This is a genomic window from Methylicorpusculum sp. (genome assembly GCF_030651835.1).
GTDB lineage: Bacteria > Pseudomonadota > Gammaproteobacteria > Methylococcales > Methylomonadaceae > Methylicorpusculum.
This window is the reverse complement of sequence record NZ_JAUSBX010000083.1, coordinates 57672-109882: the sequence shown is the minus strand read 5'-3', so window position 1 is coordinate 109882 and position 52211 is coordinate 57672. Positions and strand designations below refer to the sequence as shown.

General features: G+C 43.1%; 48 protein-coding genes (1 of these 48 only partly in view). 20 read left to right on the top strand and 28 right to left on the bottom strand.

Annotated features, from left to right (window positions below):
• Nucleotides 1-120: 120 nt before the first annotated feature.
• The 10 genes from Q7V32_RS10455 to dnaA form a co-directional block, all read right to left on the bottom strand.
• Complete coding sequence (locus Q7V32_RS10455) at nucleotides 121-1647, bottom strand: hypothetical protein (RefSeq protein WP_304896921.1); 1527 nt, start codon at nucleotides 1645-1647, stop codon at nucleotides 121-123.
• Nucleotides 1648-1669: 22 nt separating this feature from the next.
• On the bottom strand, nucleotides 1670-2500 hold the full coding sequence (locus tag Q7V32_RS10450; RefSeq protein WP_304896920.1) for an ATP F0F1 synthase synthase: 831 nt from the start codon (nucleotides 2498-2500) through the stop codon (nucleotides 1670-1672).
• A 3-nt stretch (nucleotides 2501-2503) separates the two neighbouring features.
• Nucleotides 2504-2881, bottom strand: a complete 378-nt coding sequence (locus tag Q7V32_RS10445; protein ID WP_304896919.1) for a hypothetical protein — start codon at nucleotides 2879-2881, stop codon at nucleotides 2504-2506.
• A 154-nt stretch (nucleotides 2882-3035) separates the two neighbouring features.
• On the bottom strand, nucleotides 3036-4304 hold the full coding sequence (locus Q7V32_RS10440; RefSeq protein ID WP_304896918.1) for a restriction endonuclease subunit S: 1269 nt from the start codon (nucleotides 4302-4304) through the stop codon (nucleotides 3036-3038).
• The gene (locus Q7V32_RS10435) at nucleotides 4297-5931 is read right to left on the bottom strand and encodes a class I SAM-dependent DNA methyltransferase (RefSeq protein WP_304896917.1); all 1635 of its coding nucleotides are present in this window, start codon (nucleotides 5929-5931) and stop codon (nucleotides 4297-4299) included. Before Q7V32_RS10435 ends, Q7V32_RS10440 begins: the two co-directional genes overlap by 8 nt.
• Complete coding sequence (locus tag Q7V32_RS10430; protein ID WP_304896916.1) at nucleotides 5925-9032, bottom strand: type I restriction endonuclease subunit R; 3108 nt, start codon at nucleotides 9030-9032, stop codon at nucleotides 5925-5927. The genes Q7V32_RS10435 and Q7V32_RS10430 overlap by 7 nt, the downstream gene beginning before the upstream one ends.
• A gap of 125 nt (nucleotides 9033-9157) precedes the next feature.
• Nucleotides 9158-11575 (bottom strand): DNA topoisomerase (ATP-hydrolyzing) subunit B, encoded by a 2418-nt coding sequence (gene gyrB, locus Q7V32_RS10425; protein ID WP_304896915.1) that lies wholly within the window; start codon nucleotides 11573-11575, stop codon nucleotides 9158-9160.
• Nucleotides 11576-11602: 27 nt separating this feature from the next.
• Entirely contained in the window at nucleotides 11603-12691 is a 1089-nt protein-coding gene (gene recF / locus Q7V32_RS10420; RefSeq protein WP_304896914.1) for a DNA replication/repair protein RecF, read from the bottom strand.
• Between the two features lie 19 nt (nucleotides 12692-12710).
• A complete protein-coding gene (dnaN, locus tag Q7V32_RS10415; RefSeq protein ID WP_304896913.1) occupies nucleotides 12711-13811 on the bottom strand; it encodes a DNA polymerase III subunit beta in 1101 nt (366 codons plus the stop codon).
• Nucleotides 13812-13998: 187 nt separating this feature from the next.
• Nucleotides 13999-15315 carry a chromosomal replication initiator protein DnaA gene (dnaA, locus tag Q7V32_RS10410; RefSeq protein ID WP_304896912.1) on the bottom strand — a complete coding sequence of 439 codons (1317 nt, stop codon included), beginning with the start codon at nucleotides 15313-15315 and terminating at the stop codon, nucleotides 13999-14001.
• A gap of 162 nt (nucleotides 15316-15477) precedes the next feature.
• Here dnaA and rpmH point away from each other — a divergent pair, with 162 nt between their 5' ends.
• From rpmH to mnmE, 5 genes are read left to right on the top strand one after another with little or no spacing between them, the layout of a single operon-like run.
• Nucleotides 15478-15612, top strand: a complete 135-nt coding sequence (gene rpmH, locus Q7V32_RS10405; RefSeq protein WP_159659509.1) for a 50S ribosomal protein L34 — start codon at nucleotides 15478-15480, stop codon at nucleotides 15610-15612.
• Between the two features lie 3 nt (nucleotides 15613-15615).
• Nucleotides 15616-15981, top strand: a complete 366-nt coding sequence (gene rnpA / locus Q7V32_RS10400; protein ID WP_304896911.1) for a ribonuclease P protein component — start codon at nucleotides 15616-15618, stop codon at nucleotides 15979-15981.
• Nucleotides 15963-16196, top strand: coding sequence for a membrane protein insertion efficiency factor YidD (gene yidD / locus Q7V32_RS10395; protein WP_304896910.1), 234 nt, complete (start codon nucleotides 15963-15965; stop codon nucleotides 16194-16196). The genes rnpA and yidD overlap by 19 nt, the downstream gene beginning before the upstream one ends.
• A complete protein-coding gene (gene yidC, locus Q7V32_RS10390; RefSeq protein ID WP_304896909.1) occupies nucleotides 16189-17892 on the top strand; it encodes a membrane protein insertase YidC in 1704 nt (567 codons plus the stop codon). The genes yidD and yidC overlap by 8 nt, the downstream gene beginning before the upstream one ends.
• A 6-nt stretch (nucleotides 17893-17898) precedes the next feature.
• Nucleotides 17899-19245, top strand: coding sequence for a tRNA uridine-5-carboxymethylaminomethyl(34) synthesis GTPase MnmE (gene mnmE / locus Q7V32_RS10385; RefSeq protein ID WP_304896908.1), 1347 nt, complete (start codon nucleotides 17899-17901; stop codon nucleotides 19243-19245).
• 96 nt (nucleotides 19246-19341) lie between these two features.
• Here mnmE and Q7V32_RS10380 read toward each other — a convergent pair whose 3' ends face one another.
• From Q7V32_RS10380 to Q7V32_RS10360, 5 genes are all read right to left on the bottom strand, one after another.
• Nucleotides 19342-19725: a hypothetical protein gene (locus Q7V32_RS10380; protein ID WP_304896907.1), complete on the bottom strand. Its 384-nt coding sequence runs from the start codon at nucleotides 19723-19725 to the stop codon at nucleotides 19342-19344.
• 303 nt (nucleotides 19726-20028) lie between these two features.
• Nucleotides 20029-20217, bottom strand: a complete 189-nt coding sequence (locus Q7V32_RS10375; RefSeq protein WP_304896906.1) for a CPXCG motif-containing cysteine-rich protein — start codon at nucleotides 20215-20217, stop codon at nucleotides 20029-20031.
• A gap of 2 nt (nucleotides 20218-20219) precedes the next feature.
• Nucleotides 20220-21050: an SDR family oxidoreductase gene (locus Q7V32_RS10370; protein WP_304896905.1), complete on the bottom strand. Its 831-nt coding sequence runs from the start codon at nucleotides 21048-21050 to the stop codon at nucleotides 20220-20222.
• 28 nt (nucleotides 21051-21078) lie between these two features.
• Complete coding sequence (locus Q7V32_RS10365) at nucleotides 21079-21642, bottom strand: DUF4124 domain-containing protein (protein WP_304896904.1); 564 nt, start codon at nucleotides 21640-21642, stop codon at nucleotides 21079-21081.
• A gap of 59 nt (nucleotides 21643-21701) precedes the next feature.
• Nucleotides 21702-23048 carry a POT family MFS transporter gene (locus Q7V32_RS10360; RefSeq protein WP_304896903.1) on the bottom strand — a complete coding sequence of 449 codons (1347 nt, stop codon included), beginning with the start codon at nucleotides 23046-23048 and terminating at the stop codon, nucleotides 21702-21704.
• A gap of 387 nt (nucleotides 23049-23435) precedes the next feature.
• On the opposite strand from Q7V32_RS10360, the gene Q7V32_RS10355 reads away from it, so the two are divergent.
• From Q7V32_RS10355 to Q7V32_RS10330, 6 genes are read left to right on the top strand one after another with little or no spacing between them, the layout of a single operon-like run.
• Nucleotides 23436-24416, top strand: coding sequence for a MoxR family ATPase (locus Q7V32_RS10355; protein ID WP_304896902.1), 981 nt, complete (start codon nucleotides 23436-23438; stop codon nucleotides 24414-24416).
• Nucleotides 24416-25330 (top strand): DUF58 domain-containing protein, encoded by a 915-nt coding sequence (locus tag Q7V32_RS10350; protein ID WP_304896901.1) that lies wholly within the window; start codon nucleotides 24416-24418, stop codon nucleotides 25328-25330. Before Q7V32_RS10355 ends, Q7V32_RS10350 begins: the two co-directional genes overlap by 1 nt.
• Nucleotides 25331-25807 (top strand): DUF4381 domain-containing protein, encoded by a 477-nt coding sequence (locus tag Q7V32_RS10345; RefSeq protein ID WP_304896900.1) that lies wholly within the window; start codon nucleotides 25331-25333, stop codon nucleotides 25805-25807. It begins immediately after the preceding gene.
• On the top strand, nucleotides 25804-26760 hold the full coding sequence (locus Q7V32_RS10340) for a VWA domain-containing protein (protein ID WP_304896899.1): 957 nt from the start codon (nucleotides 25804-25806) through the stop codon (nucleotides 26758-26760). Before Q7V32_RS10345 ends, Q7V32_RS10340 begins: the two co-directional genes overlap by 4 nt.
• Nucleotides 26761-26762: 2 nt before the next feature.
• Entirely contained in the window at nucleotides 26763-28568 is a 1806-nt protein-coding gene (locus Q7V32_RS10335) for a VWA domain-containing protein (RefSeq protein ID WP_304896898.1), read from the top strand.
• A gap of 3 nt (nucleotides 28569-28571) precedes the next feature.
• Complete coding sequence (locus tag Q7V32_RS10330) at nucleotides 28572-30269, top strand: BatD family protein (RefSeq protein WP_304896897.1); 1698 nt, start codon at nucleotides 28572-28574, stop codon at nucleotides 30267-30269.
• Nucleotides 30270-30290: 21 nt separating this feature from the next.
• Here Q7V32_RS10330 and nudE read toward each other — a convergent pair whose 3' ends face one another.
• On the bottom strand, nucleotides 30291-30836 hold the full coding sequence (gene nudE / locus Q7V32_RS10325) for an ADP compounds hydrolase NudE (RefSeq protein WP_304896896.1): 546 nt from the start codon (nucleotides 30834-30836) through the stop codon (nucleotides 30291-30293).
• A 44-nt stretch (nucleotides 30837-30880) separates the two neighbouring features.
• Between nudE and yrfG the strand changes: the two genes are divergently transcribed.
• Nucleotides 30881-31540, top strand: a complete 660-nt coding sequence (yrfG, locus tag Q7V32_RS10320; RefSeq protein ID WP_304896895.1) for a GMP/IMP nucleotidase — start codon at nucleotides 30881-30883, stop codon at nucleotides 31538-31540.
• Here the strand turns inward: yrfG and Q7V32_RS10315 are convergent.
• On the bottom strand, nucleotides 31500-32807 hold the full coding sequence (locus Q7V32_RS10315) for a DEAD/DEAH box helicase (protein WP_304896894.1): 1308 nt from the start codon (nucleotides 32805-32807) through the stop codon (nucleotides 31500-31502). The two genes, yrfG and Q7V32_RS10315, sit on opposite strands and share 41 nt — an antisense overlap.
• 100 nt (nucleotides 32808-32907) lie before the next feature.
• On the opposite strand from Q7V32_RS10315, the gene trxA reads away from it, so the two are divergent.
• Nucleotides 32908-33234, top strand: a complete 327-nt coding sequence (gene trxA, locus Q7V32_RS10310) for a thioredoxin TrxA (protein ID WP_159659482.1) — start codon at nucleotides 32908-32910, stop codon at nucleotides 33232-33234.
• A gap of 190 nt (nucleotides 33235-33424) precedes the next feature.
• Nucleotides 33425-34681, top strand: coding sequence for a transcription termination factor Rho (gene rho / locus Q7V32_RS10305; protein ID WP_304896893.1), 1257 nt, complete (start codon nucleotides 33425-33427; stop codon nucleotides 34679-34681).
• Nucleotides 34682-34818: 137 nt separating this feature from the next.
• On the opposite strand, the gene Q7V32_RS10300 is transcribed toward rho, so the two are convergent.
• From Q7V32_RS10300 to Q7V32_RS10290, 3 genes are read right to left on the bottom strand one after another with little or no spacing between them, the layout of a single operon-like run.
• Nucleotides 34819-35091 carry an oxidative damage protection protein gene (locus Q7V32_RS10300; RefSeq protein WP_304896892.1) on the bottom strand — a complete coding sequence of 91 codons (273 nt, stop codon included), beginning with the start codon at nucleotides 35089-35091 and terminating at the stop codon, nucleotides 34819-34821.
• A complete protein-coding gene (mutY, locus tag Q7V32_RS10295) occupies nucleotides 35088-36146 on the bottom strand; it encodes an A/G-specific adenine glycosylase (RefSeq protein ID WP_304896891.1) in 1059 nt (352 codons plus the stop codon). The genes Q7V32_RS10300 and mutY overlap by 4 nt, the downstream gene beginning before the upstream one ends.
• A gap of 16 nt (nucleotides 36147-36162) precedes the next feature.
• Complete coding sequence (locus tag Q7V32_RS10290) at nucleotides 36163-38286, bottom strand: AsmA family protein (protein WP_304896890.1); 2124 nt, start codon at nucleotides 38284-38286, stop codon at nucleotides 36163-36165.
• A gap of 146 nt (nucleotides 38287-38432) precedes the next feature.
• Here Q7V32_RS10290 and Q7V32_RS10285 point away from each other — a divergent pair, with 146 nt between their 5' ends.
• A complete protein-coding gene (locus tag Q7V32_RS10285) occupies nucleotides 38433-38723 on the top strand; it encodes a hypothetical protein (RefSeq protein ID WP_304896889.1) in 291 nt (96 codons plus the stop codon).
• 179 nt (nucleotides 38724-38902) lie between these two features.
• Here Q7V32_RS10285 and Q7V32_RS10280 read toward each other — a convergent pair whose 3' ends face one another.
• Nucleotides 38903-39505, bottom strand: coding sequence for a peroxiredoxin (locus tag Q7V32_RS10280; RefSeq protein ID WP_304896888.1), 603 nt, complete (start codon nucleotides 39503-39505; stop codon nucleotides 38903-38905).
• A 350-nt stretch (nucleotides 39506-39855) separates the two neighbouring features.
• On the opposite strand from Q7V32_RS10280, the gene Q7V32_RS10275 reads away from it, so the two are divergent.
• The gene (locus tag Q7V32_RS10275) at nucleotides 39856-40371 is read left to right on the top strand and encodes a hypothetical protein (protein ID WP_304896887.1); all 516 of its coding nucleotides are present in this window, start codon (nucleotides 39856-39858) and stop codon (nucleotides 40369-40371) included.
• 233 nt (nucleotides 40372-40604) lie between these two features.
• Here Q7V32_RS10275 and Q7V32_RS10270 read toward each other — a convergent pair whose 3' ends face one another.
• From Q7V32_RS10270 to Q7V32_RS10240, 7 genes are all read right to left on the bottom strand, one after another.
• Nucleotides 40605-41819: a tetratricopeptide repeat protein gene (locus Q7V32_RS10270; protein ID WP_304896886.1), complete on the bottom strand. Its 1215-nt coding sequence runs from the start codon at nucleotides 41817-41819 to the stop codon at nucleotides 40605-40607.
• Complete coding sequence (locus tag Q7V32_RS10265; RefSeq protein ID WP_304896885.1) at nucleotides 41816-42529, bottom strand: energy transducer TonB; 714 nt, start codon at nucleotides 42527-42529, stop codon at nucleotides 41816-41818. Before Q7V32_RS10265 ends, Q7V32_RS10270 begins: the two co-directional genes overlap by 4 nt.
• The gene (locus tag Q7V32_RS10260) at nucleotides 42526-42939 is read right to left on the bottom strand and encodes a biopolymer transporter ExbD (RefSeq protein WP_304896884.1); all 414 of its coding nucleotides are present in this window, start codon (nucleotides 42937-42939) and stop codon (nucleotides 42526-42528) included. The genes Q7V32_RS10265 and Q7V32_RS10260 overlap by 4 nt, the downstream gene beginning before the upstream one ends.
• Before the next feature lie 10 nt (nucleotides 42940-42949).
• Nucleotides 42950-43474 carry a MotA/TolQ/ExbB proton channel family protein gene (locus tag Q7V32_RS10255; protein ID WP_304896883.1) on the bottom strand — a complete coding sequence of 175 codons (525 nt, stop codon included), beginning with the start codon at nucleotides 43472-43474 and terminating at the stop codon, nucleotides 42950-42952.
• A gap of 2 nt (nucleotides 43475-43476) precedes the next feature.
• Nucleotides 43477-44808 carry a MotA/TolQ/ExbB proton channel family protein gene (locus tag Q7V32_RS10250; protein WP_304896882.1) on the bottom strand — a complete coding sequence of 444 codons (1332 nt, stop codon included), beginning with the start codon at nucleotides 44806-44808 and terminating at the stop codon, nucleotides 43477-43479.
• Nucleotides 44805-45575 carry a DUF3450 domain-containing protein gene (locus tag Q7V32_RS10245; protein WP_304896881.1) on the bottom strand — a complete coding sequence of 257 codons (771 nt, stop codon included), beginning with the start codon at nucleotides 45573-45575 and terminating at the stop codon, nucleotides 44805-44807. The genes Q7V32_RS10250 and Q7V32_RS10245 overlap by 4 nt, the downstream gene beginning before the upstream one ends.
• Nucleotides 45576-46170: 595 nt before the next feature.
• Nucleotides 46171-46446: a PepSY domain-containing protein gene (locus tag Q7V32_RS10240; RefSeq protein WP_304896880.1), complete on the bottom strand. Its 276-nt coding sequence runs from the start codon at nucleotides 46444-46446 to the stop codon at nucleotides 46171-46173.
• Nucleotides 46447-47283: 837 nt separating this feature from the next.
• Here Q7V32_RS10240 and Q7V32_RS10235 point away from each other — a divergent pair.
• The 4 genes from Q7V32_RS10235 to Q7V32_RS10220 form a co-directional block, all read left to right on the top strand.
• Nucleotides 47284-49110, top strand: coding sequence for a copper resistance system multicopper oxidase (locus Q7V32_RS10235; protein ID WP_304896879.1), 1827 nt, complete (start codon nucleotides 47284-47286; stop codon nucleotides 49108-49110).
• A complete protein-coding gene (locus Q7V32_RS10230) occupies nucleotides 49107-49820 on the top strand; it encodes a copper resistance protein B (RefSeq protein WP_304896878.1) in 714 nt (237 codons plus the stop codon). Before Q7V32_RS10235 ends, Q7V32_RS10230 begins: the two co-directional genes overlap by 4 nt.
• On the top strand, nucleotides 49820-51532 hold the full coding sequence (locus Q7V32_RS10225; protein ID WP_304896877.1) for a diguanylate cyclase: 1713 nt from the start codon (nucleotides 49820-49822) through the stop codon (nucleotides 51530-51532). Before Q7V32_RS10230 ends, Q7V32_RS10225 begins: the two co-directional genes overlap by 1 nt.
• 175 nt (nucleotides 51533-51707) lie before the next feature.
• Nucleotides 51708-52211 carry the 5' portion of an alpha/beta hydrolase gene (locus Q7V32_RS10220; protein ID WP_304896876.1) on the top strand. The gene runs 474 nt beyond the window's last position, so the window shows 504 of its 978 coding nt (coding positions 1-504); it begins with the start codon at nucleotides 51708-51710; its stop codon lies off the right edge, out of view.

The window sequence follows — 52211 nt, the reverse complement described above, 5'->3', positions numbered from 1 at the left end:
GCGGGTTTTGTCAATCAATGAGCGCGCTGTAAAGGGTGCCGGTTTCGTTGAGGGATGAAAGGGACTGGCCATAAGCTTCCGTGCAGGTTGCAAAAATTAAACATTATACAAGCTATGGTTTTAAATTGAGAATTGCTGGTTGAAATGTGCGAACAAACTGTCTGGTCGCAAAATATGGTTATGCGCAAACTGATAAAAATCAGCACGCTGAGCCGACCACTCATGCGCCGGTAAATCACGGGCCAAGGTTTCGACATTTCGCAAGTATAGCGACCAACTTAAGCGGCGAATGGTAAGGCCGTCAGCCCTGCGTAGCGCATCCGCGTTTTCGCCAACGCTGCCAGCAGCCGATAACACCCTCGCCGCTGTCGAATCCTCCAATTGATCTGGGGAAGGCATCAGACGATGTTCACTGGACAGCTCATATATTTCCTTTTCGATACTGTCGAGCAAATCTTGACCAGCGCGGCCTTGTAGCAAAAACAATTTTTGCTTATCCGATTGCAGCATGATTCGCGACGAACCCTGTAATTCTTCGCCTTGTTGAATCTGCCAGATTTTGCTGGAGTCGCCTTTTTTAGCTTTTGATCCGGCGGTATCCTGAAAAATACAGTCCTTGCCAAGACGTTCCTGCAAAAACGCCATAAAGTCATCGCTGTTAGCAATCGTAGCTGTATCGCGAAGTACCAGAAACATATCATCCACATAACGCCCATAATGCACGGGAGCAAGCTTCTGCTTGATCAGGCAATCCCAGCGATGCAACAACACATTGGAAACAATTCGACTGGCGGTTAAACCAATCACCAAACCACCAGCGATCTTCGCTTTGCCCTTAATTGTTTTTTGAGCAAAACGATCTGCCTGCTCTGCCCATTTAGCTAGAAATTCCGCCAATTGCCGGGTAAACACTTGTTCTTCTTCCGTTAATTCCAGACCTAATTCCCGATGTAAATCAGGCAATGCCAGCGCCATTGGATCGACAAAATGGTAATAGCTTTTTAAATCCAACGAGACCGCGATGATGTCCCGGTCTTTCTCCAATTCGCCACGTATGGCTTGCAAGCCATCGTTACGCCATTGTTGATACGGCTGGAAATACGGGGTGAACGAACCAATTGCACTGATATGAAACGGCTTAGGCGCATGCTTGTCGAGCAATTCATCGTTGCGTATCCGCCTGAGTCGTGCGCCGTAACAGTTGTCGTCCAAACAGGCATCAAACTTATGCCCGACCATATTGATCCACAACGAGGAAATGATGTGACTATCAACGGGAAAGTCACCAACAATCCGAAACTCGGGGATTAGATCATTGTTTTTAGTCAGATGTTCGAAAGCCCGTTGCGAGTTCGAAAAATGCACATGACCATTGCCAGCATCCGCTTTGGGCTTGAATGACAGCTTCTTGGGTAGCAGGCGAAATTCGCCCAAATAACCGTCGTTCTCCGCGAAACCTTTGCTAGTTTGCAGGCTGGAAAGAAGAACATTCAGATTAGCCAACAGGTCTTGCTCATACTCGGCGAACTTGATGGCAGTGGGAAAGGTATTTTCGAAAAAACAATCCGCCTTGGCCTTGCGATAGGCCACCAACAAGTCTTCGAGGGTCAGGTTTTGCCAGCCGTTAAAGTTTGCTTTATACGTCATTTATGCATTCAGAATTTAGTTCTTATATTAATTTTTGTACTGAATTAGCCAAGCGTTTTTCATTTCCTATTTGAGTTGTATAAAAGCGTTGCTCAATTCCGTAAAGTAACAGCTTCAGTTCTTCGTCAGACGTAATTTCGAATTTTTTATTCTCTGCGTCAAATTTAAGTTTCTCCTTACAATAGCTGTCGATGTAAGACAGCATCTGATCCCTATCTTCATCAGGCATAGCAGCAAGTGTACTCATAGCCAGCGCTACTCGCTTACGATTCGGTTTGGACACCTTTTCAACGCCATATTCCTCCGATAATTCAACAAAAGATTCATCGAGAAACGCCTCTACTTCTTCCTGTGTAGCCTCCTTGTACAGATCGTCAATTCCTGTAAAAATGCTGGATATAGTCGCGAGATTACGGAACACAAGCGTATCGAAATCCTTTTGGTAAATCGCGTCTGGCATTGGATTGACAACTAATCGCCTACCACCGTTTTCCAGTTCAGCAATCTCACCAAATACGATCATCTTTCTGGTAACAAACAACGATGGAGTGATTTTTTGGAAATAGTAGTAATTTCCCTGAAAGGAGCACAGATAAGCAATTTTTGAAAATTTATCTTTGGGTAGATCATCGTATTCCGAAGATACAAAATCCTTTTTTAGTAAATCGATGCAATATGGCTGTTGGCTGAACTGTTCAATCTTGAACCAGGAATCTTCATCAAGGTTATGATCAGGATTGTATTCAACAAAGTCCATCCCTTGTAAGGAAACGTCAAAGAGTGTTTGATCTGACAGCAACTTGAAGAATTTCTTTTTGCCATTTCCTTTAACCTTAGCAAGTACCTGATCCATGCATTAACCTCGTTCGATAAATGTGTAATTATTAATTCGATACGCAGCCGAAATCTCAATATCAGCCGGTGTTTTATAGAGTTGACGACTTATTAAAAATATTGCAGCGCCGTTCTTAGTGGTGATGTTGTAAAACTCGAAACCGAAAAGCAGAAACAATGGATTGAAATACAGTGCTTGCGACAAAAAAGTAAAAACAAATAACACGCTATAAACAAAGACAAGGGTTTCCCAATTTCCCACGCTCAGGACTACGAAAAAATAACCTAAATAGCTGGGCAGGAAACTATTGTTGGCATGTTCTATACTAATGGTCTCTCCTGTTTTAAAACTGTCTCTACCCAACTTTGAACTGAGCAAAATACTTAAGCCCGTCAACAAAATAGGCACCAACAAGTAAATAGCGTAAGAAATAACGTTTGGCAGAGCTACTAGATGTTGAAGAATCCCCCCAATGTGTGCCCCTTTTGAACCAGAAAGATAATAACCAATAGCGACGTCGCATTAAAGGTCAGTAGTAGCCTAAACACGTAATTCATTGTTTTATCGTCACTTGGCCGTTCATTAGCATAGGGAGGAGCCATTCACGCAGTTCAATGAGCTTATAATTCTCAAAAGCTAACGTCATAATTTGCTCGTAAATAGGATCAAGTTTCTTGTAGTACTCTTCAAGTACACAATCAGTAGGTAACACTATGGGACTTTCATCAATAACACGCTTGTTAATATGCGGCTGTTGCGCCCCCGTTCTAAGCCCCATTAACCTAGGAACTTCGCTGCAAAAATAAGGATAAATAAAAGAACTCTTCAAACGAGAACACTCTTTGATTCCGACTACCGATTGATTGGTTGCCGCATCAATCCCCAATATTGACGGCCTGATATAACGGACTATCGAAATAACCACTGTTCCCTTTGGCAAAAGGGTTGCAGCTGAATCCTCGAGACCCTTTTGCGTAATTTTTTGCTCGGAGCCGACCACTGGGAATGAGGCTGTTTCAGCAGAACTAAGCCATGGAATATCAGCATTTTCCCAGTAATCATCAACTTCAGTTGATGGCGTACCTCCAAGCGCTGTTTTAGCAATTTTGCCAACAGTTGTTGTTTCCCACTCCTCCGGTATTTCCCGTTTTAGGATTGGGTTGTAGGCCATTTTGCCGCCCGAAGATTTGTAGGGTTTGCCGTTGGTGGCGGGCTTGCCTTGGGCAAAGTCGAAGGGAAAGTCGAACTGCACAAACCAGTAGTCATACAAGGTCTTCGCCATCGCTTCCAACTCGGCGTTGATGCGGTTGTTGAGTTCGATTTTGGCGTCTATTACAGAAAATACTTGGGCTATTTTCGTCTGTATATCGCCACTTGGGACAGGCACTTCAAGCTCTCGTATAGAGGCTAGCGACAGGTTCTTAATTGTTGATCCTGTCGCAATATTCCACATCTGATTTTTAACCTCTTTTAACTGGAGGTAGTAGTACAAATAATCTATGTTAATACCTTTACACTTGATGTAAGCAGCACTTTTGCCAAGAATAATTTCCTCACCGTTATATTTAGCAAGGCTACCCAAAGTGCCGTTTATTGACATAAAAAGGGTGTTTTCATCGAATTCAATAAAGTATTTTTCGAATTCTTCTTGATCAACCCGTTTTGTATCTTCAGTAATGACAATAGCCCCTTGCTTTAAGTTATTCCCATTAACAAAAGGGAAGCCACCTGTTTCAACGTAGATAGGTGTGCCATGAATACCATCCCCTATTTTTGAAGTAAGAATCGACAATGGTTTTTTAGGCCAAACGATATTACTCATATTTCAGCCCAACCAACTGATTTTTGATTTCCACCTCTAATTCCCGCGACTGACCAAACAAGCTTTCCAGATTATCGCTAAAACCTTGCATTTTGGCGGCAAACTCTTCAGGCGTAATATCGACATATTCAATCTTGACATCGAAATACTGGCCCGCGCTGAGCGAGTAATTCTTCGCGACGATTTCGTCGTAACCAACCACCACCGAAAAATCTTCTTCCACCCGCTTGGCATTGAACACGTCGATGATACGCTGCTCTTCTTCCGGGCTGAGCACCGTTTTCTGGTTTTTGCCTTCTTTAACTTTCTGCCCCAGATTGGAAGCGTCGATCAGCACGACTTTATCTTTATTGCCGGCGTCAATAAACAGAATGGAAACATTGGTACCGGTAGTCGCGAAGATATTACTGGGCATGGACACCACCCCGGCCAGCATCTGGTGTTCGACCAGATGCCGACGAATAGCTTTGTCAATACCGGCTTGAGCAGTGATAAAGCCGGTCGGCACCACCACGGCCGCCTTGCCACCGGTATTAAGCGAGTAAATGATGTGCTGCAGAAACAATTGGTAAATTTCCATCTTGTCCGTGGCTTTGGCTTTGACCTTGGGTATGCCGGCAAAGAAGCGCTGCTGGTTGGCCTTGGTGTCCAGCTCGTCGCGGTAATCGCTGAAATCCAGCTTGAAGGGCGGGTTGGAAACGATGTAATCGAAACGTTTTAGCTCGCTGCCATCCTTATGGTAGGGATGCAGCAAGGTGTTGCCCTGGATCACTTGCGGAATGGAGTGCACCAGGTTATTCAGGATCAGGTTCAGGCGTAACAGATTGGAAGATTTTTGCGAGATATCCTGAGTGTAAATGCTGCAGCGGTTTTCGCCGATGGCGTGGGCCACATTCATCAGCAGCGTGCCGGAACCGGCGGAAGGGTCATAAACGCTGACGTTTTTGATCTGACCTTGCTGGGGTTTGGGCACCTGAATTTCCGCCATGATCCGCGCCACCGCATGCGGAGTAAAATATTCGGCATACTTGCCGCCGCTGTTGCTGTTGTAGTCCTTGATCAGGTATTCGAAGATCGTGGCGTAGAAGTCAAATTTCTGGGTGAAGATACGCTCGAAACTAAATTCCACCAGTTTGTTGATAATTGCGCGACAAAAATTATCACGTTTGGAATCGTCGGCGATATAGTTACTGAGCCGATCGAACAGCACTACCTTGGCACCGCCGTCGGTTTTGACCGCGAACACATCGTTATTGCTGATGGCGATGTCCATCAGAGTGTCGTCGAACAGCTTGGCGAAATCCGGCGCGTTTTGCTGACTGAACAGGTAATTGATGAAATGCCTGGGTTTCAGGCGTGCGGTATCCGGGCCCATCCGCATTTGCAGCATTTCCAGATCGTCTTCGCTAAGCTGAGTCAGTGCTTCTTCCCACTTGTCAGCATTGGCGATGGCTTGATCCAGCTTTTTGGCTTCGAAGGCGAATTTGTCGTTTAAGAACTTGTACAGGAAGGTTTGGGTAATGATTTTGAATTCGTTGCCATCGTTGCCCAGGCCATAATTGGCACAGATGCTTTTCAGGCTGTCGATCAAGGCTTTGGTTTTTTGTTGAAACTCCTGCTCTACCAATGGCGTGCTCCGGTATTAAATTCTTTCAGATATTCCGCGACGACCAGATGATTGATGTAACGAGAGGCGTCGGGGTTGAGGGTGATCTGTTGCTGATCCATAAAGCGACTAATGACCAAGGGCATCATGGCCCGTTCAAAATAACTTTCGTTATCCAATATCCGGGTATTTTGCAGCACTTGTGCGTCGGCGTCCTGCTTTATGCCGATCAGCGCTTCGAAGATTTTGCGTTCGGAATCAGAAATGCCACCGCGCTCAATCAAACGTTTATGGATGCGGGTGTATTTGGCATCGCCTTGGTACTTCTGCTGCAGTTGGTTGTTCTGACGGTTCAGTTCTTTGATGCGCTCATGGATTTTGTTAAGGGTATCGATGTTGGCGGTCATTTCATCCTGAGTGATTTCTGACAAATTCTTTTTCTTGAACAAGCGCTCCAGTTCTTCTTTTAAAGTGACGAATTTAGGATCTTGCTGGTCGATATTGCTGGCCAGCGCTTCGCGGGTGCGGCGCAAGGTATTTTTCAGCTTGTCGGCCAATACCAGCTCTTCTTCGCCGATTTTGATGAACTTGAAGATCACGTCTTCCAGCGCCACGTTCAGCAGGTTGGTGGTGTCTGTACCTTGTTCCAGTGTTTCCTTGAGATTGAGTAAATCCAGGTGGTTGCTCGTTTCCCGGTAGAGTTGATTGAGTTTTTGAAAATCCAGCGTTTCCAAAAAGCCGTATTCACCCTGCAAGCGGATCAGGTTATACAGACTTTTGGCATCGGCCAGGGCCTTTTTCAAAGCCAGTACGGTTTCCCGGTCTTGTATCGCGCTGATCTGCTGAGAAAATACTTCGGCGTTTTCGGTATCGTAACGGAACAATACGTCCTTGATGTGTTCGATTTCGGCAGCGATTTCTTCCTGGGATTTGAACAAGTGGGAGTAATGCTCCATCTCGTCGCCGAGTTCGGCTTGCAATTCGTCGAAATAGGCTTTGTTGGTAGCATCGAACTCCTGGCGAATGTCGGCAAAGTCCACCACGTAGCCGTAGCGAAAGTCTTTGTAAGTGCGGTTGACCCGCGTCAAGGCTTGTAAAAGGTTGTGCTTACGAATCACTCGGCCCAGGTAGAGTTTCTTCAAGCGTTTGGCATCGAAGCCGGTGAGCAGCATGTTGTACACAAAGAGAAGGTCAATTTTGCCCGCCTTGAAATCTTCCACCCACTCTTTGCGTTCTTCCTTGCTGCCGACATCGTGCAGAATCAAAGCTGCCGTTCTGACCTTGTTGTCTTGTTTGTGTTTGACACGATAAATGCCCGTCTCTTCTGCCGCCTGTTTTAGCCTGGGAAAGTCGGGGTCATTGGCAGCTGCTTCTGCCGGAATAGGGGCTTTTGCGTATTGAGCATTGAATAGCTCGAACAATTGCCGGGCTTGTTCTGCACTGTCGCAAATCACCATACCACCGATACTGGCATCATTTAAAGCGCCCCGGCTTTTTTCGAAGTCGGTAACGATGTAATCGAGCATTGGTTCAACAAAGGCAGGATGGGCGTAAACCCGTTTCCTGTCAACGTCGCCTTGCAATACTTCCGCTTCCGCCAGTGCTTGTTGCAGGGCAATTTTATAATGGGTGGCAATCTCTTCCCGAATCAATCGCAAGGTGTAACCGTCGGCAATCGAGGCGTTGTAGTAATACTTGTGTATGTAGTCGCCGAACAGCGTGCGCGTGTTGTAATCGTCTCCCAGCAACGGTGTGCCCGTCAGGCCAATTTTGACCGCATTGCGATCGGACTGATCCAGATTTGCCAGGAAGCTGCCTTTAGGATTGTAGCTGCGGTGAACTTCGTCCAGAAAGTAAACCCGCTGAATGGCAACGTCATAATCCTTGCTAGATACTACATCCGGGTCATCCTTGAATTTTTGAATATTGACGACTGTGATCTCAGGCTTACCGGAATGATTGTGAATGACTTGTGTCGCTTTGATGTCTCGGCTGAAGGCTTCGCGCGAGTTGATGGTATACACGGTCAAACCGCGACTGGTAAATTCCCGGTGCGCCTGAGTCAGCAGATCAATCCGATCGACGATGAAATAGAACTTGGGGACGATTTGCCTCTGCTGAAAGTAATCGGTCAAAAAGCGCACGTTAAAGTAGGCCAATGCTGTTTTACCGCTGCCTTGGGTGTGCCAGATGATGCCTTTTTTAATCCCTACGTTAAGTTTACGCTCAATGGCTTTGGTAGCGAATAACTGCGGGTAACGCATGACGTGTTTTTGTACGCCTTCATTTTCATGCGCATAGACCAAGGCGTAGCGCAGCATGAAAGCCAGCCGCTCACGGCTCAGCAACGAGGTGCAAGTGCGATTGGTCGGCCGGTTGGGGTCTTTGTTGGTGATGAATTCCGGATTGTAGCGAATGACATCAAGGTTATTGTCTTTCAAGACGTTGAGTTCCATCTCGTCTGAGATGGGCTTGAGCAATGCTGTTAAATTCAACTGCTCTTCTTCGCGGAAGTAGTTGAATTTGGCCTCCTGATAAGAAGGAGTGGCATAAAACGCACCTTGAATCGGTTGAAAATCGGCGTCGTCATACTCCATGTTGTTAGAGAAGATCATCAACTGGGTGATATTTGCAAAGCGCTTGAATTTGGGATTTTGGAACCGTTTATTGATACGGTCTCGTTCCGCCACTATACCTTCACGGTTATTAGGTTTTTTAACCTCAATGAACACCAAAGGCATGCCGTTGATTAGCAGTGTGATGTCAGGTCGAAACTCTTCATCACCGTTTTGGTAGGTCAGTTCGGTCACGACATAAAAGTCATTGTTGTTGAAGTTCTCAAAGTCTATCAGCTTAGTACCGGAACGGTCCGTAAGCTTGTTGTAGAAAGCTTGACCAAGATCATCGTTGTCTAAAGCGAGTTTGACATCCACCCACATACGATCAACATCGGCATCGGCCACGCCGGGATTGATCTTGCAAATTGCGGATTTAAACAAATCGGGAAAGAGGTTGGATTCCAAATCCCATCGCTGTTCCTTCAGCGATAAGTATTGGTAACCGAGGCGAACCAAATGCAGGATGACTGGAATCTTGACGCGCGTATCTTCAGTGAACTTCATGCAATCCTTTATAAGAAAGTTAAGTCTGCTAACCAGCGCCGACTACTTCAAATGTGGCCAGTAATTTACCGACCACTTCAAAACACATTCAATTACAATATGAATCTGACATGACAATTTATTTACTAAACATCCAAATTAGTCACATCCAATGCATTTTTAACAATAAAATCTCTGCGTGGCTCAACCACATCGCCCATCAAGGTTGTAAAAATCTCATCAGCAGCAATTGCGTCTTCTATTCTTACTCTGAGTAATCTGCGGCTGTTTGAATCCAGCGTCGTTTCCCAAAGTTGTTCGGGGTTCATCTCTCCCAAACCTTTGTAGCGCTGTATATGCTGTCCCTTTTTTACTTCCCTCATCATCCAATCAAACGCTTCTTTAAAACTCTTTATATTATGCTTCTTCTCACCCATCTGAATGAATGATTCATCACTGAACATGCTGTAAGTATCTTCTGCGTACTGAGCAAATTTTCGATAATCATTTCCTGTGAAAAAACTATTCTGCAATACAAATGTTTTGGTATTGCTATGTAAACGTTTGTTCACGATGATTGAAAATTCATCCATAGAACGGTAATCCAATTCAATATTAAAGAGTGATTTTTCAACTGACTTTAATAATAGCGATTCCAGCTGTCCTATCCACGCAACAAATTCTTCTTTACTTTGTTTGATTTCATCGGTAATGACAGGCATATATACAATATTTTCCAGAAAAATATCATCGTACTTTCGCGATAAGCGATTGATTATGCTGACCACGTCGACATACTGTTTAGCCAGTTTTTCAAGTCCCTGGCCTTGAATCGGAGGTGCACTTGGGACCGTAAACAACTGAGCTTTATCCAGGGCCATTTGGATTAAATACTCATTTAATCCTGCATCATCTTTAACGTAATGCTCTTGTTTGCCTTTTTTAACTTTATATAACGGTGGCTGAGCAATATAGATGTAACCTTTTTCAATTATTTCGGGCAATTGTCTATAAAAGAATGTCAGCAATAAAGTTCTGATATGAGAGCCGTCAACGTCTGCATCGGTCATGATGATAATGCGGTGATACCGTAGTTTAGCTAAATTGTATTCATCCTTACCTATGCCACAGCCTAAAGCTGTTATCAGCGTCCCTACTTCCTCTGACGATATCATTTTGTCGAAACGAGCTTTTTCTACATTTAATATTTTACCCTTCAAAGGCAATATGGCTTGCGTACGCCTGTCTCGCCCCTGTTTGGCAGAACCGCCCGCTGAATCCCCTTCCACTATGAATAATTCTGATAAAGCGGGGTCTTTTTCCTGACAGTCAGCCAATTTACCTGGTAAACCCGCTATATCCAATGATGTTTTCCGGCGAGTCATTTCTCGCGCTTTTCTTGCTGCTTCACGAGCCCGCGCAGCTTCAATTATTTTTCCAACAATTGTTTTAGCAGTTTGAGGATGTTCTAAAAGAAACTCTTGAAACTTTTCATTCATCGCTGATTCGACTAAAGGCTTCACTTCCGATGAAACCAGCTTATCTTTTGTTTGAGATGAAAACTTGGGGTCCGGAACCTTAACCGATAATACCGCTGTCAATCCTTCTCTCGAATCGTCGCCGGAAGTTGCAACTTTTTCTTTTTTTGCAATACCACTAGATTCAATATACTGATTGATAGTCCGCGTTAATGCCCCTCTAAATCCAGCTAGATGACTTCCTCCTTCACGTTGAGGAATGTTGTTGGTATAGCAAAATACATTTTCCTGGTATGAGTCATTCCATTGCATTGCAACTTCAATCGTTACTCCTTCCCTCTCTGCTATAAAGTGAAATACATCAGGAAACAAAGGTGTTTTATTTTTATTCAAATGCTCAACAAATGCGCCTATACCACCCTCAAACTCGAACACATCTTTTTTATCAGTACGTTCATCTTCTAAACTGATTCTTACGCCTGAATTAAGGAATGAAAGCTCTCTGAGCCTTTTCGCCAAAATATCATAATGAAACTCAACATCTGCGAATATTTGCGGGCTAGGTTTAAAATTTATTTTTGTTCCGCTTCCTTCTGTCTTGCCGACTGCGGCTAAGGGAGCAACCGGTTCACCCAAAATGTATTTTTGTTTATATAACTGCCCACTTTTCCTAACCTCAAGGTTAAGCTCTTCCGACAAAGCATTAACAACAGAAACCCCTACTCCATGTAATCCTCCTGATACTTTATACGAGTTGCTGTCAAATTTTCCACCCGCATGCAAAACCGTCATAATAACTTCCGCAGCAGAACGTCCCTCTTCCTCGTGAATATCGACAGGGATGCCTCTTCCATCATCAGCAACTGTTACTGATCCATTGCTGTGAATAATGACTTTAACTTCTTTACAATGCCCTGCCAGCGCTTCGTCGATTGAATTATCGACTACTTCGAAAACCATATGATGTAAACCCGATCCATCGTCAGTATCACCTATATACATCCCTGGTCTTTTTCTGACTGCATCTAATCCTTTAAGAACCTGAATACTTGTACTGTCATATTGCTGATTATTATTTTCTGTCATGTTTTACACTTTTATTATTGTAATGTTTCACGTGAAACTATTAACTTCATCAATTTCGCCCTGTTTCACGTGAAACATTTTGAAATTTTTAAGTCCACTAATGTCACCAAATTCATTAACTTCAGTAGCAGTTAGAAAAACTTGAAAACTAAGTTGTGAAAGATAGCTAAGTAATTTGTTTCTATTCACCCAATCTAATTCAGCTGTGAAATCATCGATTAAAATACAGCCATTATTATTATGCTCCATAACCATCAGTTTAATTTGGGCCAATTTCAGTGCTAAAACAATGCACTTTAGTTGCCCTCTTGAAACAAAGTCCTTAGCCAAGCGTTGACCGATCAACAATAGCAAGTCTGACCGGTGAGGACCGCTATGAGTAAAACCATAGCGTATATCTTTTTCAAGATCATTATTAAGACTAGATAGGAAGCCCTTACTTTTATCCCAGCCTAATTGAAACAAAATATTTATATCATCAAGAGAAATAAATTGAGTTAAAACGTCTTTAAAAACGGGTAATAAATTCTGAACATAAAGTTGTCTATGTTCGTTTACGATAATGCCGTAATTGACTAATTCATTAGTCCAAACCTCTAATTGCTTGATGTTTCTCATTTTTAACAAAGCATTACGCTGTAGCAAAGCTCGTTTATAGTTACGCCAAGCGATTAGAAAATGTTCATTTAAATTAAAAATGCCCCAGTCAATAAATTCTCTTCTGATTTGCGCACCGGCATCAAGCAGGCGATAACTTTTTGGGTCAATCAACAAGATAGGTAGAGAATAAGCCAGAAGATCTCTAGATTGCTGAGATTGGTGATTAATTCTAATTTCACTGGATTTTCCATCCAGTTGAATGCCTAATTGACAGTTAATCCCGTTTTTTAATAAGACGCTTCCGCTAACCGTAAGTTGACTTTCATCATACTTGATGGAGTGCTTGATCGTTGTAGTCCTATATGACCGGGCACGACCCAGCAGAAAAATAGCTTCAAGTAACGCACTTTTACCACTCGCATTTTTACCATATATCAGATTGAGGCCAGGCGAAGGTATCAGTGTGGCTTTTTGAATGTTTCTAACGTTGTAAATAGTGAGTTTCTGTAAACTCATAAATTACAAATCTATCCACTTAGAGGCGCATGGGCATAACAATGTATCGATAAGGCTGTGCTACCGGTTCCTCAAAAATGCAACTGCTCAAATTGCTTGCAATTGAAATAACCGCTAATTCAGAATCCATATTACTTACGGCATCGAGTAAATATTGCGCGTTGAATGAAATTGTTAATTCATCTTGATATTCAATAAATAATTCTTCTTCGGCCTCTTCATGCTCAGGGTTATGCGCTGAAATTTTTAAACTGTTAGGCGATATTTCAATAGAAATTCCTTTGAATTTTTCATTGGACAAAATAGCAACTCGGGTTAGCGCATCTTTAAGAATTTGTCTTTGAACGTAGATAGGGTTGCGGAAATCCTGGAGAAATACTTTATTAAAGTCGGGGTAACGTGCATCAACTAATTTTGCAGAAAAAATAATATTTTTTATGACGACTTTAATATTGTTAGATGAAAATTGTACTGATAGATCCGTTTCAGGATCATCCAGTAGACGCAACAATTCCATTACGCCTTTTCTAGGAATGATGATTCTAGCCTCATAGCCAGTCGGCGATTGTAATTCATTTTCGTAAACAGATAAGCGATGACCATCTGAAGCAACCATCCGAAGTTTAGAATTTGAAATATTAAGCATCAAACCATTCAAGTAATAACGGACATCTTGATTAGCCATACAAAAAACAGTCTTTTCCAAAGCCACTTTTAGCAGACCTGCATTGATATAAAATTGATTTTCAAGTGGGGTTTCAGAAAATTCTGGATAATTTTCTGCAGGTAAAGTGCTTAACGAAAACCGGCTTCGCCCAGAAAGAACTTTCATTTTCTCATTTGTCAGTTCAAATTTTATCTCTGCCTGACTAGGTAACAAGCGGCAAATATCCAATAACTTTCGGGCTGGGATAGTTATTTCGCCGGGCTCCGTCGAATAATCAAATTTAATATTTGCCATAATTTGAATTTCGAGATCGGTCCCTATTAATTCCAAATTATCAGCTGTTAATTTCATATGCACATTTGACAGAATTGGCATGGTCTGTCTTTTTTCAATAACACTGACAATTTGCTGCAATGGAATGAGTAATTGCTCTCTATTAATAATAAATTTCATATTCTTAAAATATTTTATTATTACTATTAAACCAGTTAATATCTGTTAATAAACCCATTTTTTCCTTTATAATCAATAGTTTATATAAATTAATAAGTTGTCTAAAACCCTGTGGATAAGCTCTTAACAAAGAAAGGTTAAAAATCTATGTATTTGTAAATCACGAATAATCACACCTTATTCACAGTTAATGTGACAAGGTTCTCAACAGGTTCAAATAGTCTTCTTCCATTTTTGAATCAGAATCTCTTAACTCTGCAATCCTCTTGCATGCATTAATTACAGTGGTATGGTCACGGCCACCAAATGCTTCGCCAATTTCTGGAAAACTATGTGAGGTAAGCTCTCTGGCCAGGGTCATCGCAATTTGTCGAGGCCTGGTTATGGACTGCCTCCTGTTTTTTGAAGATAAATCAGCTACACGGATTTTAAAATATTCAGCCACTGTTTTCTGTATATTTTCAACACTTACCAATTTATCCTGAAGCGATATAAGGTCATGTAAGGCCTCTTTTACAAACTCTGTGGTAATTTCCCTGCCGGTAAATTGAGAATTTGCAATAACCCTTCTTAGAGCTCCTTCTAAGTCTCTTACATTGGAAGGAATTCGCTTGCCAATAAAAAACGCTACTTCTTGTGGTAACTCGACATTGACTAATGCTGCTTTTTTCATAAGAATAGCCGCCCTTGTTTCAAGATCAGGTGGCTCAATAGCAACAGGTAATCCCCAACCAAACCTTGATTTTAATCGATCCTCAAGGCCTACTATTTCTTTGGGATACTTATCACAGGTTAAAACGACCTGGTGCTTTTTTTCCAATAACGTATTAAACGTGTGGAAAAATTCTTCTTGTGAACGCTCTTTTCCAGCAAAGAATTGAATATCGTCGATCAGCAGAGTATCTACGCCTCGATAATATTCTTTGAAAGTATTGATGGCGTTTTGCTGCAAAGCTTTAACCATGTCCTGCACGAATTTTTCTGAGTGCAGATAGACAACGTTAGCGGATGGATTTTTCTGTAATATGGCATTACCTATTGCATGCATCATATGGGTTTTACCTAATCCCGATGCACCATAAATGAGAAGCGGGTTGTATGCTTTGCCGATATTTTCAGAAACCTGAATAGACGCGGCTTTTGCCAGCTGATTTGATTTTCCTTCTACAAAATTATCAAAGGTAAATGCGCGATTTAAAAAATTGGGCCTGGATTTCTTTATTTCACTTGATTTATTGGATTGCAATGGTAAGGCTGTAGTTGACTTTTTTGATCCTATTTCAAGCGTTAATGTCAAATTACCATTTGAAAATTCATCAATAGCATTTTCAAGTTTATTTAAATGATGTTCTTTAACCCAATCAAGAACAAAACGGTTAGGTGCCAAAAGCTTGATATGATCGTCGCTTTCAAGCGCTTGTAATGGCCTGATCCAGGTGCTGAACTCGGAAGGTGCTATTTCGTTTTCAAGTTTGACAAGACAGTTATTCCAGATGGAGCTCATTAGTAATTTTGATTAACAAATTAAGTGTTGTGACGACAAAATATGGGTCATTGTAACATGAAACAAAGTGAGTTTAATTGACAAAATAGGTCAAGCTATTTTATGATCCCGAATCTTTTTATCCGTTTTTAATTAACAACCACTTCATCAGGATGCAGACCAATGAAAAGAACTTATCAACCCAGTAAAATCAAACGCGCAAGAACTCATGGTTTTCGTGCAAGAATGGCAACAAGAGGCGGTCGTAAAGTGCTCAACGCTCGCAGAGCGAAAGGCCGTGTAAAATTGTCTGTCTAGTCTTTGAATAAGATATTAAGTTTCCCTCCCTATTTAAGGTTAAGGAAGCCAGCAGAATATAAAAAGGTATTTGCCAACCCTGTAAAATCAAGCGATAGCTATTTTACGCTACTAGCAGCAAGCAATCACAGTGATTGCCCAAGGCTTGGTTTGGCAATTGCTAAAAAAAACATTAAGCGGGCTGTAGATAGAAACAGACTTAAAAGAACAGTTCGCGAGAGCTTTAGAATGCAACAGCATAAGTTATCAAATATCGACATAGTTGTTTTAGCACGAAAAAGTGCAGTTGATGTCTCTCCAGAAGTACTGAGAAAGTCATTGGAAAAACATTGGCTTAGGTTGGTAAACAGATGCGAATCTTGCTCATAGCAGTGATAAAGTTTTATAAATACTTTATAAGTCCTTTGCTAGGGAATAGCTGTCGTTTTTATCCAAGCTGTTCAAGTTATGCTTTAGAAGCGCTTCATATGCATGGGGCGGTCAAAGGCTCCTATCTTACGATCAGAAGATTACTCAGATGTCACCCTTATCATGAGGGTGGATTTGACCCAGTTCCAAAAATATTTGGTAAAAAAAATGGATAACATAAGATTTATACTGATTGTCATTTTTGCAATGATAAGTTATATGCTGTGGCAAGCATGGCAAATTGATTACGGTCCAAAGCCTGCCATAGCAATATCTGATCAGCCTGAAGTAGCAACTAAGGGTGATTTACCAGCAACAGTAGATGCATCTGATTTGTCACAAGCTCAAGGTAGGAATGACACAAATGCGCCTATGGCATCTGTTTCCACTACCGGACAAATCATTACGGTAAAAACGGATGTATTGGCACTTGAGATCAATACTCAAGGCGGAACTCTACAAAATCTTGATTTACTCAATTATCCTCTAGAAAAATACAATACTGTTGTTCAAGGGATTAGAGAAACATTTGGTTTGTCACCTTCAGAAAAAGACACAACTCCTATCCGTCTTTTCAATACGGATAAAGAAAAATTATTTCTGGCACAAAGCGGTTTGATTGCCGAGAACAGTACTTTAAGTGCTGCTAATCACCATAGCGTGTTCAATGCTGAAAAGAATAATTATGAATTGATAGATGGTCAAGATACTATTGAAGTCCCTCTGACATGGACAGATGGTAAAGGCTTAGTCGTTACCAAGACTCTTGTATTCAAAAGAGGCAGTTATGAAATAAGCTTGCTTCAAAATGTAAAAAATAATGGAACTACGTCCTGGTCAGGGCGGCAATATAGCCAATTATTGAGAACTCCTTATTCCGATGCATCGGCTAATACCTTTATCAGGACCTATGCAGGAGGAGTGGTTTACACAGAAGAAGATAAGTATCAAAAAGTTAACTTTGACGACATGGCTAAAGAAAATTTGGCTATAAAAACTATAGGCGGTTGGAGCGCTATGATCCAGCACTATTTTGCTGCTGCTTGGGTACCACCTAAAGATGAAGAAAATAATTTTTATACCAAAGACCTTAAAGATTCTCGCTATGTCATAGGCTCTTATTCGCCTATTAAAACAGTTGAACCTAATGGGCAAGTTGAATTTGCCGCACAATTATTTGCGGGTCCTAAAATACAACCGTTGTTAGAGAAAGTCGCTACGGGTCTTGAGTTGACAGTTGATTATGGCTGGCTGACAGTGGTAGCTAAACCTATTTACTGGTTATTGAATCAAATCTACGGGTTTACTGCTAACTGGGGGTTTGCAATTATCGGCGTAACACTCACTATCAAATTACTGTTTTTTAAACTGTCACAGGCCAGTTTTATTTCCATGGCCAAAATGCGCAAAATCCAGCCTCGATTGAAAGAGCTTCAAGAGAGATTCGCTGATGACAGGCAGCGGTTTAACAAAGAAATGATGGATTTATACAAGCGCGAAAAAGTGAATCCATTGGGTGGTTGTTTACCTATTTTGGTTCAGATACCGGTATTCATATCGCTATATTGGGTATTAGTAGAAACGGTAGAACTTCGCCAAGCCCCTTTTGCTATGTGGCTGCAGGATTTGTCCGCGCAAGATCCGTTTTATATTTTGCCAATTTTGATGGGCATCACTATGAAGATTCAACAGAGTTTGAATCCAGCTCCTATTGATCCATTACAAGCAAAAATCATAAAGATGTTTCCACTTGTATTTACAGTATTTTTCCTCTTCTTCCCATCCGGGTTGGTAATGTACTGGGTCGTTAACAATACGTTATCTATCATTCAACAATGGTATATAACCAAAGGAATAGAAGAAGCTAAATAATACTGTGTGGAAACAATAACCGTTGATACTATTGCAGCAATTGCTACACCGCCGGGCAACGGCGGTGTAGGCATCATTAGAGTTTCAGGCTCTGATGTCACAAACATAGCCAAACAAATCATTAACAGGCCCCTAAAGGCCAGATTTGCGCTATTCACAACCTTTAGTGATGAAGATGGATCAATCATTGATTCAGGTATCACACTCTATTTTCCCGCCCCGGCCTCTTATACAGGCGAAGACGTATTAGAGCTTCAAGCTCACGGCGGGGCAATAATTTTAGATATTTTGCTTAAAAGAGTTTTATCGCTGGGTGCTCGAATGGCAAGACCTGGCGAATTTACTGAACGCGCATTTTTAAACAATAAGATCGATTTAGCGCAAGCTGAAGCCGTTGCTGATTTGATTGAAAGTAGCACAGAGCAATCTGCCCGTTCTGCACAAAAATCCTTACAAGGTTTGTTTTCCAGGCAGATTAACGAAATGGTTAACCAACTGACTGAGTTGCGAGCCTATGTAGAAGCCGCCATAGATTTTGTTGATGAAGAGATAGATTTTCTATCAGATGGTATGGTGGAAAGTAAGATTGAGAACATAGCTAATCAAATTCAAACCATATTGAATACAGCCTATCAAGGAAGGCTATTAAGAGACGGTTATACGATAGTCTTAGCAGGTAAACCCAATGCGGGTAAATCGAGCTTATTGAACGCCTTAGCAGGCCACGATGCGGCAATAGTCACTGATATCGCCGGCACTACACGTGACGTATTGAGAGAAAAAATTCAAATTGATGGTATGCCGTTGCATATCATCGATACTGCCGGTTTAAGAGAAAGCGATAATCCCGTCGAAAAAGAAGGTATACGAAGAGCCCATGAAGAAATCAAAAAAGCAGATGAGATATTGCTTTTAATTGATGTAAAAGACCCCGAACACCAATCGATAGTAGCCAGCTTTTCATCTGATGCCCACATCACAAAAATTTATAACAAAATTGACCTCTTAGGCATTGATCCAGAAATCAATCAATCTGCGCAAGGCACACAGATTTATCTATCCCTTAGAACAGGTCAAGGTATGGAGTTATTAAAGCAGCACTTAAAGGAAAGCGCCGGTTTTAAAGGCAATAATGAAAATGTATTTATAGCAAGAAGAAGGCATATAGAAGCCTTACAAAAAAGTCTAAATTTTGTGCAATCTGCTTTAATGCAATTAAAAACCAGCAAAGCAGGTGAATTAGTCGCAGAAGACTTAAAGCTGGCTCAACAGGGGCTTACGGAGATAACCGGCGAGTTTAGTTCGGATGATCTATTAGGGAAGATTTTTTCCAGTTTCTGTATAGGAAAGTAAACGAGAAAATCAACTTTTCAATAAAAATTACAATATCTTTATTCTATAAATCGGGACGTCGCAAAAGACAAACGTCCCGATAAATTAAGCTTTAGATTAAATCATGCCTTTTAATTCTTGAAATGCTTTTAATGCCATTTCAAGATGTTCTTTAGCACCTTTTACATCGTCAACTTTAGCTGCTGAGCGTGCTTTTTTAATATGAAGGTTTGCACGTGAACGCGCAATATCCACTTTGTCATTAGCGTTGATTTCCTTGCTCATATCAATTGCTTCTTTAGTGAGTTCTGTAATAGCAGGAGCATCACTTGATTCAGCGGCAACGAGAGCGGCTTTGATTTTTTCAACAGTTAGATCAATAGCTTTAGCAGGTGCATAGGTAATTCTTCCTGCGTCCGTTTCTGCCATAACAGTTGTTGAAGCTGCGCCCATTGAGCATGCGATTGCTAAAGAAAGAACTAATTTTTTAAAATTTTTCATTTTTTTTATTATCCTCATAATTTATTAAAAGAGATTATTTTTAGCAGTTATGCAGCCTGACACTTCCACAGAGCATGCCGCCCACCGCCGAACATTCTTGCATTAGTTGATTAAATTCCATCCACACGAGGTAATGGCTAAATTTAATCTAAAAACCCAGGATAGAATGCGAGAGTTCGATTATTAGGAAGATGTAAAAGATATGCTTTACACTGCATACAAGTTATTAGAAGCAAATCAACTTACATTCCGCGCCGATTCTAACACAGACGTAATTAATAACAACTGAATAAAATAAGGTTTTTATTCATTATCACTTTTTATAACAACATCCAAACTCTCACCGTTACAACTGATCAAGAAAAAGATAGGCGAGCAACAAACCGAGCAATCCTCATAATAATCCTGGTAGTCAACGGAAGTATCGATAAGTATGGAAATATTTTCGCCGCAATATGGACAGTCAATAAAATATTCATCTAACAAAGACATACTTAGACTTTTCTGAGCAATGCATCAAGCCAGCTGATTGGCAAGACGCGCTTCAAAAATGCAAATAGATAAGTAGGAAAAGTTACATAATACCGAATTTTAGGTCTTTTAGATTCAAGAGCATGTATCACTTTTTCAGAAACAGCTTCGGCCGGCAAAGTGAATGGAACAGCAGGTCCTTCTTTTTGCAATCTAGCCTCCATTTTCAAATATGTATTTTGATGAAAACTCTTTGAAATATCGATATTTTTTTTGTATAGAATAAAAGCATTCTTCCTAAAATCACTCAGAATCGGACCGGGTTCAATTATCGACAAATAAATTCCAGTTCCGTGAAGCTCTAATCTTAAAGTATCGGCAAGCCCTTCCAGCGCAAATTTACTGGCATTATAGCCCCCCCTATAAGTCATAGCGACAAGCCCTAATACTGAACTGTTATAGATAATTCTTCCGGAGTTTTGCTTACGCATGAGCGGGATTACAAGATTAGTCAATTCGTGCGTACCAAACAAATTCGTTTCAAATTGCTCGCGTAATACTTCTCGTGATAAATCTTCAACTGCCCCGGGCTGTCCAAATGCACCGTTATTAAATAACGCATCCAACTTTCCATTCGTCATAACAATGATTTGATCGATTGCTTCCTGAATACTTTGACTGTCTGCTAAATCCAGTCTGACGGATTCAAAACCTTCCTTAATTAATCGATCTACATCCTCTTGTTTTCTTGCTGAAGTAAAAACACGATGACCGCGCATCTTCAGTTGGGTCGCGGTTATATATCCTATTCCAGTCGAGCACCCAGTAATCAGAATTGTTTTATTGTCATTCATCTCAAGTCGTTAATCAAAGAAAGACAATTTATTTCAATTCATCTTCAGTTAGAGAGATGCCTCTTCCCGTGCTGCAGTCCACTAAAATAACCAGTTTTTCTAATGTACTTTTTATATTTAATTCAGAAGACTCTACGCGGGTACATTGTCCGGTACTTAAGACTTTTTCGGCAGCCAGCCTTCTTAATTTTTCTACATCATTTAAACGGCCTTCAAATTTTTTAACGATATCAGACAGATTATCCGGATCATAGGGCGGGATAGCATAAGCAGAATATTTATCGGGATTATCCTTGATCAATTGCTGATTTGTTTCACTCTCAATTTTGGCTTCAATCAGTAATTGCTGTTTCTTTTGCTGACGCTCTATTTCCTCGAGCTCCTTTGATTCTTGAAGTTCAGCCTGCTGAGATTGTTCGGTATTTTTGTCAATGCCTGCACCGGTTTTAAAATTTATCTCTACTGCATTTTGATTATTCGCGCAAGGTTTGGACTGATAAGCCGTTTTACCGTTCTCATCAATACACTTGTAAGCACCCGCTTCACAAAGATTCGAGCTTATGATTCCAAGAATCAGAATAGTGAATCGCATTGATGTAATCTCGTTAGCTAGTAATAATGAATTTTTAAAATTAATGGTCCAATTATAAGCTAGTCTCGTAAATTTTGCCCGCCTTGATAAAAAGATGCTTCTTCATACTTACTATTGAAAAGCAAGAATGTTAAAGAGGTTAACAACATCAGTGCGGTGAAAAACCAAAAATAGTTTGCACCTTCTAGATAATTGCTCACGCCGGCATTGCTAATAAGAAAATTAACAGCGCTCGTAAATAGATTTCCAAAGGCAATAGAGAGTGAATAAAAAGCCATAATGAAAGATTTCATTGAATTAGGCGCCTGTGTGTAAGAAAACTCCAGACAAGTGACTGATATCATTACCTCTGCTGCGGTTAATAAACAATAGCCCAACAATTGCCAACCGATTGAGGGCTGCAAACCGATATCAATCTGCATTTGCAGTACTGAAGGAATTGCAAATGCACCCACAGTTAAAAAAAGCCCCATCTTGATTTTTGTCATAGCAGACAAACGAATATATCGACCTATGAATGGATAGAAATAATAATTGAAAAGCGGTACCAGAATCATGATTAACAATGGATTTGCCGCCTGGATTTGGGACGGTAACAACTCTATTCCCAGAATATGACGATCCATTTTCTGAGCTTGTAACACCCAGGAAGAACCTATCTGCTCAAATAAAGCCCAAAAAACTGCGATAAATAAATAGACTGGAACCAGTTTGAAAAGTGTTTTACGACCTTGCGGACTAAAAACTTCTTTTAAAAAAGAAACGCCTGCGGGAGGAATATGGGCAAACCGATAACGGCCTGACCAAAAGATTATCATTGCCGTAGCCATCACAATACCGGGCAAACCAAAGGCCCATGATGGACCATAGGTTTTTAATAACCAGGGGATTATCAGCATCGAAGTAAAAGCACCCAAATTAATAGAAAAATAAAACCATCCGAATGTTTTATTAATCAAATGGCTATTACTTGAATTGAATTGATCACCTACATGTGCTGAAACACAAGGTTTTATTCCCCCTGCACCTACTGCAATCAATCCCTGTCCCAATAACAATCCAAAAAGCGTGTGATCAAAAGCCAAGGCCAAGTGCCCAAAACAATAAACAAGCGATAAAAAAAGAATCGTTCGATATTTCCCTAAGAGACCATCAGCCAACACGGCCCCCAAAAGCGGCATGAAATAAACAGCCGATACAAACAAATGAAAATAAGCTTGGGCCTCCTGTTCACTCAATGGATCGGGTTTTCCCGCTGCATTGAGTAAATATTGAGTCATAAACACAACAAGAATAGCTCGCATCCCATAGTAGCTGAATCGTTCAGCCGCTTCATTGGCAATGATATAGGGAATTCCCGAAGGCATTGTCCTTATGGATTCAGGTTTTATTGGGTATTTATCCATGAAAATGTCACCGTTTGGCTCGATTTGTCTTTTTTTTTAATAACAATAACATTAAGAAATCTTTTAAAGAACTTATTACTATTAGCAAACACTTTTTCTGTGTATAAGCACTTTTACCTTATTTTTATCAACGCATTAGATATTTTTATAACCTGTTGGTGAAAACTGTTTTATCTGTGACCGGATTGTGGATAACAAAAAATTTAAAACTTATACACATTTGTTAACAGGAATGAACACCTATTTCACACAAAGTTACGCACTGTATGTGAAGCCTCAATACAGTTAAAATAATGAACCTTTAAGCGGTTTTATGGTATATCGTTGCGGCGGGTTAAAAGACCGCAAACTGACTGTGCCGGATTAGACAATTGGATAACGAGGATTATGACTGAGGAAAATACAAATCAAGCGGCGTTGCTAAAACTCAAGGACTTTATTAACCAAGAGATTATTGGTCAGGAAGTCTTGGTTGAAAGAATGTTGATTGCCTTGCTGGCTGATGGTCACATATTGGTCGAAGGTGCTCCCGGTTTAGCAAAAACCAGAGCAATAAATGTGTTAAGCCGAGGAGTTGAAGGCGATTTTCACCGTGTTCAATTTACGCCTGATTTATTACCTGCCGATTTGACCGGTACAGAAATTTACCGGCCACAGCAGGGTACATTTGAATTTCAAAGAGGTCCGTTATTTCATAATTTAATTTTGGCCGATGAGATCAACCGGGCACCCGCTAAAGTTCAGGCTGCGTTACTTGAGGCTATGGCTGAAAGGCAGATTACAGTGGGTGGTGCAACCTATGCATTGCCTTCATTGTTCATGGTGATGGCGACTCAAAATCCAATAGAACAAGAAGGGACTTATCCCTTACCTGAAGCGCAGCTGGATAGATTTTTGTTGCATATCAAGATTGATTATCCGGAGCCTGAACATGAAAAAAGTATTTTGCATTTAGCCAGAAAAGAGGCGGGGCAAGCGCTGGATGCTAAAAAAACAGTCATCCAGCCCGTAACTCAACAGATACTATTTCAGGCGCGAAAGGAAGTGCTCGATATTTTCATGGCTGATAACCTTGAAGACTATTTATTGCAAATTGTTTTGGCTACGCGTAATGCGGGTGTTTATGGCAGTGATTTAGCCGGCTGGCTGCAATATGGCGCGAGCCCGAGGGCCAGCATTGCACTGGATCGTTGCGCAAGAGCTAAAGCTTGGCTGGATCAGCGTGATTTTGTGGGTCCTGAGGATATTCAAGATATTGCTTTTGATGTTTTACGCCATCGGCTTATTCTGTCTTATGAAGCCGAAGCGGAAGGCGTTACAGCGGATCACATAATTAAAGAATTGATCGCCAGGATTGCCGTTCCATAATGTTTTTTAAAGAAAAAAAATCATCTCACCAGGCACCAGCGGGTGAAGATAGAGTCAGTGTCCAACTGAAGAACCTGATCAATTTGTCACAGTCTGCCGGTGTTTTAAAGTTGCATCATGCGTCTATTCGCTCACTGCAGAGCGGTGGCTATGTTTCAAGGTTTAAAGGCCGGGGTATGGAATTTGATGAAACCCGGCTTTATCAACCGGGAGATGATATACGCAGTATTGATTGGCGAGTGACTGCCCGCACAGGAAAAACCCACACTAAATTATTCAGGGAAGAACGAGAGAAGCCGGTTTTTGTGTCGGTAGATTTCAGAGCAACCATGCGTTTTGCAACGCGGGGAGTGTTTAAATCAGTACAAGCCGCGCGTTTGGCTGCGTTGATTGCATGGGCAGCGCAGCAGCAAGGCGATAAGATTGGCGGGCAATTATTTGAGGATAACCGGTGCGTCGACATCAAACCCCAAAGCGGACGGCATGGGGTACTGCGTTTGTTCCATGAATTAATCAAACCCGTAAAAAACGAGCTCAGTGAATTTACGCTTGAAAAAGCGCTAACCCGATTAAATCACCATACCCGGCCGGGCAGCCTGATCTATATCATCAGTGATTTCAGGGGGCTAAACCAAAATGCAGAAAATCACCTGAGACGATTAACCCGGCATTGCGATGTCGTGCTTGTGTTTGTTTACGATGCGCTGGAACGTGATCTGCCGCGGCAAGGTCGCTATAGACTGACCGATGAAATAAACGAAGTGGTTATTGATACGTCGGATCAACAGCGAGTTGCCAACTACCATCAAAAATTCGTTGACCACAGCCGCCATCTTGAAAACTTAGCCAAGAAATGGGCAATGACTTATATTCAGTGCAGCACGACGGACGATCCTGTTCAGAGTTTACGTTAAATGGAATCCGCCGAATTACCCTTAAAAGATATTCATTTACCCGACGCTATAGGTTGGTGGCCTCCTGCAATGGGCTGGTGGCTGCTGGTAATTTTGATACCGCTGATGATTTTATTGCTTATAAAACTGATTAGGCATATCACGCGATCGACTGCGATAAAATCAGCAAAAAGAATATTGACTGAAATAAAACAGGATTCCACAAAAAATGAATTGGAAAAACTGAGGGAAATTTCAATTTTATTGCGCAGAGTAGCCGTCAGTGTGGCGCCAAGAGAAAACATTGCCGGCTTAACCGGGCAAGCCTGGCTAGATTTTCTGGATCAGGGGATGAAGGATAAACCTTTCACACAAGGCATTGGTCAATGTTTGATCAATACGCCCTACCAAAATAAAACATCCATTAATGTTGATATCAACCACTTAATCTCGTTGTGTCAACAGTGGTTGAAAGTACAGGCTAAACGAAAAAAATGATCGATTTTGAATGGCCCTGGATGCTGCTGTGCATGCCTCTACCGTTTATCATGCGTTGGCTATTGCCGCCTGTTCAACCTGCAGAACAAGCCGCATTAAAGATCCCATTTTTAGCTGATTTTGCTGATGAAAGTCTGTCGGGACCGATGCAACCGGCAAAATGGCATTTGTTATGGGCTGTCATTGCCTGGCTGCTACTGGTGATTGCTTCGGCCCGTCCTCAATGGCTTGGAGAGCCCATTGAGCAAGGCATAAGCGGTCGTGATCTGATGTTGGCGGTCGATGTTTCAGGCAGTATGCTGGCCGATGATTTTATCGTCAATCAAAACAGATTAGATCGATTAACCGCGACCAAGTGGGTAGTTGGTGAGTTTGTCAACCGGCGGGTTGGTGACCGGGTCGGATTGATTTTGTTTGGTACACACGCTTTTTTACAAACACCACTCACTTTTGACAGAAATACCGTAAAAACATTGCTGGATGAATCCTTTATAGGCATCACCGAGGATGATCCCAATACATCCATAGGCGATGCGATTGGTTTGGCCGTCAAAAAACTGTCCAATGAACATGCAGATAGCCGTGTATTGATCTTGTTAACTGACGGTGTCGATACGTCCAGTCAGATTCCACCTTTGAAGGCAGCAGAGTTGGCTGCCGCCAATCAGTTAAAGATTTATACGGTCGGTATAGGGTCTAATCACCCTTATTACCGATCTCAATTTCCAATGGATGAAAAACTTCTGGCTGATATTGCCGAAGTCACCGGAGGGCAGTACTTTCGGGCCAGAAATACAGAAGAGTTGGACACTATTTATAAAATACTCGATCAGCTGGAACCGGTGGAAAAGGATAAGCAATACTTTAGGCCCCGAACTGAATTATTTCATTGGCCTTTGGCAATGGCTTTATTTCTTGCAGCAGGTTTACTTGCTCTGCGATTATTGAGGTGAGTATGTGGCAGCCTGAATTTCACTTTATTAGACCGTGGTGGTTATTGGCATTGTTGCCGTGGTTCGGGATTTTGATCGGTGTTATTAAACGGAAATTGGCGAAAGGAAATTGGACATCCGTATGCGATGAAGCGCTTCTGCCTTTTATTTTGAAAGACAAACCCATACCAAGCAGTCGAATACCCCTCATGACAGGGGCCTTAGCCGGTTTACTTACTGTAGTGGCACTGGCGGGACCGACTTGGGAAAGAATGCCGTCACCGGTGTTCAGGAATGATTCAGGATTAGTGATAGCTTTGGATTTATCTCGATCAATGGATGCAAATGATATAACGCCGAGCCGTCTCATCCGGGCTCGATTTAAAATTGCAGATATCCTGAATCGGCGCAAGGACGGCCAAACAGCTTTGCTGGTTTATGCAGGCGATGCGTTTACCGTCACACCTTTAACCAACGATACCAACAATATAGCCAGCCAGCTGTCCGCATTAACGACTGATATTATGCCGGAGCAAGGCAGCCGCGCAGATTTAGCCGTAAAAAATGCCGTGGCTTTACTTAATCAGGCGGGCTTGCAGCAAGGTCATGTGTTATTGATTACGGATGAAGTCGATACAGCTCAATTTTCAGCGGTCAAAGCTGCACTGGGAGAGTATAAATTGTCTGTATTGGGAGTGGGAACAGCTGAGGGAGCCCCTATCAAAGCTCCTGAGGGCGGCTTTTTAAAAGATAATCAAGGCAAGCTCATTGTTCCCCAGTTAAATGCAGCCGATTTAGCCGGTTTAGCAAAACAAGGCAGCGGTGTTTACGAAACCATCACTGCAAATGATAGCGACAGCGACCGGCTTCTTGTTTTTTTTGACAGTCACTTACAGAGCGAAACGGCACAGAAATCGGATTTGATGCTGAATCAATGGCGGGAAATGGGTCCTTATCTGCTGCTGTTGATTTTACCTTTAGCTGCGCTGAGCTTCAGAAAAGGCTTACTCAGTATCTGTCTGGTACTAATGTTGCCTTGGCCTAAAACGAGCGAAGCATTCGAGTGGCAGGATTTGTGGAAAACCAAAGATCAGCAAGCCCAGCAGGCATTTCGAAATCAGCAATATGATGAAGCAGCCAGTCAGTTTGATCAATCAGACTGGAAAGCGGCAGCGCATTATCGTGCCGGACAATACGAAGAAGCGCTGGAATCATTAAAAGATACGAATGAGCTGAAGGGCTTATACAACAAGGGTAATGCGCTCGCCAGACTGGGACGTTTTGATGAGGCCATTAAAGCTTATGATGAAGTCCTTAAACGCAACCCTGATCATGAAGACGCCAAACATAACAAGGAACTTGTTGAAAAAGCAAAGGAACAACAGCAGAACCAGCCGCAGGATCAACAAGAAAATAAAGACGATAAGCAACAAAACTCCGAAAAAGAATCCAAGCCGGATAAAAACGGTGATGCTTCTGAAAACTCTGAGGATAAATCTCCTTCCTCGGATTCAAAACAGCCTGAAGAACAACAAAAAAACGAACAAGAGCAACAGCAACAACAGTCTTCAGATTCTGAACAGCAAAATAAAGATCATCAAAATGATAAAGCGGCTGAAGAATCTGAGGCTGAATCGAAACAGAACGAAGATCAGACAAAACCGGACGAAAAACCAGCAGAAGAAGCCTCTGGCAAAGATGAAGCAGAGTTGGCTAATGAACAATGGTTAAAAAGAATTCCGGACGATCCTTCCGGTTTACTTAAACGAAAGTTTAAATATCAATACGGTCAACGCGGCAGACAACCCGTCAATAAAGATGAGTGGTAGATTATGTTTATAACAAAAACGTGCAGAAACGGATGTTTAGTTTTAGCGTTGTTGATGAGTTTGACAGGTACGGTGTTTGCCGTAGAAATTGAGGTTTCTGTCGATCGCAATCCTGTCACACTCAACGAATCATTCCAGCTATTGTTTACAGCCAATGAATCGCCGGACGGCAGGCCGGATTTTTCGCCACTTGAAACTGATTTTGAAATTTTGGGACAAAGCCAAAGCAGCAGTACATCAATCATCAATGGTCAATTCAGTAAAAAAATTCAATGGAAAGTGGATGTCATAGCGAAAAGCTCCGGAGACTTAGTCATACCGGCCATTTCATTTGGAAATGATAAAACCGGTCCGTTTCCTCTAACAGTGAATGACAAAACAATTGTCAGGTCCGTTCCTGGGGACGATGAGATTTTTCTTGAAGTGGAAGCAACGCCCGAAAAACCTTATGTTCAATCACAAGTGCTGTATACCCTGCGTTTTTTCCGTAGAGTCGATATCGCTCAGGCTCGGTTGAATGAGCCTGAAATGGATGATGCTGTCATCGAAAAAATGGGTGAAGACAGCAATTACAGCACGCAGATCAATGGCGTTGACTATACGGTGACAGAACGTCGATACGCTATTTTTCCGCAAAAAAGCGGCATCGTTACCATTAAGCCATTGACGCTGGATGCTGAAGTTCTGGTCACGGGCAGACCTCGGTTTAATGGCTTTTTTTCCCGGCAAATGACAAAAACAAAACGCGTCTCGTCTAAGGCCGTCACGCTGGACGTGCAGCCCCTCCCCCAGAACTTTAAAGCTCAGCATTGGTTGCCTGCAGAAGCCGTTAGTTTAAGCCAATCATGGTCGGGTGACATCAGTCAAATGAAAGTCGGTGAACCGGTCACGCGCACATTAACATTGCTGGTTAAAGGGGCTGCCGTAGGCCAATTACCTGAGCTTAATAATGCAATCGATCAAGAAAATGTAAAAACCTATCCGGATCAACCCGTTTTACGGGAAGAAAAAAAGCCGGAAGGCATGATGGCCTTCAGAGAAGAGAAAATCGCTTTTATACCCTCGAAAGAAGGCACATTTGAATTGCCGGCAATTGACATTCCCTGGTTCAACGTTATTACAGGAAAGTTGGAAGTTGCCAAGATTCCAGCGGCTGTTATAAATGTTCTTTCGGCATCTGGCTCGCAGACTCAAGATGTACCATCCGGGACGGAAGCCATAGCAAATTCCATAGAACCGCTTAACCCGGCTCAGGCGCCATCCGTGGTGCAATCTCCCTACTGGATGTGGCTGGCGGTGTTTTTTGGTTTGGCATGGCTCACGACATTGGGTTATTTATTGATCAAGCGTAAACCTGTGCCTGCCGATAGCTTGCTGGAAGCTGATGCTAAAACGGCTTCCGAGCGAGAATCATTAAAAGTATTAAAGAAAGCCTGCGCTGAAAATGATCCTCAGGCAGCAAAAGAGGCTCTTTTGGTTTGGGGGCGAATTAAATTTCAAGTGTCCAGCTTGGGTCAGCTGGCTTCTTTTTGCGATGCCAGACTCAGGGATGAAATTGATACTTTAAACCGTTGCCTGTACGGCAAAGAAGAGGTGATATGGGTTGGCAAGCGTTTATTTCAGGCTTTTTCTGAAAATCAGGCACGAAAACAATTAAAGGTTGAAAAGGATAATGGATTGGAACCCCTTTATCGATTATGAGACTGAGTACTTGAGTCAAAATTAACTGTTAAGGTAATTTAGAGCAAGATAAAGTGCCGCGATTGAGCGTGCTTCGGTGCATTCGCCGGTGGCAACCAAGCCGCTTATATCATTGATATTCCAGGGGACTACTTCAAGCTCTTCAGGTTCATCGCCGACCAGCTTTTCATGGTAAAGGTCCTGCGCGACAAGTATTTCTGTCATATGCTCAAGATAAGAGGGAGCTAGCGAGAAAGAGGTTAAATGATGCAAATGATGTGCACCAAAGCCGATTTCCTCTTTAAGCTCGCGGTTTGCGGCTTCCAAAAGCGTTTCGCCCGGATCGGCTTTGCCTTTGGGTAAACCTAATTCATACCGGTGAACGCCGGCAGCATACTCTCTGATCAACAAAACAGTTTCCTTATCAATCATTGGCACAATCAAAACGGCTGCATCGGTACCACCACGTGTCAGCCGCTCATAGTTACGTTGCTCACCATTGCTAAAAATAAGGTCCAGTGATTCAATCCGGAACAAGCGTGTTTGCGCTAGAATGCAACTGTTAAGAAGTGTCGGTTTTTTTGGCATGATGGATTAACTGAATTTCATTATTTTAAATATATCTTACTCTTATGATCGAATGGAACAAAATTGATACCATCTTATTGGATATGGACGGTACTTTGCTGGACCTGAATTTTGATAATCATTTTTGGCAAGAATTTGTCCCTCAAAAGTTTTCTGAAAAGGTGGGTATTTCTATTGAAGCCGCAAAGCATCAACTTGAGCCCCGATTTAAGAGTATGGAAGGAAAAATTGAATGGTACTGCCTTGATTATTGGAGTGAAGTGCTGGAATTGGATATTCCCGGTTTAAAAGCGGAAATTGCAGGGTTAATTTCGGTATTACCGCATGTTATTGAGTTTTTGGAAAAGGTAAGCACTTCGTCAAAAAAAGTAATATTGGTGACCAATGCTCATAGAGGTAGCTTGGGTTTAAAAATGGAAAAAACCTGTCTGCAGCGGTTTTTCGATGAGATTATCAGTTCGCATGATTTTGGAATTCCTAAAGAGCAGCCCGGTTTCTGGCCGTCACTTCAACGCAAACAACCTTTTGATAAAGAACGTACTTTGCTGGTGGATGACAGCCTCGCCGTTTTAAATTCAGCCAAGCAATACGGTATACGGCATTTAATTTCTGTCAGTAAGCCTGACAGTACCCGGCCCAGCAAACAAATCGATGGGTTTCAGTCTATTGAGGATTTTCGGGTTTTATTGCAGGGTCTTTGTTAGTTGGTTTAGGGCTGAATCTTCGCTTGGAGGGTTCCCGCTTATCATTCTTATAATCACGCTTTTCCGGATTATGTGGACGGGGTTTTCGTTCCGGCTTAATAATCTCGGCTAATAATTCAGCGGTGATAGGATTGACAGGGACTTTTTGGTTGATAAACGTTTCAATGTCGGGCATGGAATACGCATACTCTTCGCATATAAAACTGATGGCTTCGCCGCTTGCGCCAAAACGCGCCGTACGGCCAATGCGATGCACATAATCTTCAGCATCCTGGGGCAGATCGTAGTTGATGACATGAGATACATCAGTGATATGCAAGCCGCGTGCAGCGACATCGGTCGCGATCAGGAGTTGAAGTATATTTTCCTGAAAATCACTCAGTAAGCGTTGACGCTTTTCCTGGGGCACATCGCCGCTGAGGACCGCGGTTTTATACCCGTTGACATTCAAATAATCATCAAGTTGCTCAGCGCATCGCTTGGTGTTGACGAAAATGATGCTGCGTTGCGGTCGGTATTTATTCAAAATCCCTATCAGTAAAGGAATTTTTTGTTCGTTAGACGGACAATAAGCGCTTTGCTTGATCGCCGAAGACGTTACCTCTTCCGATTCAATTTTAATTAACACCGGCTGATTCATATGTTCGTAAGCCAGTTCCGTCACTTTGTAAGAAAGCGTTGCGGAAAACAATAAATTCAGCCGCTTATCAGCCTCAGGCATCCGTCTTAACAGAAAGCGAATATCTTTGATAAAACCCAAATCAAGCATGCGATCGGCTTCGTCCAGAACCATTACCTGAACATTATCCAAAGTGAACACATTTTGCCGGTAGAAATCAATAATTCTGCCCGGTGTACCTATTATTATGTCGACATTTGATTTTAAGGTGTTCTGTTGCTTCTGGTAATCCGTTCCCCCGTAAACCAGCGCAAATTTAAAATCCAGGTACTTGCCCAGTAATAAAGCATCCTTGTGAATCTGTATCGCTAATTCCCGAGTAGGAGCAAGAATAACGGCGCGCGGATTCTTGATTGTCTCGCTTTCATCGTTAATTAGCTGCTGGAAAGCAGCGAGCAGAAAGGTTGCGGTTTTACCGGTACCGGTCTGCGCTTGACCCGCAATGTCTTTGCCTCGAAGTGACAAGGGCAAAGATTTATCCTGAATGGGCGTGCAATAGTCGAAACCGGCTTCATTTAATCCTTTAAGGATAGAATCGGATAATTCAAGATTACTGAATCGAGTTTGGGTTAGATGCGTCTTTTTCATAGGCGCATAGCATAACCTAAAATTGACCGTGGCTAAAATTCATTGACAAAGTGATTGACTCCCTCCTATAGTTTAGCCTTTAAAAATTTTGGAGATGAGTGTGAGTGAGTCAGTCCTGCATGTAACCGATGCTGAATTTGATGAAACTGTTATTAAAGCCGATGGCCCGGTACTGGTTGATTATTGGGCAGAATGGTGTGGACCTTGCAGAATGATTGCTCCGGTACTGGATGAAATCTCCAAAGAATATGCCGGAAAATTGACTGTGGCCAAAATTAACATTGATGAAAATCCTGAAACACCACAACGCTACGGAGTTCGTGGCATTCCCACCTTAATGTTATTTAAAGGAGGCGAAGTGGAAGCTACTAAAGTTGGGGCGCTTAGCAAATCTCAGCTCGCTGATTTCATCGATAAAAACATATAATCGCCAAATAATTGCCGGCCCGCCATAATTTATTTGGACGGGCCGGTTATCTGGAGTGTATAATCCCGCCGTGCATTCCAAGCATATCCCAACAGTTCCTCAAGAATTATTTTTTCCAAAAAATTGAATACCTTTCTCTTGATCTTGCGGCTTTCTGCTGTAATTCACTTTCTTTCGAGTCCCCTTAAATATGAATCTAACCGAGTTAAAACTTAAACAAGTTGCTGAACTTATCAATATCGCTGAGTCCCTGGGACTTGAAAACGTTGCAAGAACCCGTAAACAAGACCTGATTTTTGCCATCCTAAAAAAGCAGGCTAAAAGTGGCGAGGATATTTATGGCGACGGTGTATTGGAAATTCTTCAGGACGGATTTGGTTTTCTTAGAACACCCGGATGTTCATATTTGGCAGGACCCGATGATATCTATGTTTCACCCAGTCAGATTAAGCGCTTTGGCCTTAGAACAGGTGATACCGTCAGTGGAAAAATAAGGCCACCTAAAGATACTGAGCGTTATTTCGCGATGCTTAAAGTTCAACAAATTAACTTTGAAGCGCCGGAAAATACCAAAAACAAAATTCTATTTACCAACCTGACACCGTTATTTCCGAATAAAAGATTCAGGCTTGAACGAGGCAATGGAACCAGCGAGGATCTCACAGGACGAATTATCGATCTGATTGCTCCCATTGGTAAAGGTCAGCGTGGTTTGATCGTATCACCGCCTAAAGCGGGTAAAACCATGATCATGCAAAATCTTGCCCACTCTATTGTTGAACAAAATCCTGAATGTTATCTGATTGTCCTACTGATCGACGAGCGTCCGGAAGAAGTAACAGAAATGGAGCGTTGCGTACGTGGAGAAGTTATTTCCAGTACCTTTGATGAGCCGGCAACACGCCATGTTCAAGTGGCTGATATGGTCATCGAAAAAGCACGCCGCTTGGTAGAGCACAAACACGATGTAGTTATATTGTTAGACTCGATCACCCGTCTAGCCAGAGCGTTTAACACCGTGGCTCCCTCTTCAGGTAAAGTGTTGACCGGTGGTGTTGATGCTAATGCTTTGGAGAAGCCAAAACGCTTTTTTGGTGCAGCCCGTAATATTGAAGAAGGCGGCAGTTTGACCATTATTGCGACTGCATTGGTTGAAACCGGTTCAAGAATGGATGATGTGATTTACGAAGAATTCAAGGGAACCGGTAATATGGAATTACATCTGGATAGAAAATTAGCCGAAAAGCGCAGTTACCCTGCAATCAATATCAATCGGTCCGGGACCCGCCGCGAGGAATATCTGGTTGATCCCGAAGAATTACAAAAAACCTGGATTTTACGAAAGATTCTCCAGCCTATGGATGAGATGGCCGCGTCTGAGTTTTTGCTGGGTAAGTTAAAAGATTTTAAGACCAATGCCGCGTTTTTTGAATCGATGAAACGATAAAAAGCACAGCCCTGAGTTATCCGCTGAATAAAAGTGGTTATGCTTCATTGAACCGCTTTTACATCTTCAAACAATATCAAAAATTCAACCTCTTCCCGGATTTCGCTGAGCTTCATCCGGGTAAGCCAGTGTTAAATTTATTGTGGTGGCGGAACATAACCTTCCGGCATTACCGTTTCACTGCTGGAAAGAAATTTTGCTCGTTCTTCTTCCAAAAACTTCTTGGCTTTGGGATCGAAGCTAGTCAACCGGTGTTCATTGAGCAACATGGTTTGCACGCTGAGCCATTCCTGCCACACCTGTTTGGAAATATTTTCATAAATATATTGGCCTTTAGGGCCAGGGAATGGCGGCGTATCAAGGCCTTCTGATTCTATTCCCAATTTTGCACATTTAACCATTCTGGTCATGCTGTATCCTCTTGAGTTGATTCCAAAAGCCGCTGTATGGGCGCGGCTAGTCCAAGTAATTTGATTTGTGGTTTTTTATACCAGACTAACCGATTAGCTTCCATCACAAAATGTTTGTGGTTATCGGTCGTAATTCTCAGTGGAATATAATTCAAGTGGTAGTGGGAAAAAGTATGCCTTTGCTCAGGCAGGCATTGGCTTTTCATGATCGGAATGTGTTGGCTTAAGCACCATTCATGCGCTGCAGTCACGGAATCAAATTCCGGAAAACTCCATAACCCCCCCCAGATTCCGGATAAAGGGCGTTGCTCCAGCAATGTGTGGCCGGAACCATCAGTCAAATACAGAAAATAAAGCTGTTTGACCGGCAGTTTTTTTGCCGGTTTCGGAGCAGGCAGCAAGGCAATGGTTCCATTAAGCCGAGCAAAACAATCGGTCTGCAACGGGCATCGCACGCAGTCGGGTTTACTGCGGGTACAAACGGTAGCCCCCAGGTCCATAATGGCTTGTGTGTAATCGGCAACCCGTTCCTGAGGCGTATAGTAAGCGCTCACAGCCCATAATTGTTTAGCAATATCTGACGTTCCCGGCCATCCTGAAACGCCCTCAAACCGGGCCAGAACCCGCTTGACATTGCCATCCAGAATAGGGTGGCTATTTTGAAAGGCAATGCTTAAGATCGCACCTGCCGTGGATTGCCCTATCCCGGGAAGTTGGATGAGTGAATCAAAATCATCCGGGAAACGACCGGAAGCCTGAATCATCCTGGCACTTTGATGGAGATTTCGGGCTCTCGCGTAATACCCCAGTCCGGACCACAACTGCAAAACGCTGTCGAGTGAAGCGGACGCGAGCGCATCTACATCGGGGAAACGTTCAACAAACTTGATAAAGTAGGGAATAACCGTGCTGACTTGCGTTTGTTGCAGCATGGTTTCAGAAAGCCAGACCCGGTACGCTGTAACAGGGTGTTGCCAGGGTAGGTCTTTGCGGCCGTTTAGATCAAACCAGTCCAATAGTTTTGTTTGAAAAGTGCTCGCTTCTACACGCATCATTATTGTTTAAATGGAATCAGAAAAACCGTTTGAGCAAATCACTGGCACCAGGGCCGAACTTTTTATCAAGTTTTTTTAGTAACTTATCTTTTTTCTTTTCAATTTTGTCCGTATTTTGATCAATGAGAAATTGTGCAACATCAAAAGTTATGAAAGGTTGGTCAATTGTCCCGGTAATGGAAGCACTAATGGGAGCATTTTCGCCAGATTCAGATGTCTTACTCTTAAGTAGCGTGGCGTTGAGTTTATAATCCACTTGTTCAGTATTTAAATCGATAGTGCCTGAGCCTTTTGCATTGAGTTTTGAAGATTTGGCGTTTAGATCTTTATTGGTCATCACGCCTTTAGCGATCTGTCCTGAGCCGCTGATTTCAGAAAACAGGGTTTGATCCTTGGGATGATCGGTTTTAACCGGTGAACCTTTGATCGCTGTTTTAGCATTGTCGATTATCGCCTGCAGGTTAAATCCTTTGATCACGCTATCTTTCACCAAAAAATCAAATTGGCCTGTCAGCGTTGATAGCAGCAAAGATTTCTCAAGGCCCAGGCTTTGGAGTTGAGTATTAAGATTTAACTTACCGCTGAGTTTCGCCTGGCCTTTCAGATCGGTCAGAAAAGGTTCAAGCTGAAGATCGACGATGCGCTCTTGAATAGATATTTTTGGGGGACTGGCCGTCTTGCCGTTAAAATCCATAGAGCCTTGATAAGCGCCTTGATAAAGACCGGAAATAACTTGCTGGGTTTTAACATGCCCTTGCTGGGCTGACAGAGTCAAACTCAAGCCTGATAACTTAAGATTTTGAATGGTCAGCGAGTCAATAGTCAAATTGCCTTCCGCGTTGATTTTTTCCAATGTTTTTGCAGGCAGGGCTGACATTGCTACTGCTAAAGCGGCTCCAGGACTGGCCAATGTAGATTTAGACTTTTCTTTGGGGTCTTTAGCGGGTAGATAGTTGTCGGCATTTAACTGATCAATGCTGAGATTAAAATGAGTAAAAGGGGTGGTTGAAATTGCATCGATATGAGCCTTGCCTTGAAGCACGGAATCATCCAGCTGGATTTTCAAGGGATCTACCAAGACATTATCCGGCGTGGTTTTAAGCGAGAATTCGGCAGCGGCCAGTGTCATTGCTGTGTTTTTTTGCATTGCGGGTAAGGCGAACCCCCAGCGGTTTAATAATTTAGCGAGGTTGAAGGGGTGTAATTGAAAACGGCCTTCCGAGTGAGGTGCAGTGAACAGGTCACTGATGACCAGATCGCTAGACAAGGTTAATTCATCCGCTTGAAGTTTAGAGTCGTTTATTTTCAGCCGGTTTTCATTCAGGTCCAGCTCGGCATTTGCCGTCAGGTTCACTGATAATTCGCCGGCCGGAACTGAAGGACTTTTTATCTTGGTCTGTAGTAAAGCTTTCTCCAGAAAGAAAACTTGGAAGTCAGGTTTTATCAGCAGATTGGCCGAAAAGTTCGTTGAGTCGGTCAATTGAGCGGCGGGATTAGAATATTCGAATGAGAGTTTTACCGGTATCGGTTCATTGATGATTAATGCCTCGGTATTCAGCGTGAAATCAGTAATAGTCCACTGATCGTCTTTTGTCTGATCCGACCATGAAACTTGACCTTGCTCAATGGTCAGTCCGGCGATAGCCAATGCGCCGATTGCCGGGATAGTATCCGGCGAAGCGCCATCCTTCGGTTTTACGAGGTCCGGTACGGGCAAAGAAGGGTCGGTTTTGATAGCTTTGCTTTTACTCTGCCAGTTACCCTGACCTTCAGTATTTTTTTCAAGATTCAGATTTAGACCCTCCACGGTAATACGATCGATTTCAACCGATCTGGAGAGTAATGGGAGCAGTTTAACTCTGATATTAAGCCGGTTAAGTTGCGCCAGGACTTCATTTGTAAAACCCGGTGCATTACTCACGCTGATTTTTTCTGCGGTAAAACCCAGCCAGGGGAAAAATGAAAGGGTAACCGGTCCCTTGATGCTAACGTCTCTATCGAGTTGTTCATGGGCCAGTTTTTCAATATGCGGCTTCAATTGCTCCGTATCGAAGGTTAATGCAAATAGTGCGATTCCAAGCGCTAGAAGTAAAATAAATCCAGCGAAAAAGATCCCTGCAATTTTTAAATATTTTCCCATGACTTCCTCATGAATAAAGATGCGACAACCGGGCCATATCGATTATCATTGAAACGGCATTTTAATGCTTAAAGCTTGCAAGGCGATAAGACAAATTGCGAGTCTATTGAAATGTTCATAAATAATAAATAAAACGGGGGGAGCTTATGTTATTTGCAAAAATTGCCGGAATATTAATCATGGTATGGTTTTATCAAACGGCTAAAAAACAACAGGAAAATGGCTTGAAATGGGCAATAACAGGTTTGGTGGGTTATTGGCTGGTGTGGTGGATCATCACCTTATCGATAGCCAACCCTTTGCTGGAAACGTTTGAAAGAAGCTCGGCCCTAATTCAGATGTCGATCGGAATAATTCCGGCAATCGCGGCTATTATCGCAGCGCTTTTTATCAGAAAGAAATTTCTGGTAGATGCGTTTGAATCAAAAAATGAGTAAAAGAATTTTTTATTTGATACGGAACTGATTGTCAATCAGCATCGGGACAGTGAGATTTAAAGACCTATGCGGCTTGGATTTGAAAGTGCCGTAACGTGTTCACAACTTTGACGTTTGTTTGAGTGTACCACTGGCAAAGAGCCATTGGTACACTTTAAAACTATTTTGAAATCTGTTTTTTACAGTTTGTCTGCGTTTTTATCCAAGTAATCAGCAACGCCGTCCGGACTTGCTTTCATACCTGCATCACCTTTATTCCAGCCTGCGGGGCAGACTTCCCCATTTTCTTCAAAAAATTGCAGTGCATCAACCATGCGAATCATTTCATCCATGTTTCTGCCCAGTGGCAAGTCATTGACCACTTGATGACGAACGAGGCCGTCACGATCAATCAGGAAACTGCCGCGGTAGGCCACACCCATAGGTGATTCTACATCGTAGTCTTTACAGATTGAGTGTGTAATGTCGGCTGCCAATGTATAGCGAACCGGACCGATTCCCCCTTTATTGACAGGCGTATTACGCCATGCATTGTGAGTAAAATGAGAATCGATAGAAACGCCGATTACTTCAACTCCGCGGCTTTTAAAGTCATCAATGCGGTGATCCATTGCGATTAATTCGCTTGGACAGACGAAAGTAAAATCCAATGGGTAGAAAAATATTACCGCATATTTGCCTTTCGTGGCTTCAGAAAAACTGAAAGCGTCCACTATTTGACCGTCACCCAGTACTGCTGGGACTGTGAAATCAGGTGCTTGCTTACCAACTAATACGCTCATCGTTTGTCTCCATTACTTAGTTAAAACAAAGGGTTGTAAATCAGTTAGGACCACACGATTCTGTGGAATAGCCGCATTCTACACTAAAACACTAGGAAATTGTTAATCAATCTAAATTTTTGGCTTGATTTTATCTCAGTTTTTAGGATAATTTGTAAGTAAGGGCTTACACGTATATCGGAAATTCTGGAAAATTGAAGCAAAAAGCTTACGCCTTAGCGGCCTAAGGTAGCTGTTATTGACTGGGTACTGAACTTTGTCAGCAAATCACAGCACATAAGCTCATCTGCATTGTGTACGTAAGCCTTGTTCAATGTTGCTTTGGTTAATAGTCAATAGGTTCTACAGCTATGGAAAAACACAAACAGATTACCGAGCCCGATGTATTCGGCTTTCAAGTGCGAATCGTAAGGCGAGGCAAAGAGACCAGCCGTTATTTCTCACATAAGCTGTGGGGAAACAAAAATAAATCGCTAAAAGCCGCAATCACTTGGCGGGATCAGATGCTGGTGGTTCTGAAAGGCAGCAAAACGCGCTTTCTCAAGCCCCCCAAAAACAAAACGACAACCGGTTTGACTGGGGTATCAAGAACCATCAAATACGATCATCGTAAAGATAAAAGCTATCTTTGTTATACCGTTTTTTGGGTTAAAAACGGCAAATCCAGAAATAAAACCTTCCAGGTCGGAAACGTAGATAAAATCACCTCCGATGAAGAGTTGCATGCTTTCAGAACGGCGCGTCTGTTTCGTAGCTGTTATGAATTCGCCATCGATAATGATTTGGAATTTGATGACAGCAAATTTAATGGCTGGAAAAAGAAACGGATCTATGACGACCCCAATTTAAGAGTCATTGGCGCGTAATATTTTTTAATCCTGAAACCGCTGGTCAGTCCACGAAAAAGACGAAATTAACAAAAACACAGAATGCTGCGGCAATCAGTAATGCCTCATTGGCTTGACGATCTGCAATAGGGATATTTTCATGGGTGATTACGTTTTTTTGTGGATTAGAGGATTATTTCAAATTAATGGATTTTGTCCAGTTTTCAGCAGAAAGTTTTATAATCCTTTATGACAGAGCTGTTAATCGCTGACTACGACGCCTGATTACTTTTCAGGTAATTCAACCATTTGTTTGCCGCATCGGAACTGTTGGCGTTTTGTCTAGCCTGTTCAAAAGCTTGACGCGCCTTGTCATGCTGTTTGCTTTCGTAATAACTGGTTCCCAGCAATAGATAAGCCTGACCCGGTTGATTTAAGCCCCCTTTTGCCAAGGCTTTTTGAAATGCGTTAATTGCAGAATCCCATTTGCGTTGTTCAAAATAAATGCGTCCGACTTTAAGATAAAGGTCGCCTTTACCATTTAATTTGGATGCCAATTCGAAAGCCTCTAAAGCTTTTTCATATTCTCGTGCCTGCATCCAGGTGTTAGCCAGTAATTCCCAATGTTTTGAATCGTTTGAGACCCGGTTATTATTGATTTCCTTGGCAAGAATATGTCCCGCTTTATAAGGTGAACCCACCAATAGATAAAGATTGACCAGATCAAGAATCTCCTTTTCAGAATTCAAAAGCCCTTTTTTATAAGCCAGATGTTTAACCGTAACGGCTTTGGTTGCCTCTTTACCGAGATGATAAACCGATGCCAGTTGTTGCCAGTAGTCCTTGTTGTCGGGGTAGATAGACAGCAATTTTCTCAACACGTCAGCCGCCGCGTCATAATCCTTAAGCTCGTAACTTAATGCGAGTTGTAATTGATACCAGGCCTGATCCGGTTTATTGCTGGATTGAATGGCTTGCTTAATATGCTTGAGTGCCTCGTTATACTGTTTTAACTGGGAATAAGCGTTAGCCAGCATTACATGGGTTTCGCTATCCAGTTTGGGATTGCCGGCTAGCCAGGGTTTGAGTGTATCGATGGCTTTAGCGTATTGACCGGCACCCATAAAAAGCTGACCCAGATTAAACAAGGCCGCTTGACGCTGATTTTCCGGCAGAACTTTTAAGCTAAGTGCTTTCGATAGCGCCTCGGCACCTTGAGCATATTGGCCTTGCAAGCCATAAACAGAGGCTAGGCTTCTTAAGACTGCGGCCTCTTCATAACTGCCTTTTTTTACATCTTTAAGCAATGCCTGCAGTGTTTGCTGAGCATTACTGAAAGACTTGCTTTTAATCGATTGCTCAACAAGCTGAAGTTTCTTGAAAACTTCCTGAGAAACCTCGGTGGACTTGTCCTGGCTGCTCAGAGCGGAGATGGAAACCAGCAGCAGACCGCAGAATAACAAATGGAGAAAACGTTTTTTGATCATTTGGATAATTTGAATTGAAGTATTTGTAATGCGCGTTGTTCCACCGCTTTACCTTCCACGATTTTCGCTTTGAACTTCCATTTTTTAATAGCATCCAGTGCTGCACGATCAAACATTGCAGCTGGTTTGGAATCGACGACCACCGCATCGGTTACCGTACCGGTAGTGGTGATGGTGAACTCGATTTTAACCCAGCCTTCAATGCGACGACTTGCGGCGCGTTGCGGGTAAGCAGGAGGTATTCTAACCAAAGGGATGACATCCGTGCTGATGGTTCCTGTGCCTTCAGGAACGCCCTCCGACGTTTTTGGACCTTGAGCTGCTGCAGGAGCAGAAACAGTTGCCGGCGCGGTTTCTGCCGCTACCGTCAAGCCAGCAACAACAGATTGGTTGAACTGGGTCGTATCAATCGGGATATCCAGTTTAGGCACTGCCAAATTCGGTTGTGTAACAGGCTGAACTTGTGTCTGTTGCATCTGCATTTTGGGCGGAGGTGGCCGTTTTTCCGGAGGTGGCGGCGGTTTTCTGATGGGTTTTCGTTCATGAACATCCGGTTGATGCTCTTTTTTCAAACGAATAAACTCAACCATCTGAAGATTGTCAGTCGGTTTTAAATTATGCGAGTTATCCATAACCATGGCTTGCATCAACCAGAATAGGCCAAATGTGACCAGTGATCCAATGATGGAAGAAACAATCAGACGCTTCACTTGGATTCCGTTTCCGTTGCAATGGCTGCATTAGTAATACCGGCTAAACGGATCTGGTCCATCACCTGAACCAGGTCGCGCGTTTTCGCTTCCTTGTCGGCAGCGATGATTACGGTGCCCAAGGGATTTTCCGCATGGAGTCTGGCAATATTCGCTCTGACCGCTCGAACATCAACAGCGCGCTTATCGATCCATATTTCGCCATCCGGTTTAATCGAAACGATGATGTGTCCCTGTTCCTTTTTTTCAGCGGTCTGGGCGCTTGGCCGGTTGACATCAATACCCGACTCTTTGACAAACGAAGTCGTGACAATAAAAAAAATGAGCATGATAAAAACGATATCGAGCATCGGGGTCATATCGATATCGGATATTTGATCAGACGTGGATCGACTGGCAGTTCGGCGCATGAAAATCTCTTTATTGATAGTTTAATAAATCGGCCAGGTGATGGGTTTCATCGCTGACACGTTCTTCAATGACTTTGTGGAAATAAAGTCCTGCAATGGCAATCAACATACCCGCCATGGTGGGCATCGTTGCCATCGAAATACCCGAGGCCATTGCTCTCGCATTACCGGTTCCGGTAACGGCCATAATATCGAACACATGGATCATACCCGTAACAGTTCCTAATAAACCCAATAACGGGCACAAACCCACCAGCATTTTTATCAGAGGAACACGTTTACTCATCGACAATTTTGCTTCTGAAATAATCAGGTTGCGGATAGCCAATGAATGGGGTGAATGCTTGTGGGTACGTTCTTGCCATTGTTGGAACCATTGTTCACGTAATGCCGGATAATCAAATTTAAAATAGTACAGCCGTTCCGCGATGGCGCACCACAAAACAATCGAAACAAACAGTATGACTTTTAATACGGTTCCTCCGCTGTCCAGGAAAATGCCTATCGATTCGAAAGCCGTGAATAAAGCATCCATTACTACTTGCCTGCTCTGCGACTGATAATTCCGGCACTTTGCTCGTCCAGAATCTGGATCAGCGAACGGCTGCGATAAGCCATTAAACTGTGCAGGAATAACAAAGGCACAGCCACACACAAGCCGATCATGGTTGTGACCAAAGCTTGCGAGATGCCGCTGGCCATCAATTTGGGATCGCCTGTGCCGAACAGGCTAATGGATTGGAAGGTGGAAATCATGCCGGTAACGGTACCCAATAAGCCAAGCAAAGGCGCCACCGCGGCGAGAAGTTTGATCATCGACAAGCCTTTTTCCAAAACCGGGACTTCACGGGTAATGGCTTCATCGATGATTAACTGAAGCGTATCAACATCGACAGCATGATTCAATTCAGCTGCCGCAATAATTCGTCCCAGCGGATTTTCCTCAGAAATGGTTTTATCGTTAACTTGCGCGTTAACGGCAATATCGGTTTTGGACAGAAAAATTAGTCTGTATATCGCATAAATCAAACCGAAAAGACCCAAAATAATGGTTACATAACCGACAGCGCCGCCTTGATCTATGCGCTCAAACAGATTCGGGGTCTGAATCAGTAAGCTCAAGATGACGCCGCGCGTGGGATCAATGCCAATATCAGCGATTTCTCCGCTTTTGGCATTAGCAAAATCTTCAGCCAGATTCGTATATTCGCCATCGGGTTGACGGGCCAATTCTGCCAGTTTTCCGGTCTCAGGCAGATAGCGTAAATACTGGCCATCAGAGACTGCATTAAAGCTGCCGATACGCACTACTTGCGCTTCTCGGGGGTCTCCGGAACCGGTCAGGATGGTTTTATTGAATCTGACGACTTTTCCGGACTCGGTCATTTCCTGTTGCAGAAAAAACCATAAAGATTCCAGTTGCTCCAAGCTTGGCAACGCTTTACCGGTGGCCATCTCCGCCAATTTTTCTGTTCGGCCTGGATATTGAGCCGAGATCAACGAGTTTTCAAAATCAGCTTTAAGATCGCCGGCCGCTTGTTTGGCAACGCCCGATAATTCCTTCAATATACCGCTACGATTGTCCAATTCGGTCTGCAGTTGATTCAAAGCCTGTTCATTGGCTTCCAGCTGTTGTTTAAGCTGCGCGCTTAAGCGTTCTTGTGCGCTCAGGTCAGCGCGAGCGCCAGCCAGCAATGATTGTTGTTTGGCTTTTTCAGCTAAAAACCGGGCTTCGCGTTCCTGGTTGATTTTTCCTTCGATGCCTTGATTGCGTTTGACTTCGTTCAGGAGTTGATCCAATGCAACTGGATCCGCTGAAACAGTAGAAACGGAAAAAATAGCCAGCAAAATAATCAGTAATTTATTCATTGTACTGTCTCCGGGGCTGCGACAGGGAGCTTTAACATATCCGGTGCCGTTTCTTTACGGGCGATGCGTAAGCCATTGCGAAGGGTCGTTCGATAACTGGAGGACAGCGTTTCCCACTGCTTTTTTTCTTTATTCCAAAAACCGCTTTCGCTGCCATCCAAACGTTGATAATAAAGGGCTACCCGGCCCAGACGTAAAAAATCCACGGAACTGGTCGTGCCGTTTAAATCAATATCCGCCCGGTAGGCTTCAATCGTGTTGCCGTAATCGTTTTCTACCTGAAAGGCTTCTAGGATACGGCGGAATTTTTCTGCTTCGGTCACATCGGCCCGGTTAACCAGCAGTTTTAACTGGGTTAGCCGTTCTTGCCGTTCCTCCGGCAAAAAAGGCAGATCCAATTGGATAAATTGCTCCAGGCTGGTCATCATTTTCAGAATCAAAGGCACAATTTCTCTTTCGGTCACCTCGATTTGAGCCAACTGAGTCTGCATGGAGGCTTTTTCGGCCAGTTGAGAATTAAGCAGTTCCTTCAAATGAGCATTATAGGTTTGCAGCGTTTCCGCGTGTCGGGTCGCTGAACGGTATTCCTCCAGCATTTTTTGAGTTTGATCGCTAGCATCATCGATTGATTTTTGCGAGCTCACAGCCGCTTTGTTGGTTGTCAGATCAATATCAATCGCTTGGTTTAACGGATCACCAAAAGCAGTTGAAGCGGATAAGCTGAAGAGCCCAGCCAGGCCAATAAAGGATCGGCGCAAAAAAAGCATAAAATTTCCGGATAAATAATAATGAAAAGGCAGTGCTACTTTATCACAGCGGTAAATGCAAACAAGTGTCATTTGTAAAAGAGCAAAGTTGAGTCAATATTATAGTATTTTAAAAAGTTGTTCAGGGTTAAAGCAAAGATATCTAACTCATTTACTATGAACGTGTATGTTCATAGAAGTGCTCGGGTTGCATGTCAGACGAATGTCTTCGACAGAGATACTCGCCATCAAGTTTACAGGGACGCATTAACGGATTCCTGTCTGGTGCTTTACCGTATCCTGAACTGGGTAATTTCTTCATACGGGGAGATGGGAGCATCTTCTAGATCGTTAGGATGGGCCTATTCGAATAGGTCGGGATAACTTGGCTTTACGTTTTTGTAACCAGCGGATTACCTGTCATATGCAATACCAAAGGAATAAAGTCGCTTACAAAAATGATAATGCGACCGGTAATTCCCAGTTTGATATTTTCAGCGTCATTTTGGGCTGGGAAAAGCCTTTCGAGGAACGCCGTAAACCGTTCCATGGGGGCTTGGCAGCAGCATCCATGCTGCCGACATCCTCAAAAAGCTTTCCCCAGCCCATTTCTCCTTCAAATTGAGAATTGCTGGGTAAGTCCTGCAATTTCGCCGTTGTGTAAAGGGTGTAGCCATTTGATAAAGGATTCCCCGGCATATTGATCCATCCAAACAATGGTTTTAGGAAATCGTTTGCTGGGCTCACCGTCTTGGTAGAGAAATATTTTATAAGTATCTTCGGGCGAATTGGGGGTTTCAATCCAGCGAAGCTCTGCATTCGGGAATTGGGTTTGAGCGATGGCTTCGGCCTTGTCCAATGAAATACGTCGGGCAACTCTAAATAGCGCCACTGATTAAGGCTATGAGCAAAACAAAAATGCACGAGGATTAGTAATACTTTGTAGTTGTGGCGATAGCGATAAGCGCAAAAATGATTCCTGGACTATGTCGCATACATCATCCTCACGAGGTCAGCGTAAACTGATATAGGTCCCAACTTCCTAGGCATAGTTAAGAAAAAGCGTATGTAAAAATCCAGTTTCTGTTGCTTTCATTGGTGCTTGATGTCTTTGAATAAGACGAGTACCTTAGCAATACTTATTCCAGCAATTTAATTAGGGTTATAAAGTTCACGGTTAAATCTGATTCATAACGTGATGTCGGTCTTATTGATCGATATAGGCACTTGATTTAACGATGTTTAATCGTAGCCGGATAGAAGTGGAGTAAAAAAGTATTTCAGGCGCGTGGTGGAATTTATAGTCAGAATTTTTGGCGCCTTTTTTGAAACATGAACCGCATAATTAAACTATGTAATCCGCCGGTTTTATTTCGTGTTAATTCACAGAATATTTTAAGAAATCGATGGGTTTGCGCATCCACTGTTAAGAATGCTCATGAAGTTTAAGTTAAGGATATCGCTACAAAAAGCTTCCCCCTTTTAAAAAAGGGGGATCGAGGGGGGATTTATTAAAAACTGTCCCCCAGCCTCTCTCCCATTTTTTATTGGGTGTAGGTGGTTGATTGAAAAGGCTTCGGTAACAAGGATGTTGCAGAGAGCTACAGGGGCGTATTGATGCATCCTTTGAAATCCAGCACCTACGACCGCAATTTAAGCGGGCGTGTAGTTACTTATCATCGTTTATTTTCTGCCGCCCGCGAGCAATGTGCTGCCATTCAGGAACTCTATGCTTAACGTCATCCTGCGCCATTATCTATTCAAAACACTGTGTTTGCTGTTCATTGCGGGTATTGGATTTAAGCCCGGAGTACTTTTCGCCGGTGAATACAACCTTGTCATTGATGAAAAAGCCATCAATGTCATAGGTCAAACCCAAAAGGCCTATTTGGCAGATGATTCACTCCCTGCCCCGACCTTGCATTGGCAAGAAGGCGAGTCAATTACATTAAATGTAACCAACCGCTTGAAGGAAACCACCTCTCTGCATTGGCACGGCATCATTCTTCCTTATCAAATGGACGGCGTGCCGGGTATCAGTTTTTCCGGTATTAAACCCGGCGAAACTTTTACCTACCGGTTCCCGGTCAATCAAAGCGGCACCTACTGGTATCACGGTCACTCGGGCATGCAGGAACAAATGGGCTTGTACGGAGCGTTAATCGTCGATCCTGCAAAAGAGTTGCATCCGGTTGACCGCGATATCGTGATCATTTTGTCCGATTGGCCGCAAGCTGATCCGCATCGGACGATGGCGAGGCTGAAAAAGCAGAGTGATTATTACAATTTCCAAAAACGAACTGTGCCCACTTTCTTTGGGGACATCCAGAATAAAGGGCTGAGCGCAACGCTCTCGGATCGCTGGGACTGGGGGTGGATGCGTATGGATCCTACCGATCTGGCCGATGTAAACGGCTCAACTTACCGGTTTTTGATTAACGGTCAAACACCTGAAGCTAACTGGACCGCTTTATTCAAACCGGGCGAGAAAATCCGGCTGCGCTTTATCAATGCGTCGGCGATGACTTATTTTGATGTGCGCATTCCGCATTTAAAAATGCGCGTGATCGAAGCCGATGGTCAGGCAGTGGCGCCGGTCGATGTAGATGAATTTCGTATTGCTGTGGCCGAAACCTATAATGTTCTGGTAGAACCTCAGCCTGATCAAGCCTATACCCTATTTGCCGAAGCCATGGACAGAAGCGGCTATGCGCGAGCGACACTGACGCCGCATAAAGCTTTGCAAGCGGAAGTCCCCGCGTTACGACCCATGACCTTGCTTACGCTGGCTGATATGGGAGGCGAACATGCCAGGCATAACGATCATCAACAGCCTGCAGATGGGGCTGAGCGTTCACAAAGACACGACCTGCATCAAGCAGAAACTCCTGTCTCTGAAAAAATCGATGAACATGCCGGTCACGATATGGGGAGTATGCAGCGAGAACCAACCCAACATGGCGATCATCAAATGCCGGTTAAAGCCGATGCATCTGAAGAAAACCATGACCTGCATAAAACCGAAACGCCTATTTCTGAAAAAGTTGATGAACATGCCGGTCATGCAATGAATGGGCATCTTCAGCCTATGAATCACCAGCAGCCAGAGTTGATTGTTTCGACAGATGTACTCAAGTATGAACATCTGAAAGCCGTATCACCTCATCCCGAGTGGGGCGAGCCTGACCGGGAAATTACCCTGCGTCTGACCGGCAATATGTTCCGGTACATCTGGTCATTCGATGATATTGCGTACAAGGATGCGGAACCGATCAAAGTGCTCTTCGGCGAGCGGATCCGCTTTAAATATGTTAACGAGACGATGATGAATCACCCCATTCATATTCATGGACTGTGGCAATATCTGGTTAACGGACAGGGCAATTACACTCCCAAAAAACATGTGATCAATGTCAAGCCCGGCGAAACCGTTGAAGTAGACGTCATTGCCGACGCGCTGGGCGATTGGGCGTTTCACTGTCATTTGCTCTATCACATGGACACAGGCATGTTTCGTAAGTTGACGGTGGAACACGCGGAGGCCCAGGTGCCATGACGGTAATGCAGACAAGCACATCAAATTTTGCCGCCAGAATTTTTATTATTGGGGTGCTGACAGCTGTTTTGGGTATCAGTATCGCTATGGCTGAGGAAGAAGCTCTGTTGATTAACCACTTTAAAGCCGAACGGCTGGAATATGAGAGCAATGGCAAGCTGCAATTGTTCAAGTGGGATATTCAGCATAGAGTGGGCAATGACGAGCATAAATTATGGATAAAAACAGAAGGCGATTATTCGGGAGACCAGGGTATTTTTGGCCGTGCTGATTTACAAGTGCTCTATAGCCGCAACATTTCCACTTTCTGGGACTTCCAAATCGGGGCAAGGCGCGCATTTGAACCCGAACGTACCTTTGATGCGGTCATCGGATTTCAGGGGCTGGCACCTTTTTTTATCGAAGTTGACAGTGCCATGTTTATCAATGAAAAAGGAAATGTGCTGGGTCGATTGAGTCTTGCAAAAGACTTTCTGCTTACTCAGCGTTTGATTTTGCAACCCAGGATGGGGGTGAATATTGCTGCTGATGACATTAAAAACCGAGGTGTTCAATCCGGTATTACCGAATTTGAAACCGGTGTCCGGTTACGCTACGAAATTGTGCGGGAATTTGCACCCTACCTGGGTTTTGATTATGTCGAAGAGGAGTCACTATTAGAGCACCAGCATTCACTGCGTTTTGTATTGGGTTTGAGGGTTTGGTATTGATGAATGCTGGCCTCAGGCGGGGACGTCGGTTACCGGCTAAGCTGGCGGTGATATTTCTGCTGTTTTGGCCGGTGTTTGTTATTGCCGCGCCGATTTCACTGCCTGAAAATAACCCTAAACAAGCGCTTGGCGAGTATGCCTCGTTCATGAAAGAAACAGGGGTGCCGCTCACGATTAGCGAAGCCGATATTGCCAGGACGGCCGGTGAATTTTCGGTAAACGGTAGTCCGGTTATCAGTTTTGGCATCGGTACCCAACCGGTATGGATTCATCTCCCGGTGACTAATTCAGCCAATTCGGTAATGATGAGACGGCTTTTAATTGAAAATTCCTGGCTGGATAAACTCGACGTCTATTTTTTAAGCAGAGAACATGAGTTTATCAGTTATCACGTGGGCGATAGCCAGCCTTATTCGGCGCGCCCTGTACCGGGGCGGTTTTTCATGTTTGATCATGACTTTCAGACAGGTATTACGGATATTTATTTGCGGGTGGAAACTGCCGATCCTATCGTGATGCCAATTTTTCTGCTCAGTCCCGCCGAGGCCTCACAAAGGAATCTGGTTCAGGCTTACAGCTATGGATTGGTCTATGGTTATCTGCTGGCTTTATTGGCCTACAACACTTTTCTATATGCCGGACTGCGAAATGTTCGTTATCTGAATTACGCAGCCTTCCTGACGATGTTTATTTTGATGAATCTCGCCTATACAGGTCATGGTTTTGTTTGGTTATGGCCGGAACAGGTGACGTTGCAGCGATGGGTCATTCCGGTTTTTATGGTGCTTTTTGGCGCAAGCGGCCTGGCATTTGCGTTGAATTTTCTGGAGACACGGTCCTTTTTTCCGAGGACACATCAAGTTATCAACCTGGTCTGCGCAATCGTCATTAGTTTAATGGCGGCCTTTATTTTGAGTGGCAGCCAGCATTTTGCCATTTTGTTAGCCTTCTTTTTTATCAATATTTTTTCTATTGTCATGCTGGCGCTGGGCGTCCTTTCGCTCTATTCCGGTTATCTTCTGGCCCGCTATTTTTTGATGGCCTCCCTCGCGTCCATGATGGGTACGGCAGTAACGTCGCTATCTGTGTTGGGTTACATCCCTTTTAATGAGTGGACTTTTCGGGCTGTTGAGATCGGTATGATTGCCGATGCGACCTTGCTTGCCTTGGCGCTGGCGCATCAATTCCGTGCGAATCAAGTAAGGCGAATACTGGCGGAACAACTCGCAGGCAGTGATCCATTAACCGGACTTAATAATCGCCGTGCATTACTGGAAAAATACCAGCCCATTTGGAGTTCGGCGCTACGTAACAATAGAAATATATCGTTGATTATTTTTGACCTCGATCATTTCAAATCGATTAACGATCAGTATGGCCATAGCAAAGGTGATGATGTTCTTGTAGAAACAGGAAAAATTCTTGCCAAGTCGGCGAGGCAGGGGGATATTCTGGCCCGGTGGGGTGGCGAAGAGTTTTTACTGTTGCTTCCTGAAACGCATATTGAGGCAGCAACGGCATTGGCGGAACGCCTGCGCAAAATCATTGCCGATATTCGCGTGTCATCGGAAGGCGGCGAGTTAAGCTTTACCGCCAGTTTCGGCGTTGTTCAGAGAACCCATCATGAAACCCTGGATAGTTTGATTTCTGATGCCGACCGATATATGTACAAGGCCAAAGAGCAAGGCCGAAACCGGGTTTGCTCGGAATGAGAAATAAGGACAACCATCTTTTAATCAATTACTTAAACTCAAGTATGCCGCCTAAGGTTGATAGGCTTGTTTAGATCAGCAGGGCTGGCGGATTTTTTAAAATAACGTTATTGTTAAGCGGCAACACGCTGACTATTGTCACTGTTTCTATCTATTAATTTCCGTGGAGGCTTTTATGGCGACCGTCTATTTTGCAACCAATCGTAACCCTAACCATGCTCAAACGCCGACTGATTTTGGCAAGGGTTTTTCTGATACCGGATTAGGGGATCTTCGTTTTGGACAGGCTGACGTTAAAAAAGGCAAGCTGGATTCAAAATCGATTCAAATATTGCCGGATAATGCCAGTCAGGGATCAGAGGCTTTATTCGATGAATTACGTCAAAGCATGAAAGCCGATTCTGTCGATTCTCTGATTTTTATCCATGGCTTCAATGTTTCATTTAAGGCGGCAGTCGAATCCGCCGCCAAAATGGGCGAACGTTACTTAAAAATTTCCGGCAATACTTATCAACCCAATATTTTCGTATTTTCCTGGCCTTCGGATGGAAAAATAACCCGATATTTTAATGATCGCCATGATGCCGAAGCTTCCGGTTATGCCTTTGCCCGTGGATTGATGAAACTATCCAGCTTTTTACACGGCGCACCAAAAAAAGAAGCATGCCAGCAAAAAATC

Bases quoted from the DNA above. Each gene is read 5' to 3' on its own strand.
- Q7V32_RS10380 (WP_304896907.1), bottom strand. From the start codon at position 19,725: ATGAAAAATTTTAAAAAATTAGTTCTTTCTTTAGCAATCGCATGCTCA.
- Q7V32_RS10245 (WP_304896881.1), bottom strand. From the start codon at position 45,575: ATGCTTTTTTTGCGCCGATCCTTTATTGGCCTGGCTGGGCTCTTCAGC.
- Q7V32_RS10280 (WP_304896888.1), bottom strand. From the start codon at position 39,505: ATGAGCGTATTAGTTGGTAAGCAAGCACCTGATTTCACAGTCCCAGCA.
- yidD (WP_304896910.1), top strand. From the start codon at position 15,963: ATGCGAATCTTGCTCATAGCAGTGATAAAGTTTTATAAATACTTTATA.
- Q7V32_RS10270 (WP_304896886.1), bottom strand. From the start codon at position 41,819: ATGATCAAAAAACGTTTTCTCCATTTGTTATTCTGCGGTCTGCTGCTG.
- Q7V32_RS10225 (WP_304896877.1), top strand. From the start codon at position 49,820: ATGAATGCTGGCCTCAGGCGGGGACGTCGGTTACCGGCTAAGCTGGCG.
- mutY (WP_304896891.1), bottom strand. From the start codon at position 36,146: ATGATGCGTGTAGAAGCGAGCACTTTTCAAACAAAACTATTGGACTGG.
- Q7V32_RS10275 (WP_304896887.1), top strand. From the start codon at position 39,856: ATGGAAAAACACAAACAGATTACCGAGCCCGATGTATTCGGCTTTCAA.
- dnaN (WP_304896913.1), bottom strand. From the start codon at position 13,811: ATGAAATTTATTATTAATAGAGAGCAATTACTCATTCCATTGCAGCAA.
- Q7V32_RS10285 (WP_304896889.1), top strand. From the start codon at position 38,433: ATGTTATTTGCAAAAATTGCCGGAATATTAATCATGGTATGGTTTTAT.
- Q7V32_RS10340 (WP_304896899.1), top strand. From the start codon at position 25,804: ATGATCGATTTTGAATGGCCCTGGATGCTGCTGTGCATGCCTCTACCG.
- recF (WP_304896914.1), bottom strand. From the start codon at position 12,691: ATGAGTTTACAGAAACTCACTATTTACAACGTTAGAAACATTCAAAAA.
- Q7V32_RS10375 (WP_304896906.1), bottom strand. From the start codon at position 20,217: ATGTCTTTGTTAGATGAATATTTTATTGACTGTCCATATTGCGGCGAA.
- Q7V32_RS10255 (WP_304896883.1), bottom strand. From the start codon at position 43,474: ATGGATGCTTTATTCACGGCTTTCGAATCGATAGGCATTTTCCTGGAC.
- Q7V32_RS10350 (WP_304896901.1), top strand. From the start codon at position 24,416: ATGTTTTTTAAAGAAAAAAAATCATCTCACCAGGCACCAGCGGGTGAA.
- nudE (WP_304896896.1), bottom strand. From the start codon at position 30,836: ATGCCAAAAAAACCGACACTTCTTAACAGTTGCATTCTAGCGCAAACA.
- Q7V32_RS10455 (WP_304896921.1), bottom strand. From the start codon at position 1,647: ATGACGTATAAAGCAAACTTTAACGGCTGGCAAAACCTGACCCTCGAA.
- Q7V32_RS10290 (WP_304896890.1), bottom strand. From the start codon at position 38,286: ATGGGAAAATATTTAAAAATTGCAGGGATCTTTTTCGCTGGATTTATT.
- Q7V32_RS10300 (WP_304896892.1), bottom strand. From the start codon at position 35,091: ATGACCAGAATGGTTAAATGTGCAAAATTGGGAATAGAATCAGAAGGC.
- Q7V32_RS10360 (WP_304896903.1), bottom strand. From the start codon at position 23,048: ATGGATAAATACCCAATAAAACCTGAATCCATAAGGACAATGCCTTCG.
- yrfG (WP_304896895.1), top strand. From the start codon at position 30,881: ATGATCGAATGGAACAAAATTGATACCATCTTATTGGATATGGACGGT.
- gyrB (WP_304896915.1), bottom strand. From the start codon at position 11,575: ATGACAGAAAATAATAATCAGCAATATGACAGTACAAGTATTCAGGTT.
- Q7V32_RS10315 (WP_304896894.1), bottom strand. From the start codon at position 32,807: ATGAAAAAGACGCATCTAACCCAAACTCGATTCAGTAATCTTGAATTA.
- Q7V32_RS10345 (WP_304896900.1), top strand. From the start codon at position 25,331: ATGGAATCCGCCGAATTACCCTTAAAAGATATTCATTTACCCGACGCT.
- rpmH (WP_159659509.1), top strand. From the start codon at position 15,478: ATGAAAAGAACTTATCAACCCAGTAAAATCAAACGCGCAAGAACTCAT.
- dnaA (WP_304896912.1), bottom strand. From the start codon at position 15,315: ATGAGCTCCATCTGGAATAACTGTCTTGTCAAACTTGAAAACGAAATA.
- Q7V32_RS10250 (WP_304896882.1), bottom strand. From the start codon at position 44,808: ATGAATAAATTACTGATTATTTTGCTGGCTATTTTTTCCGTTTCTACT.
- Q7V32_RS10335 (WP_304896898.1), top strand. From the start codon at position 26,763: ATGTGGCAGCCTGAATTTCACTTTATTAGACCGTGGTGGTTATTGGCA.
- Q7V32_RS10450 (WP_304896920.1), bottom strand. From the start codon at position 2,500: ATGGATCAGGTACTTGCTAAGGTTAAAGGAAATGGCAAAAAGAAATTC.
- Q7V32_RS10230 (WP_304896878.1), top strand. From the start codon at position 49,107: ATGACGGTAATGCAGACAAGCACATCAAATTTTGCCGCCAGAATTTTT.
- rho (WP_304896893.1), top strand. From the start codon at position 33,425: ATGAATCTAACCGAGTTAAAACTTAAACAAGTTGCTGAACTTATCAAT.
- Q7V32_RS10330 (WP_304896897.1), top strand. From the start codon at position 28,572: ATGTTTATAACAAAAACGTGCAGAAACGGATGTTTAGTTTTAGCGTTG.
- Q7V32_RS10365 (WP_304896904.1), bottom strand. From the start codon at position 21,642: ATGCGATTCACTATTCTGATTCTTGGAATCATAAGCTCGAATCTTTGT.
- Q7V32_RS10370 (WP_304896905.1), bottom strand. From the start codon at position 21,050: ATGAATGACAATAAAACAATTCTGATTACTGGGTGCTCGACTGGAATA.
- Q7V32_RS10235 (WP_304896879.1), top strand. From the start codon at position 47,284: ATGCTTAACGTCATCCTGCGCCATTATCTATTCAAAACACTGTGTTTG.
- Q7V32_RS10430 (WP_304896916.1), bottom strand. From the start codon at position 9,032: ATGAAGTTCACTGAAGATACGCGCGTCAAGATTCCAGTCATCCTGCAT.
- Q7V32_RS10440 (WP_304896918.1), bottom strand. From the start codon at position 4,304: ATGAGTAATATCGTTTGGCCTAAAAAACCATTGTCGATTCTTACTTCA.
- Q7V32_RS10260 (WP_304896884.1), bottom strand. From the start codon at position 42,939: ATGCGCCGAACTGCCAGTCGATCCACGTCTGATCAAATATCCGATATC.
- yidC (WP_304896909.1), top strand. From the start codon at position 16,189: ATGGATAACATAAGATTTATACTGATTGTCATTTTTGCAATGATAAGT.
- Q7V32_RS10355 (WP_304896902.1), top strand. From the start codon at position 23,436: ATGACTGAGGAAAATACAAATCAAGCGGCGTTGCTAAAACTCAAGGAC.